The following is a 56,904-nucleotide window of genomic DNA, read 5'->3' as shown; positions in this document are numbered from 1 at the left end:
CAACACCCCGTAACGCCAAGGGGTTCGGCCGTCATCCGGACGGCGCAACACCCTCCGTCACCGATCATCTCCTTCCGGCAAGACAGGGTGGATCGCCTGGCGTGTCAACTGCCAGCCATCGCTGTGTCGTTCGACGAACCCCAGTGAGCGCAGTTCGTACAACCTCCCGATTGCGTCGTCGACTCCAGTACCGGCGGCCCGGGCGATGTCCCCCGCCCCGACAGCCCCGACGGCGGGCAGCGTCGCCAGGACCGCCGCGGCGCCCGGCGCGAGCAGGTCGTGCGGCAGCACGGGACCGCGCCGCGCCGGCGCGAGCTCCCCCATGTCCCCGACCAGCTCCATGACTTCCGCCGCGTCGGTGACGAGAACGGCTTCCCCGCGCAACAGTTCGTGCACCCCTGCGGAACGGGTGCTTGTGACCGGCCCAGGTACCCCCATCGTGTGACGGCCGAGACGCTGCGCCCAGCGCGCCGTACCAAGAGCACCGCTGCGGTACGCGGCCTCCACGACGACGGTCCCCCGGGTGAGCGCGGCGATCAGGCGGTTACGGAGGATGAATCTGCTCCGCGTCGGATGATCACCGGGTGGCAACTCCGCGATGACGAGACCCTGTTCCGCGATCCGCTCGATCAACTGGACATGGCCGCGCGGATAGGGTCGGTCGACCCCGCAGGCAAGGACGGCCACGGTGGCACCGCTCGCGCCCAGGGTCCCGCGATGGGCGGCCGCGTCCACCCCGTACGCGCCGCCCGACACGACGACGCTGCCGCGCTCCGCGAGCCCCGCGCCGAGGCTCGCCGCCACCCGCGCCCCGTAGTCCGTGCAGGCCCGCGCCCCCACGACCCCGACGGACCGCAACGCCCATATCCGCAGGGAGGGCCGCCCCCGCACCCACAGGGCGACGGGCCGCGCGTCGCCGAGATCGTCCAGCTGGGCCGGCCATTCGGCGTCCCCGGGACACACGATCCGCGCCCCCACGCCCGCCGCCCGCTCCAGGTCACGCTCGGGCTGCACGTCCGCCGCCCTGGCCCGCAGCCCCGCCCAGCGGTCTTCGCTCACCCCGGGCAGCGGTTCCCCGTCCTCGACGATGCGCCGCACGACGTCCACCGCACCGAACTCCCTGAGCCACCGCCCCGCCCTCTCGTCGCCGGGCTCGACGATCCGGGTGAGGGCGGCCCTGGCGAGCCGGATTCCGTCGGAGGCCTCCGCCCCGCTCATGCCGATCCCCCGATGGCCATGGCCACACCGCGCGAGATCCCGGTGCGCAACTGAAGGGCGTGCGCCACGTCCTGCGCGCGTGGCCGGTCGTGGCCGCACAGGTCGGCGACGGTCCAGGCCACCCGCAGCACACGGTCGACGCCCCGGGCGGTCAGGAAGCCGCGCTCCAGGTCGTTCTCGACCTCGTCCATGGCCCCAGGCGCCGCGGGCCACCGGGTGCGCAGAACGTGCCCGGGCACCTCGCTGTTCGTCCGCCACGGCGTCTCGGCGAGCCGCGCCGCGGCTCGCTCCCTGGCGGCTCTCACACGCTCCCGGACGACGGCGGTGGTCTCGCCCTGCGCGCCGCTCCCGGTCAGCTCGGCACGGGTGACGGGCTCCACGTCCACTCTGAGGTCGACGCGGTCGAGCAGGGGTCCGGAGAGGCGCGCCTGATAGCGGCGGACCGCCGCCGGGGGGCACTCGCATCCGCCGCCCACGAGCGCGTGATTGCCGCACGGGCACGGGTTGGCGGCGAGCGCCATCAGAAAGCGGGCGGGCAGCCGCACCACCCCGGCACTGCGGGCGATGACCACGTGGCCCGACTCCAGCGGCTGGCGCAGTGCGTCGAGTACCTGGCCGCTGAACTCCGGCGCCTCGTCCAGAAAGAGCACTCCTCTGTGGGACAACGACACCGCGCCCGGCCGCGGCATCCCCTGTCCGCCGCCGACGAGCGACTGCATCGTCGCCGAGTGGTGGGGCGCGCAGTAGGGGGCGGCGTCGACCATCGGTTTGCCCGGCGGGAGCATGCCCGCCACCGAGTGAATGGCCGTCACTTCGAGGGCTTCCTCGCGGGTGAGTGGTGGCATGACCAGCGGCAGCCGCTCGGCGAGCATGGTCTTGCCGGCACCTGGCGGTCCCTGGAGGAGGACGTGATGGGCACCCGCGGCGGCGACCTCGATCGCCGTGCGTGCGGCGCGCTGGCCGACGACATCGGCCAGATCGAGGATGTGGGCGTCGTGCGGCATCCCGGCGAGGCCCACACCGAGGCCCTGGCCGGGGATGCTCAGACCGGCGAGCATGGGGTCGGGGCGTCCGGTCTCGTCGGGCGGCTCGTCGGGGACCGGCTCGTCCGTGAGGACCGCGATGAGCTGACGCAGGCTCCGTACGCCGAGGACCGAGACACCCGGGACGAGCGCCGCCTCGCCGGCGGAGCACTCGGGGACCACGACCTGCTCGTAGCCCGCGTCGGCCGCCGCCAGGACGGCCGGGAGCACTCCGCGAACGGGCCTGACCCGGCCGTCGAGCCCCAGCTCGCCGATCATCACGATCTCGGAGAGGACCCGCGGATCGATCCGCTCGGCCGCGCCCAGCACCGCGCTGGCGATGGCCAGGTCGAATCCACTGCCGCTCTTGGGTACGGACGCCGGGCTGAGCCCCACCGTGAGTTTCTTCTGCGGCCACTCCCCGCCGGAGTTGACGACCGCCGCCCTGACCCGGTCGCGGCTCTCGGACAGGCTCTTGTCGGGCAGTCCGACCAGCGTGAAAGCGGCGACCCCGGGCTCCAGGTCGGCCTGGACCTCGACCACCACGCCCTCGACCCCGACGAGGGCCACGGAGCAGGTGCGCGCGAACCCCATCAGGCCACCCCCCGCGCGTGCTCGACGACGGGGGCACCGCGCTCCGGCAGAAGGACCCCGACCACATCGATGCGTACACCGCCGGGTGGCGCTCCCCCGTGTTCCTGCACCCAGCGCTCCGCGAGGTCGCGCAGCCGCTGGGCCTTGACGGGTGTGACCGCGGCCATCGGATGCTCGAAGGACCCGGCGGAGCCGCCCGACCTGCGGGTCTTCACCTCGCAGACGACGAGGGCGTCGCCCTCCCGGGCGACGATGTCGATCTCACCGGTCCTGCCCGCGCGCCAGTTGCGCTCGATGACCGTCATTCCGGACTCGGCCAGCCGCCGTGCGGCCAGCTCCTCGCCGTACTTTCCGAGCGCGTTGCGTGCCTTGGACGCGTTCATGTCGGCACCACCTCCGACGCCCACGCTGAGGCATGGGCGCCGAAGAAGTGGATCTTGGTGAACTACTCACGGGTTGTGGACAACCCAGCCACCCGATCCAGCGAGCTCCGCCTACTCACGGGCTTCCGACTCTCCCGTTCAAGGCTCCGGATCATCCACCGAGCAGCTCCGGATCACCCGCCCGGCAGCTCCAGATCGCTCTTGTTCAGCTCCTCGATGTTCACGTCCTTGAACGTGAGTACCCGGACCTGCTTCACGAACCGTGCGGGCCTGTACATGTCCCAAACCCAGGCATCCGCCATGGATACCTCGAAGAAAACCTCACCCTGGACCGAGTGCACCTGCATCTCGTAGTCGTTGGTGAGATAGAAGCGCCGTTCGGTCTCGATCACGTATTTGAACAGACCGACGACGTCGCGGTACTCCCGGTAGAGCTTCAGCTCCATCTCGGTCTCGTACTTCTCGAGGTCCTCGGCGCTCATGGCATGTTCCCCTTCAGCCGTGCGTCCCCCTATTGTGCGTCAGCCCCGTACGCCTCTAGACGATTTCCGTGTCGAGGACTTGGGGACGGCTTGGGGGACCCTCGTCGAGCAGCCGTTCCAGCAGCCCGGCGAGCCTGGTCGGATACACCGTCTCATGTGCTTCGGTCAGTTCCCGGCACGTCCACCAACGTGCTCCGGCGACGCTGCGCCGTTCCAGCTCGGTCAGGCCCGCCCCGGCGATCTCCGCCCCGGCCACCGCAGCGGTCGTACGGGCCAGGAAGTACCACTCGTCCTGGTCCCAGCGCCGCCCGTCGAACGGGAAGGAGCAGGTGCGCCGCCACAGGACCGGGCCGAGTTCGACGTCGGTGATGCCCGTCTCCTCCGCGAGCTCGCGCAACGCGGCCTGCTCACGGGTCTCGTCGCCCTCCAGGCCGCCTCCCGGGGTGAACCACCAGTCGTCGGCGGTGTCCCCCGGCTCGTGCCCGTGCAGGAGCAGAATGCGGTCGTCGGGGTCGAGCAGTACGACCCGTGCCACCTTCCGCAGCTCCCGGCCGGCGCCGGGCGGCTCAGCCCGCAAGGGCCCGCTCCCTCGACGACTCACGCGACCGGTCGCGGCCCTTGCTCGCGCGCTTGGCGATCGGCCCGTACGCGGCCCCGCCGAGCACCAGGACGGCGCCCGCGATCACGGCGGCGAAGACCAGCTTCAGGGGGCCGGGCTGAGAGAGCCCGCCCGGCAGTGCCTCGAAGCCGGTGGGTCGCGCGAGCATGCCGTCCATCGGCCAGGCCACGGCGTCGACCCGGGCGGCCACGGCGCTGCGCGGCACCGTTCCGTGGCTGGAGTCGCCGATGTGGACGCTGGAGTCGAGGGAGCCGCTGCGCTCGTCACCGAGCAGGAAGAGGCGGCCCTCGGGGACCGTGGTGGTCGGGATGCCCGTGGCCGAGGGGCCCTGCCCCTTGGGGAGATACGGTTCGGCAATCTCCTTGCCGTTGACGGTCAGCTTGCCGGCCTCGCAGCAGGCGATCTTGTCGCCGCCGATGCCGACGACGCGCTTGACCATGGGCATGTCGCCCCACGCCGACTCCGTGAAGACGACGACGTCGCCGCGCTTGACCTCACTGCCGTCGATGCGCTGCGCGAGGACCCGGTCGCCGGCGCCGATCGTCGGCGTCATCGACTCGGTGGGCACGGTGTACGGCTGGTACACGATGGCGCCCCACACGAACCCGCCCAGGAACAGCACACAGCCAAGGGCCACGGCCAACCCCGACAGCGTGCTGCCGAGCCGGCCATGGCCCTCGTCCGTACGACGTGTCCTGCTCATCCCAGTTGCTCCCCGCCTCGGAGATTCGCCGCGGAAGATCGGCGATCTGGGACGGCACCCTACCCGGCGGTCCTCACCTCAGAAACCCTGGTGTTCCCCTGGGTAAGCCGACGCCTGCGCCACAGCACGAGCGGCGCGGCGCCCGCGAGCCCGAGCGCGCCCGGGGCGGCTCCCATCGCGGCGTTCAGGCCGGGCTGGTCGAAGGTGTCCGGCACAGGCAGGGTCGTCCAGCGGGTGGGCGGCCAGGCGACCACGATCGCTCGGCCCACGACGTTGTCCACGGGGACGAAGCCCTGGTTGCTGTCCTGCTGGTGGTACCGGGAGTCCATGGAGTCCTGGCGGTGGTCACCCATGACCCAAACTTTGCCAATGGGTACGGTGACCTTGAACTTGCCGCCCACATTGTCGTCGCTGCACGGGGTGTTCCCCGGGTAGACGTACGGCTCGTCGAGCGCCTTGCCGTTGACCGTGAGCGGTCCCGTCCCGTTGCACTCGATGGTGTCGCCGCCGACGCCGATGACGCGCTTGATGAGGTCCTTCTCGTTCGTGGACGGCATGAGGCCGATCCAGCCGAGGATGCGCTGCACCGGATTCGGCTCGGCCGTCGGCTCGTCCTTCAGCCAGCCGTCCGGGTCGTGGAAGACGATGACCTCGCCGCGTCCGGGCTCGGAGCCGAACCACGGCGTCAGCTTGTCGACGAGCACGCGGTCGCCGATCTGCAGGGTGTTCTCCATCGACGCCGACGGAATCGAGAACGCCTGCACCAGGAACGTCTTGATGATCAGCGCCAGGACCAGCGCGATGACGATGAGGAGCGGAAGCTCCTTCCAGAAGGAGCGGGGCTTCCTCGCCTGACCGCCCGACCTGCTGCCGCCACCGGAGCCGTCTCCCGGCCCGTCGCCGTGGCCACCATCGTGTCCGTTGCCGTCCGCGCCGTCACTCTCGAGGTTCACGGCGCCCGTCCCGGCCGCTGCCGATCCGTCGTCGGATCGCCCGGGCCGCTCGTCGGGCCCGTGCCCTGACCGTGCGCCGACCGCCAAGTCCCCCACATCCACTCCTCACTCCGTGCCGCCGCCTGTCGTCCCATACGCGATGCAGGCCCACCACTCCCATAACGAGCGGGAGTTCCGCAGGGCTCGGGAGAGGGATCAATCCGTTCAGATCCTCGGAGGCCACCCTATGCGACTGTTGCGTGGCTGCGGCCGATCCGTTCCGCGCGGCGGCCACGGTCGCATAGGTGCTCGGCTCCGGGAGCGTGCTCCAGTGGCCGACCGGCCAGGCGATGACGCGGGCCCGGCCGACGACCGACTCCTCCGAGACGGTGCCGCTGAAGGCCTCGGTGCGGTGGAAGCGCGAGTCGGCCGAGTTGGAGCGGTGGTCGCCCATCACGAAGAGGCGCCCCTTGGGCACCTTGACCTCGAACTCGAACTTTGACGGCACGTCACCCGGGTGGATGTACGGCTCGTTCAGGGGCGTCCCGTTGACCGTGACGCGACCCTGTTTGTCGCAGCACTTGACGGTGTCACCGCCGACCGCGACGACCCTCTTGATGAGGTCGCGCTCGTCGTCGGAGGGCAACAGGCCGATCCAGGTGAGACCTTCCTTCACCTGCTTGACACCGACGGGGGCGTCCTTCTTCGTGCCCTGTTCCTGTTCCAGCCACTTGCCGGGGTCCTTGAAGACGACGACGTCGCCGCGGTGGGGCTTTGCGCCGAACCACGGGGTGAACTTGTCGACCAGGACCCGGTCGCCGATTCTGATCGTCTGCTCCATGGAGCCGGACGGGATCACGAAGGCCTGGACGAGGAACGTCTTCAGGACGAGTGCTATCAGCAGCGCCACGCCTATGAGGAGCGGGATCTCCTTGAGCGCGGAACGCTGCCGGCGTCGCTTGACCTTGCGCGCCAGCCTGCGCCGCTCGGCACGGCCCGGCAGCTGCGGGCTGCCGGCACGGCGCGTCCCGGTGGGCAGGCGGGTGTCGCCGCCGCCCCTGCGGGAGTGGGAGCGTCCGCGGTTACCCATGGGCACCGCCGGGTGCGGGCACGCGCGCGTAGACGTCGTTACGGGACAGGGAGCCCCAGTGACCCGTCGGCCAGGCGATCCACTGGGCCTTGCCGATCACTTCGCCCACGGGGACCATGCCGCCGCCGGGCGCGCCCAGGTAGTCACGTGAGTCCCGGGACTCGCCCCGGTGGTCACCGAGCAGGAAGAGGGTGCCGTCGGGCACGACGAGGTCGAAGGGGGCCTCGGAGGGAGTGTTGCCGGGGTACAGGAACGCGCTCTCGTCCACCGGTTCGCCGTTCACCCCGATCCTCCCCTTGCTGTCGCAGCAGACCACATGGTCTCCCCCCACGCCCACGACCCGCTTGATGTAGTCGGCGTCACCGAAGTACCCGGTCCCGTCGAAGACCACGACGTCGCCCCGCTGCGGCTCAGCACCGAAACGGTACGCCAACTTGTTTACGAGAACGCGGTCCCCGACCCTCAACGCGGGCTCCATGGAACCGCTGGGAATCTGGAAGGGCTGCATCACGAAGATGCTCAGCAGGAGCAGCAGAACGAGGCCGAGCAGCGCCGACAGGGTCAGGCGGCCGCCGGGAAGCCAGGACGCGGCCCGCGACACAAACGCGAAACGCGACCGCTCCTCCTCGCCCTCGTGTACGGAGGGGTGGGAGGCGCGATCGCGTTCCGTTGTCTGTGCTTCGGTGTCCATCGAGGCCAGATGCTATCCGGCCCGGCTGTGACCCCGTGCGCGAGCTCAGTTGTCGCGCTTCTCCTTGATCTTCGCGGCCTTGCCGCGCAGGTCGCGCAGGTAGTAGAGCTTCGCGCGACGCACGTCACCGCGGGTGACGAGCTCGATCTTCTCGACGATCGGGGTGTGCACCGGGAAGGTGCGCTCGACGCCGACGGAGAAGGAGACCTTGCGGACCGTGAAGGTCTCGCGGACACCGGCGCCCTGGCGGCGGATGACTACGCCCTTGAACTGCTGCACACGGGAGCGGTTGCCCTCGATGACGCGGACGTGGACGTTGACGGTGTCACCCGGGCGGAAGGCCGGGATGTCGCTGCGCAGCGACGCGTTGTCGACGGAGTCGAGCAGGTGAGACATGATCGTCTGCTTTCTTCACCGATGCCACAGGTCATCGGCGGGAATGTTCGAAATGAGGATTCGGTAGCTGATCGCGTCGGGCGGGCGTCGTTCCCCCTGTGGCAGGGGCGCACGCTGGACGTACAGCAGCGGCTTATTCTTCCACGGCTTCGGGGTCTCGCCCAAATCGGCCGTCGGGGCCCGGCCGCCAGCCCAGGATGGAGAGCATCTCGCGGTCCTTCTTGTCGAAGACCGAGGGGTCGCAACGCTCCACGAGATCGGGCCTGTTGCGGGTGGTGCGCCGCAGCGCCTCGTCCCGGCGCCAGCGCGCGATCTTCCCGTGGTGGCCGCTGAGCAGCACGTCGGGAATGCCCTGGCCGCGCCACTCGGGGGGCTTGGTGTACACGGGCCCTTCGAGGAGGTTGGCCATGGCGCCGGGCGCGAAGGAGTCGTCCCGGTGGGACTCGGCGTTGCCGAGGACTCCGGGCAGCAGTCGCGCGACGGCCTCCGTGACGACGAGTACGGCGGCCTCTCCGCCGGCCAGCACGTAGTCGCCGATGGAGACCTCGTAGACCGGCATCCGGGTCGCGTACTCGTCGGTGACGCGGCGGTCGATGCCCTCGTAGCGCGCGGGCGTGAAGACCAGCCAGGGCCGCTCGGAGAGCTCGACGGCGAGCTCCTGGGTGAAGGGGCGTCCGCTGGGCGTGGGGACGACGAGGGCGGGGCCGTGGGCCCCGGACTCGTAGCCGTCGGCGAGCACCTCGTCGAGGGCGTCGCCCCAGGGGCCGGTCTTCATGACCATGCCGGGGCCGCCGCCGTAGGGGGTGTCGTCGACCGTGTTGTGCCGGTCGTACGTCCACTCCCTGAGGTCGTGCACCCGTACGTCGAGCTGCCCGCGCGCGCGGGCCTTGCCGACGAGGGAGACGTTCAGCGGGTCGAGGTACTCGGGGAAGATCGTGACGACGTCGAGCCGCATCAGGCGCCGCCCTCCTCGGAGCGCTCGCCGGAGGCCGCGCCCGAGTCCTCGCCGGAGTCGTCGTCCGCGTCGCGGCTGGAGACGATCTCGGCTCGGTCGTCGATGAGCCCGGGCGGCGGGTCGATGATCGCCCGCTGCTCCTCGAGGTCGATCTCGGTGACGATCTCCTCGACGAAGGGGATCATCACCTCGCTGCCGTCGGGGCGCTCCACGATGAACAGGTCCTGCGAGGGCAGGTGCGAGATCTCGGTGATCCGGCCGACCTCCACGCCGTCCGTGGTGACCACGTCCAGGTCCATCAGCTGGTGGTCGTAGTACTCGTCCTCGTCCTCCGGCAGTTCCTCCGGGTCGACGTTGGCGATGAGCAGCGTGTTGCGCAGCGCCTCGGCGGCCGTACGGTCGCGTACGCCCTCGAAGCGGAGCAGGAGGCGGCCGCTGTGCACGCGGCCGGTCTCGATCGTCAGCGGCCCCGTGGAGGCGGGGTCGGTGGCGAGCACGGCGCCGGGGCCGAGCCGCAGCTCGGGCTCGTCGGTGCGTACCTCGACGGTGACCTCGCCCTTGATGCCATGGGCGCGGCCGATGCGCGCGACTACCAGCTGCACGTGAACAACTCTCCTGTCATACGGCCACGGGCCGGGGACGGCCCTGAGGCCCTCCCCGGCCCGAGCCGGTGCTTCATGTGTCGCCGAACCGTTGGTCCGGCTCAGCGAACCTGGTCCACGTCGACGAGGTCGACGCGGACACCGCGGCCGCCGATGGCGCCCACGACGGTACGCAGGGCACGCGCGGTGCGGCCGTTGCGGCCGATCACCTTGCCGAGGTCGTCGGGGTGAACCCGGACCTCGAGAACGCGCCCACGGCGCAGGTTGCGCGAGGCGACCTGCACATCGTCGGGGTTGTCGACGATGCCCTTCACGAGGTGCTCAAGAGCCTCCTCGAGCATGCTCAGGCCTCGGTGGACTCGGTGGACTCGGCCGGGGCCTCGTCCGCCTTCTTGTCAGCCTTCTTGGCCTTCGGGGTGATGGCCTCACCCTTGGCGTCGTCGCCCTCGAGACCCTTGGTGAAGGCCTCGAACGCGGCGCGCTTGTCCTTGGGCTCCGCGACGAGCAGCGGCGCGGGGGCCGGCAGGCCCTTGTGCTTCTGCCAGTCACCGGTGAGCTTCAGGATGGCCATGACCGGCTCGGTCGGCTGGGCGCCGACGGACAGCCAGTACTGGGCACGCTCCGAGTTGACCTCGATGCGCGAGGGGTTCTGCACCGGGTGGTACAGACCGATCTCCTCGATGGCCCGGCCGTCACGGCGGGTACGGGAGTCGGCGACGACGATGCGGTAGTGAGGCGAACGGATCTTGCCCAGACGCTTCAGCTTGATCTTGACTGCCACTGGAGTGGTGTCTCCTGGTCTTGACGTGGTTGGGCACAACGGGATGCCACGTGGGGTTGCGGTACTCGGAGTGCCCGATGGACGCGTCAGCCGGAGGCGAGAGGGTTCCTATGCGGCTGTCGAGTACAGCTAGCCATTGTGCCATACGCCGGCGGGGCGGCCGAACGTGGTCCGGACGCCCCGCAGCAGGTCGTGCACCTTCACCGAGGATCAGCCGGAGATCACCCGACGCCCGCGCCGACGGCCTCCGGAATGCGGAACGGCTTGCCGCAGCCGCCGCAGACGATCGGGGCCTGGGCGAGGACGGAGGGCACCACGCGCACATTGCGCCCGCAGTCGCAGACCGCCTTGACGCGGACGCCGCCCCCTGAGGAGCCGTGCCGCGCGGCCGGGCCGCGGAAGCTGCGCTTGGTGTCCGCGGCCGTGGCCACGGTGTGCGCCTTGAGGGCGCTCTTGAGCCGCTCGATCGTCGGCCGGTAACGCTGTTTCGCCTCGGGGTTGAGCGTCACCAGCGAGAAGCCGCTGCTGGGGTGCGGCTCCTCGGGATGGTCGAGGCCCATCTCTTCGGCGATCGCCAGGAATCTGCGGTTGTGGTACCGACCGGCGCGGGAGGTGTCGCGGACTCCTCGGGCGGCGGCGATGCCATGGACTGCCTCATGGAGGAGTCGCTCGAAGGAGAGCTCGTGTCCGCAGGCGGACGACGACTCCCCGATCAGGGATTCGGGCGCGGCTAGATCTGGCAGCTCGGGGTGGTGCCGCTGAATATCGGCCCACGCCTGTGCCAGCTCTGCGGCGAGAACAGGTGGTGTCGTGCTCACGTCGTGACAACGAGCCGGGATGCCTCTGTGTTCCTATTCCGGGGCATCCCAAATAATTTGCACGTACCAGTCAGTTGCCACTCATGCGTCCGGACGAGGGCGGGTGCGCTGATCTGCGGAGAAGTCTCACAGCTCGCACCAAGGTGGTGCGTAGGTATACGTACGCCCCGGCGCGTAGACGATGTCCGCACGCCGGGGCGACTGTGTCCGTCTGATGCGCAAGGGGCCTTTCGGCCTCTCTCGCGCCGCTCGCTGCGCAGGTGCGGTGGCTCAGTACGCGCGTGCCACGACGGCGACGTTACCCGCCGCGTCATCCGCGTCCGGCACCGCCCCGTCCTCGGTGACCAGACACCGTACGGAGACGGAGTGCTCGGCCAGCGCGGCCTCGCCCGCCTCGCCGAGCGTGGCCCACGGGATGCGGGCCCAGCCGCCCGAAGCGGCGGCCTCGACGGCCTCGTCGATCGTCGCCACATCGGTCGTACGGGACTCGCGCCGCTCGCGGGCCTGCTTCAGGAGCAGTGCCTGGTCCTCCTCCAGGACGGTGGGCAGCAGTGCGGCGAGCGCCTCGACGGCCACCGGCTCCTTGCCTCCCGGGATGCGCCTGGCCAGCATCGCCGTGCCGTTCTCCAGGTCGCGCGGGCCGATCTCGACGCGTACGGGCACTCCCTTGAGTTCCCAGTCGACGGCGCGGCGGCCGAACGGGGTGTCGGTGCGGTCGTCGACGTGGACGCGAATCCCGGCCGCCTTGAGGGCGTCGCCGATCTCGTGGACCTTGGCCAGAACGGCGTCGTCCCCCTTGATGGCCAGCACCACGACCTGGGTGGGGGCGAGCCGGGGCGGGATCCTCAGGCCGTTGTCGTCGCCGTGCATCATCACGAGCGCGCCGATCATGCGGGTGGTCGATCCCCAGGAGGTCTGCCAGACCAGTTCCTGCTTGCCCTCCTTGGACAGGTACTGGGTGTGGAAGGCCCGGGCGAAGTTCTGGCCGAGTTCGTGGCTGGTGCCCAGCTGGAGGGCCTTGCCGTCACCCATCATGCCTTCGAGCGTGAGGGTGTTGATGGCGCCGGCGAAGCGCTCCTTGGCGGTCTTGCGGCCGAGGACGACGTCCATCGCGAGGACGTCCCGCATGAAGTCCGCGTACACGTGCCGGTGGATGCGGGCCGCGAAGTCGCGGGCCTCCTCGTACGTGGCGTGCGCGGTGTGGCCCTCCTGCCACAGGAACTCCGTGGTGCGCAGGAAGAGGCGGGGGCGCAGCTCCCAGCGGACGACGTTCGCCCACTGGTTGATGAGGAGGGGCAGATCGCGGTAGCTCTGCACCCACTTGGCGAAGTACTCGTTGATGATCATCTCGGAGGTGGGCCGGACGACGGCGGGCTCCTCCAGCTCCTTGCCGCCGCCGTGCGTGACCACGGCGAGTTCGGGCGCGAACCCCTCGACGTGCTCGGCCTCCTTGTGGAGGTACGACTGCGGGATCAGGAGCGGGAAGTACGCGTTCTGGGTGCCCGTCTCCTTGATGCGGGCGTCCATGTCCTGCTGCATCCGCTCCCACAGGCCGTAGCCGTACGGTCGGATGACCATCGTGCCGCGCACTGGACCGTTGTCGGCCAGTTCGGCCTTGTTGACGATGTCCTGGTACCAGCGCGGGAAGTCCTCTGCCTGGGGCGTGAGAACGGGTGTCTTGGCCATGGCGCGCATGCTACGGCGCGATTACGCCCGGTCGGCAATCTTTTTACCCCCGTCCGGCCGCACGGCGCAGGCCCGCGCGCGGCGAGCGAAGCCCCTTGGGAACACCCCCTAGACGGGACGGCGGATGCGGAGTTCTCTGGCATACGGGGGAACTGCGAGCGCACTTGTACGGGGGCGGACGAACCGCAGGAACACGCCACACCAGTAACTCTCGGCGGATTGGGGCGCTTTCGATGACACCTACGCTCGTGCAGCGGCACCTCCCCCACCCGGGGCGCGTGCCCCGGGTGGACCTGTGCGCACGCGCGCGTGACTGGGCGGAGATACAGGAACGGATGCTGGTCCCGCTCTACGAAGCGGTCTACGAACGGCTGGAGGTCGGCGAGGCGACCGGCACCCGGCTTCTCGGCCTCGGCTGCGGCTCGGGGCTCGCCCTTTTGATGGCGGCGTCGCGCGGCGCGGCGGTCACGGGCGTCGAGGCGGCCGCGCCCGAGCGGCTCGCACTGGCCAGAGAGCGTCTCCAGGGCGAGACGCGGGGCACGCGCGCGCGTGGCGACACGCGACTGACCGAAGGAGGCCCCGGGGACGCGGCGGAACCGGACGATCCGCCGTACAACCTGATCACCGCGTTCCAGCCGATCGGCTGCATGGCGGGTGACTCCGAAGGGCTCGGCGCGCTCCTGGAGTCGGCGTCGCCGTTCGCCGAGCGGGGTACTCCCGTGGTGCTGGCCGGCTGGGGTCCGCCGGAGCGGTGCGCGACGTCGTCGGTCCTGCGGGTCGCGACGAAGCTCGCCGATCCGCTGCGCAGCGCGGGCAGTTGGCGGCCCGCGCTGCGTGACGACCTGGAGGAGGTCGTACATCGGGCCGGTCTCAGGCCGGACGGCTCGGGCCGGGTCGCCTGTCCGTTCGGCTACGCGGACGTGGACAGCGCCGTACGCGGGCTGCTGTCGACGGGCCTGTTCGACGCGGCGATCGGCGCGACGGACCTGTCCCAGGTCGAGAAGGAGATGACGGAGGCGCTGCATCCGCACCAGCGGCAGGACGGGACGGTGTGGATGCCGAACGTGTTCCGCTACGTGATCGCGCGCACCCCGTGACGTTCGCTAGATGTCCGTCGCCGTCCCCTGACCGTCGGCGTCCTGAGTCCCCTGAGTTCCCTGAGTCCCCTGCGCCTCCTCGTCCTTGGTGAGGCGGATGACGCCGGCGACGCGGTAGGCCTCCGCCTCGTCCAGGGTCTCGTTCGCGAGGAGTGCCGCGGCCAGGGCGTCCAACTGGCCGCGGTGGTCGCGGAGTTTGGTGCAGGCCTCCTCGTAGCAGTCGTCGACGATGCGGCGCATCTCGTGGTCGATGGTGTCGAGGGTGTGGGGCGCGGCGGAGAGCCCGTACGCCTGCTGGGCGTCGCTCGGCAGGGCGGAGAGCCGGCCGATGCGGTCGCTCATGCCCCAGCGGGCGACCATTCCGCGCGCGATGTTCGTGACCTGTTCGAGGTCGTTCTCGGCGCCGGTGGTGACGACCCCGTATACGACCTGTTCGGCCGCCATGCCGCCGAGCGCGCCGATGATGCGGCCGCGCAGGTACTCCTCCGTGTAGGCGTATCTGTCGATTTCGGGAGTGGAGAGGGTGACGCCGAGTGCGCGGCCGCGCGGCACGATGGTGATCTTGCGGACGGGGTCGGCGCCGGGCTGGAGCATGCCGAGCAGGGCGTGGCCGCTCTCGTGGTAGGCGGTGCGGCGGCGCTCCTCGTCCGGCATGACGAGGGGACGTTCGGCGCCCAGTTGGACCTTTTCCAGGGCCTGGGAGAGGTCGGTCTGGGTGACGGCCTTCTGCTGGCGTTTGACGGCGAGGAGGGCGGCCTCGTTGGTGAGGTTGGCGAGGTCGGCGCCGGTCATGCCCGGGGTCGTGCGGGCGACCTGCAGCAGGTCCACGTCCGGGGCGAGCGGGATCTGCCGGGTGTGGATCTTGAGGATGGCCTCGCGGCCGCCGCGGTCGGGCGGGCTGACGGTCACGACGCGGTCGAAGCGGCCGGGGCGGGTCAGGGCCGGGTCTAGGACGTCCGCGCGGTTGGTGGCCGCGATGACGATGACGCCCTCGGATCCCGAGAAACCGTCCATCTCGGTGAGGATCTGGTTGAGGGTCTGTTCACGCTCGTCGTGGCCACCCATGGCGGAACCGCCGCCGCGGGCCCGGCCGATGGTGTCGATCTCGTCGATGAAGATGATCGAGGGCGCCACCTTGCGGGCCTCGGCGAAGAGTTCGCGTACGCGTGAGGCGCCGACTCCGACGATCATCTCGATGAACTCGGAGGCGGACGCGGAGAAGAACGGGACCCCGGCCTCGCCCGCGACGGCCCTGGCCAGGAGCGTCTTGCCGGTTCCCGGCGGGCCCGACAGGAGGACGCCCCGGGGCATCTTCGCGCCCATCTCGCGGTAGGCGTCGGGGTTCTTGAGGAAGTCGACGACGTCACTGAGCTCGCCCTGCACCTCGTCGATGCCGGCGACGTCCGCGAACGTCGTGCGCTGCATGCCGGGCTCCAGCTCGACCGGCTTGGGCGGCTGCTTGCGCCCGAGCATGCCTCCCCCCATGCCGCCGCCCATGCCCTGCCGCATCCGCCGCGCGATGAAGATCCACAGCACGACGAGCAGGAACATCGGGGCGAGGGAGATGAGGAGGTTGGCGAGGAAGCTGCGCTCCTGGACGACCGGTGAGGCCGTCACGGTGACGTTGTGCTTCTCCAGGTTCGCCCAGAGGTCGTCGTCCGCGAAGGACGGCCGCTGGGTCTTGAACTTGGTGTAGTTCTTGCTCGAGCTGTCACTGCCGCCGGGCGTGGGCTGCTCCTTCTTGAGCTGGCCCTGGATCGCGTCGCCCTTGGAGTAGATCTTGGTGACGTTGTTGTCGGCGACCTGCTTGCTGAACTCGGTGTACGAGATCGTCGGCTCGTTGCCCTGGTTGAAGAACGACAGCACGAGGTTGGCGATGAGGTAGACGATCAGGGCGGTGAGGATGAGGCCGCCCCAGCCACCCGGCATCTTCTTCCGCGACGGCTTGGCGGGCGGTGGAGGCGGCGCCCCCTCGGAGCGCCACGGCTGGTCCGTCCGGTCGCGCGGGGGTACGGGGTTGGCCACGCCTGCTCTCCTCCTGCCGTCACGCCTCCCGCCCATGACCGCACACATCCGGGACCCTTGCCAGTATCCAGAATCCTGGTTACTGTCCGATCTGTGAACGGTTTCGACGAGCGCTTCCTCACGCGCAACGGCCTCGCGGCCCGCCAGCTCGCGGTCCTGCTGCTCAATCACGAGCCCGACACACGACTGCCCCGGGTCCGCGACTTCGCCGAGGAACTGGGGTGCGGAAACGGCACGGTGCAGGCCGCCCTGCGCCTCCTGGAGGAGTCCGGCGCCATCGAGACCGCCGCGCGCGGCCACCTCGGCACCTTCCTGGTGCGCTCCGAGCGCTCCGTACTGTGGCGCCTCTCCGGCCTCGGCACCCTGCTCGCCGCGATGCCCCTGCCCTACTCCCGCCGCTACGAGGGCCTGGCCACCGGCCTGCGTACCGCCTTCGAGGAGGCGGGCACGCCGTTCGCGATCACGTTCATGCGTGGCGCGGGCGCCCGGACCACGGCCCTGCTCGAAGGCAAGGTCGACCTGGTGGTGCTCTCGCGCTTCGCCGCCGACCGGCTGATCGAGGAGCATCCGGTGGAGCTCGTCGCCGACCTGGGCCCGGCCACGTATGTCGGCGCCCACGGGCTGCTGCTGCGCGAGGGCGCCTCGCTCGACGCGCCCGGCCTGCGGGTCGCCGTGGACCCCACCTCCGAGGACCAGCGGATGCTCGCCGAGCGCGCGTTCGCCGGGCGCTCCGACATCAAGTGGGTCGAGTCCTCGTACATGCAGCTGCGGGACCTGTTCGCGCAGAACCTGGCCGACGCCACCGTCTGGAACCTCGACGAGGTGCAGGGTCGGACAGGGATGGGCGGGGAGGTGCTGCCACTGGGCGACGAGGTCACCCGCGATCTGTCCCTGCGCAACTCCAGCGCGGCGATCATCGGCAGGACCGAGGGCGCGAAGGCGCTCTCCGCGGTGCGGGACGCGGTCGACCTGTCGACCGTGACGTCACTGCAGGCCGAGGTACTGCGGGGCGAGCGCGTGCCGTCGTACTGAGCCGGCGGGGTGGGGCCGGAAGGATTCGCCGCCCCTCCCCGACCTGAATATCCAGAATCCTGATTATTGTCGAATTACCGGTGGAATCCGGAAGGAGATCCCATGGACGACCAACTCGCCCTCCGCATCCGGCTGTTCCGCGAAGGCGGCCAGGTCAGGCCCGAGGTCGCCGACTTCGTGACCGCCGAACTCACCGCCCTCGCGGAACGCGGGAACGAGATCACCGAGCAGACCGCCGGCATGCTCACCAGCCATCTGATGATGGCGCTGACCCGGCTCGTCGACGGGGAGCCGATCGAGCAGTTCCTCACCGACGAGCAGGTGGCCGCGGAACTGGCCGGCCACCCCCACGCCGTGGCCGGCGCGCGCGAGGTCGCCGCCCGTGCCCGCGAACAGCTCGGCGCCACCCTGCCCGACTCCGAGGTCAACTTCCTGGCCATGCATCTCGCGGTGCTGGCGGGACAGCCGTCAACCGACTCCCAACCCCCAAGGACCACCCCATGAAGAAGATCCTCACCGGCGGCGTAGGCAAGGTCGAGGTCACCGGGACCGTCAAGGCGCTCGCCCTCGACGGCATCGACATCGTCGTCTCCAGCGACATGGACGCCGCGATGAAGCTCCGCGTGGGCCAGGCCGACTTCTATCTCGGCACCTGTCACACCGGCGCCGGCGCCTCGCTCGGCGTCCTCGTCGGGCTCATGGGGCAGCCCGCGTGCCACACCTTCGGGCGTTCCGTACCGACCGAGGACGAGGTCAACTCCCTGCTCGACCAAGGCAAGAAGGTCTTCGGCTTCTCCATGGACCAGATCGACGTCATCGCTCCACTGATCGCCCGCGCCATCGCCGCGCGCGCCTGATCACACCAGGCACCTCCGCCCCGGGCACGAAGGAGATCCCGTGAGCCCCGTGAACACCACTCTCGCCGCAGGTGCGAACCTCGACTTCTCGCCGGCGCAGCAGTTGACCGTGATCGCCCTGTGCGCGCTGACCGCGTTCATCTCGCACATGGCACTGGCCGTCTTCAACGACGGCGTACGCCCGTTCATGCTGGACTTCATCCAGGGCCGGTCCACCCGCAGCGCCACCACCGCGGTCTCCTTCGGGCTCTCCGCCGGGTTCATCTTCGGTCTCGGCGCGCCGATGGCCCTGTCCACCGGCGTACTCAACCCGTGGCTGCTGTTCCTGCCCACGGACATCCTCGGGCTCCTCGCACCGAAGAAGTGGATCGCCCCGATCCTGGGCGGTGCGTGGGGCGCCGTCGTCGTGTTCGGCCTGAACGGCGCGAACGACGTGGCCCACGACCTGCCGGTCGACTTCCTCACCGCGATGCAGCAGATGTCGACGCCGATCCTGTTCCTGTTCACGCTGTTCCCGGTGCTGGCGATCACCAAGCAGTTCGGGCGCGTGTGGGGCGGCGTCGCGGGCGTCCTCGAACTGGCCCTGGTCGTGATGACCATGAAGATCTGGCCGAACATGTTCGCGGGCGCGCTCGCCATGGCGGTCGGTGTCCTGATGCTCATCGGCCTCGCGATCGCCAAGGACGTCCGCGAGCGCAAGGCCGCGCGGGCCGAGGGCGGCGGCGTCGAGGAGGTGGTCCTCGCGGACGACCCGATGGCGTCGCTGTTCAGCTCCAGCGCGGCGAGACTGCGCAAGTTCCTGCCGCTGTTCATGGTGCTCGGCGCGGGTGTCTGTGTGCTCGCGCAGATGCACATATTCGGCGGTGGTGAGGCCACCAGCTTCCTGATCGCGAAGGGGCACTACAGCGAGGCCGCCCAGGTGGACTTCTACCGGGTGTTCGGCTTCATCCCGCTGATCGCGACGACGGCGCTCGCCTCGGGGGCGTACGGCATCGCGGGCTTCACGCTCGTCTACCCCATCGGCTATCTGCTGCCGAACCCGTTCCTCGCGGCGATCGTCGGCGCGGCCGTGTTCGCCGTCGAGGTGCTCGCCCTCTCCTACATCGGCAAGTTCCTCGGCAAGCTGCCGAGCGTGCGCGACTCGTCGGAGCACCTGCGCAGCGCCATCACCGACACGCTCCAGCTGGCGATCCTCTTCGGTTCGCTGATGGCGGCCAACGCCATGGGCGCCGGTCTCGGCATCCTCGTCGTCGGCGGGCTCTATCTGCTGAACGAGGCGATGGGCCGGCCGGTCGTACGGATGGCGGCCGCTCCCGCCGCGGTGATCGTCGGCGGCATCCTGCTCAACCTCCTGTACTGGCTCGACCTGTTCACCCCGATCAAGGGCTGAGGCCGGGTACGTACGCCGGGAAGGACACCCACCGCACCATGCACAACCCGCCCCTCATCCACACCGTCACCGGCCCGCTCCCCGCGGCCGCCGTACGTGGCCCGGCCCTCGCGCACGAGCATCTGGCACTCGACCTCGACCGGCGCGGCGACGGCGGCGCGGTCCTCGACCCCGAGGCGCACGGACCGGCCGTCACGGCCGAACTGGCCGCCCTGCGCGAGGAGTTCGGCCTCGCCCTGGTGATCGAGCTGACCTGCCGCGGCATGGGGCGCGACCCGCGCGCCCTGGCCCGGATCTCCCGGGACACGCAGGTCGCCGTCGTCGCGGCCACCGGCTGGTACTACGAGCCGTTCCACACGCCCGAGCTGGCCGGCGCGGGGGTCGGACAACTGGCCGACACACTGGTCCGCGAGATCGACGGCGGGCTCGGCTCCACGGGCGTCCGGCCCGGCGTGCTCGGCGAGGTCGGCAGCCACGGTGACGTGCCCAGCGAGCCGGAGTCGCGTGCGCTGCGCGCCGCGGCGCGGGCCGCCGTCGCCACGGGCCTGTCGGTCGCCACGCACGCGCAGCTCGGCCGCGGCGGGCTCGCCCAGCTGGAGCTGCTCACCGGCGAGGGCCTCGCCCCGCACCGGATCTCGGTCGGGCACCAGGACCTCCTCGACGATCCGGCCGTGCACAAGGAGCTGGCCGCGAGCGGCGCGTACGTCGCGTTCGACACGGTCGGCAAGGAGAGCTACCAGAGCGACGACGTCCGGCTCCGGCTGCTGCTCGCCCTCCTCGAGGCCGGCTACGCCGACCGTGTCCTGCTCAGCTGCGACATCTCGCGCCACGGCTATCTGGAGCGCGAGGGCGGTCAGGGTTACGGGCATCTGTTCCGGTCGTTCCTGCCCCGGGCGCGTGCCGCGGGCGTGGACGACACCTTGATGGACCTGATGACGCGCCGCAATCCGCTGCGCTTCCTGACCGGCGCGAGCGTGCAGGAGATCTGACGATGACACCCAACCGCTCAGCGGCACCCGCGCTCCCCGAGACGTTCCCGCTCGCCACGATCCCGGTCGACGAGGCGATGGCCCGGCAGTTCCGGCTGATCGAGTACACCGCCGCGCACTTCACCGGCGAGGAACTGTTCAACGCCGACGCGGGCGTCGTGCCCGGTCTCGGCCGGCCCCGCACGACCGCCAAGGCCGAGGCGGTGCTCGCCGACTTCTTCGGGGCCGAGGACGCCGCGTTCGTCCAGGGCGCGGGCACCGGAGCGATCCGTGCCGCGCTGAACGCCGCCGTGACCGCGGGCGATCCGCTGCTGATCCACAAGGCGCCGGTGTACCGGACCACCGAGGTCACGCTGCGCGGCATCGGTGTACGTACCGAAGAGGTCGACTTCAACGACCTGGGCGCGCTGCGCGAGGCCCTCGCGTCGGGGCGGTTCCGGTGGGCGTACGTGCAGCACACCCGGCAGCGGCTCGGCGACTCGTACGACCCGGGCGAGGTGCTCGCCGTGTGCCGGGCGGCCGGGGTGCGCACCGTCGTCGACGACAACTACGCCGTGCTGCGCGTGCCCGCGTCGGGGGTCGAACTCGGCGCGGACGCCTCCTGCTTCTCGCTGTTCAAGCTGCACGGGCCCGAAGGCGTGGGCATCGTCGTCGGGGCGCGCGACCTCGTCGCACGGGTCCGGGCGGACAACTACTCGGGCGGCGGTCAGGTCCAGGGTCATCAGGCGCTGGACGTGCTGCGCGCCCTGACGCACGTGCCGGTGATGTGGGCGGTGCAGTCGCGGGTGGGCGCCCAGGTCGCCGAGCGGCTCGCCGCCGGTGAGGTGGACGGCATCGCCGAGGTGCGGCTCGCGAACGCGCAGGACCGGTGCCTGCTCGTACGCCTCGACCGGCCCGTCGCACGTGAACTCCCCGCCGTCGCGGCGCGGTTCGGCGCCGCGCCCTATCCCGTCGGCTCCAACTCCCGTTACGAGATCGCGCCGCTGTTCTACCGCATGTCCAGCTCGTCCCTCGACGACTCCCCCGGGCTCGCGGACTGGACGGTGCGGATCAATCCGATGCGGGCGGGCGCCGACCTCGTGATCGACATCCTGCGCCGCTCCCTCGACGTACTGAAGCACCACGCAAAGGACGACTGACCGTGTTCCTCGACAGTCTGCTCACCCGCAACCCCGAGCTCGTCGACGCCGCGGCCGACCTCCACCGGCGGGGCGCGATCCCGCCCGACACGTACGTCATGGATCTCGACGCGATCGAGTCGAACGCCGCGCTGCTCGCCGCCGAGGCCGACCGGCTCGGGCTCACCCTCTGGTTCGTCGTGAAGCAGCTCGGCCGCAACCCCGAGCTGATCAGGGCGATCGCCCGGCACATCCCGAAGTACGCGGCCATCGACGCTCCGGAGGCCCGCACCCTGCACGCGGCGGGAGCGCGGGCGGGCAACCTCGGCCACCTCGTGCAGATCCCACGCCGCTCGCTGCCCGAGATGCTGGCCTGGCGCCCCGAGACCGTGACCGTCTTCGACGTCGACAACGCCCGCGCGGTCTCGGACGAGGCCCGCGCGCAGGGCTTCGTCCAGGACGTCCTCGTGCGCCTCGAAGGGGCGGAGGGTGCGGTCTATCCCGGGCAGGAAGGCGGTGTTCCGCTCGATGCGCTCGACGACTTCGCGGCCGCCGTCGAACAGTTGCCGGGCGTGCGGATCGCGGGCGTCACCGCGTTCCCGTGCGTCCTGTGCGACCCAGCGACGGGCACGCCACGCCCCACCGCCACCTTCGAACTCGCCGTCAAGGCAAGCGAATTGCTCACCTCGCGCGGCCACGAGAACCTGAAGCTGAGCGCCCCGAGCGCCACCTCCGTGGCCAGTCTCCCCCTCCTCGCCGAGCACGGCGCGACCCACGGCGAGCCGGGTCACTCGCTCACCGGCACCACACCCCTGCACGCCCGTGACGCAGGCCAGCCCGAGAAGCCCGCCTACGTCTACGTCACCGAGGTCGCCCACACACTCGCCGACGGCAGGCCCGCCGTGTTCGGCGGCGGCTTCTACCCCCGCGCGCACATCGGTTCGGCACTGCTGCCCCGCTCGGGCCGGCGCCTCGCGGTGCAGGACGCGCCCGCGGAGAACATCGACTACTACCGGCTGCTCGACGCGCCCGCCCCCGGCGGCGCCGTCGCGGCGGGCGACACGGCGCTGCTCGCGTTCCGCACGCAGATCTTCGTGACCCGCTCGACGGTCGCGGTGGTGGCGGGCCTGTCGTCCGGGTCTCCGCGCCTGACCGGCCTGTACGACGCGCAAGGGAGGGCCCTGTGATGAGCAAGACCGTCATCGTCGTCGTCGACGGATTCGGTGTGGGCGCCATGCCGGACGCGGGTGTCCTGCGCCCCGGCGACCTGGCGGCGGACACCTGCGGCCATGTGCTCGACCGGTGCCGCGAGGCGTTCGGGCGGCCGCTGCGGCTGCCCGCGCTCGGCGCGCTCGGGCTGGGCCTGGTGCACCCGCACCCGGACCTCGCACGGCGCACCCGTCTGCCGGTCGCGGCGGGCCGGGCCGGGCTCGGCTACCCCGGCGCGGACACGTACGCGGGCCACCAGACGATGATGGGCGCCGACTTCAGCCGGGTGACGGTGGCGCGGCTCGGCGACCACCTCGGCGAGGTCACCGCGGCTCTGGAGGCCGCGGGCCACAAGGTCGAACTCCTCGGCGGCGAGCCCCTGTTGGTCGTCGACGCAGCCGTGCTGGTGCACGACAACCTGGAGGCCGACCCCGGTATCAACTGGAACGCCTCGGGCCGCCTCGACGACCTGGGCTTCGACGGGATCCTCTCCGTCGCGCGCACGGTCCGCGCGGTGGCGCCCGTCGCGCGGGTGATCGCGGTGGGCGGCCACGCGAGCGGTCCGCTCCCCGACTTCGTACGCGAAGGGGACGGCGGCACGGTCGGCCTCGACACCCCGGCAAGCGGCTTCTACCGCAACGGTGGCCTCGAGGTGCGGCATCTCGGCGCGGGCCTCGACCACAGGCGCCAGCTCCCGGATCTTGCGGCGCGGGCCGGGATCCCCGTCACGCTCGTCGGGAAGGCCGCGGACATCCTGGCCTGCGACGACGCGGTGCGGCGCCCGGCCGTGCCGACGGCGGACGTGCTCGCGTACACGCTCGAAGCCGTGCGCGCGGAGGGCGAGGCGCTGGTCGTGGCCAATGTGCAGGAGAGCGATCTGGCCGGGCACCAGCAGGACGTGGAGCGCTACGGGCACGTCCTGGAGCAGGTCGACGCGGGGCTCGCGGCGCTCGTCTCGCTGCTCGGCGCGGACGGCGACCGGCTGATCGTGACCGGCGACCACGGCAACGACCCGACGATCGGCCACGCCTTCCACACCCGGGAATTCGTGCCGGTGCTGATCCACCGCCCAGGTGCGGCCGGTGTCGAACTGCTGCCGGACGCGGGCAGCCTGGCGGACGTGGGCGCGACGGCCGCGGCGGCGCTCGGCCTCGATCCGGCGGGGCTCGCCAACGGCACGGAGATCAGTCGAGCGGCGGCGCGGGCAGCCTGACCCACCCATGCGTAAGGGGCGCCCGCAATGGCGGGCGCCCCTTACGCATGCCTACTTACGCATGCCTACGAAGTGGCCGGTCAGCCCATGAACTTCTTGAACTCGTCGGGCAGTTCGAAGTTCTTGTCCTGGTCGGCGGCGGGCAGGCCGAACGCGTTGCCGCTCTGGCCCGCGGCCTCGCGGCGCGCCGCCTCTTCCTCTTCCTGCTGCTTGCGCTTCATCGGGTTGCCGGAGCGCTGCTTGCCCTTGGCCTGCTTCTGCTTCTTCTTCTGCCGGCCCGGACCGCCGCCCATGCCCGGCATCCCGGGCATCCCCGGCATGCCGCCGCCCTGCGCCATGCGGGACATCATCTTGCGGGCCTCGAAGAACCGCTCGACGAGGTTCTTCACCGCGCTGACCTCGACGCCCGAACCACGGGCGATACGGGCACGGCGCGAGCCGTTGATGATCGTGGCGTCCGCGCGCTCGGCCGGGGTCATCGACTTGATGATGGCGGCCGTGCGGTCGACGTCACGCTCGTCGAGGTTGTTGATCTGGTCCTTCATCTGCGCCATGCCGGGCAGCATCCCGAGCAGCTTGGAGATGGAGCCCATCTTCCTGACCTGCTCCATCTGGGCCAGGAAGTCGTCGAGCGTGAAGTCCTGGCCCTTCTTGGAGGCCAGCTTGGAGGCCATCTTCTCGGCCTCCTGCTGCGAGAAGGTCTGCTCGGCCTTCTCGATCAGCGTGAGCATGTCGCCCATGCCGAGGATGCGGGACGCCATGCGGTCCGGGTGGAACGCGTCGAAGTCGTCCAGCTTCTCGCCGTTCGAGGCGAACATGACCTGGCGGCCGGTGACGTGCGCGATCGACAGCGCGGCACCACCACGGGCGTCACCGTCGAGCTTGGAGAGCACCACGCCGTCGAAGCCGACGCCGTCACGGAAGGCCTCGGCGGTGTTGACCGCGTCCTGACCGATCATGGCGTCGACGACGAAGAGGACCTCGTCGGGCGAGACCGCGTCGCGGATGTCCGCGGCCTGCTGCATGAGCTCCTGGTCGATACCCAGGCGGCCGGCGGTGTCGACGATGACGACGTCGTACTGCTTCTGCCGGGCGAACTCGACGGAGTCCTTGGCGACCTGGACCGGGTCGCCCACGCCGTTGCCGGGCTCGGGCGCGTAGATGCCGACGCCGGCGCGCTCGGCGACGACGCTCAGCTGGTTCACGGCGTTGGGGCGCTGGAGGTCACAGGCGACGAGCAGCGGCGCGTGGCCCTGCCCCTTCAGCCAGTGGCCGAGCTTTCCGGCGAGGGTCGTCTTACCGGCACCCTGGAGACCCGCGAGCATGATCACGGTGGGCGGGTTCTTGGCGAAGCGCAGGCGCCGGGTCTCGCCGCCGAGGATGCCGATGAGCTCCTCGTTGACGATCTTGATGACCTGCTGGGCGGGGTTCAGCGCCTGGGAGACCTCCGCGCCGGCCGCACGCTCCTTGACCTGCTTGATGAAGGCGCGGACGACGGGCAGGGCCACGTCCGCTTCGAGCAGGGCGATACGGATCTCGCGCGCCGTGGCGTCGATGTCCGCCTCGCTGAGGCGCCCCTTGCCGCGGAGGTTCTTGAATGTCGCTGCGAGGCGGTCGGAAAGAGTGTCGAACACGGCGGTCGCGAATCCTCGGGTTGGTGGGCGGGCGGACAGGTCGTCCTCCAGGGTATCCGGAGGTGTCCAGTGGGGTCTCCACCCCATTCGTACTAAGCGTTCCCGAGGCCCTGATAAGCGCTCCCGGGGAGGCCGGCGCCCCCGCCCGCCGCCCCCCTCCGCCCCGCTACCCCCGCAGCGCCTCCTCCAGCGCGCCCGCCACCGCGGCCGCGTCCGCCGCGGGGAGCGGCTCCCCCTCGGCCCGCGTGACATAGAACGCGTCCACCGCGTTCGCCCCGAGGGTCGACACATGCGCGGACCGCACCCATACGTCCGCCGTCTCCAGCGCCCGGCCGATGCGGTGCAGCAGGCCCGGTGCGTCCTGTGCCCGGACCTCGATCACCGTCGCGTGCCGCGAGGCGGCGGGGGCGACCGTCACCCGGGGCGGCGGCGCCACGGTGCCGCGCCGCCGCGGATACGCGGCGTCCCGCTCCGCGAGCCGGGCGGCGATGTCCAGGGAGCCGTCCAGGGCCCGTACGAGATCCGCGCGCAGCCGGGCGGCCTGGGGCAGGGAGCCGTACTCGGCGGCGACGCGCCAGTCGAGGAGCAGGACCGAGCCCGGCACCTGGGCGGGCAGGTCGAGGGCGCTCAGCTCCGCCGTACGGACGGTGAGCCGGTGCATGGCGAGCACCCCGGCGACGGCGGGCAGCACGCCCGGCTGGTCGGGGACGGCGATGAGCAGTTCGACACCGAGGGGCTCCGGGTCGGCGGGCGCGGCCTCGGCGCCTTCCGCGTCCCGGTCGACGGGGGCCTCCGTCTGCGCGCGCAGGGACAGCACCGGGCCGCCCGTGCGGAACGCCTCCAGGGCCAGCCGCTCCTGTTCGGCCGTGGGCTCGGCCGCGGCGGGGCCGTCGCCGCCGTCGGGGTCCTCTCCCGCGAGGACGGCGGCGACCCGCTTGACGAGGTCGGTGACGAGCGACCCGCGCCACGTGGACCAGGCCGCGGGCCCGGTGGCGAGCGCGTCCGCCTCCGTCAGGGCGTGCAACAGTTCGAGCGTCCCCACGGTGCCGACGGCGTCCGCGACGGCCCGCACCGTGGCCGGGTCCTCCAGGTCGCGCCGCGTCGCCGTCTCGATGAGCAGCAGATGGTGGCGTACGAGGGTGGCGACGACGGTGACGTCCGCGCGGTCGAAGCCGATGCGCGCGGCCACGTCCTTCGCGATGATCTCGCCGGCCACGGAGTGGTCGCCCGGCCAGCCCTTGCCGATGTCGTGCAGGAGCGCGGCGACGAGCAGCAGGTCGGGGCGGCCGACGCGGCGCGTGAGGTCGGCGGCGCGCACGGCGGTCTCGACGAGGTGCCGGTCGACGGTCCAGGTGTGCACCGCGTTGCGCTGCGGCCTGCACCGCACCCGCTCCCAGTCGGGCAGCAGCCGCGTGATCAGGCCCTCGGCCTCCAGCGCCTCCCAGACCTCGACGGTCGGCCGGCCCGCGCCGAGCAGCGTCACGAGCTGCTCGCGGGCCTCGGCGGGCCACGGCGTGGGCAGGGGGCGCGCGGCGGCGGCCATCCTGCGGACGGCGTGCAGGGACAGCGGCAGTCCGGCCTGGGCGGCGGCCGCGGCGGCGCGAAGCGGCAGCACGGGGTCGCGCTCGGGCTTGGCCGCGCGGGCGAGGACCGCCTCGCCGTCCTGCTCGACGACGCCTTCGGCGAGCGGTGACCGCTCGGTGACGGGCTTGCTCCCGCCGCCCAGCATGGCGCGCAGCCGGGGCCGCACGGCCCGCGACTTGAGCACGCGCCCGACCTCGCGCCAGGTGACGTCGCTGGCGTACGACACGGTGCGCGCGGCCTCGTAGACCTGGCGGAGCAGGGTGTCGGCGTCGAGGAGACCGAGTTCCGCCGCGACCTGGTCCTGCTCCTGGAGGGCGAGGCGGTCGGTGGCGCGGCCGGTGGCCAGGTGCAGGGCGTCCCGAACGTCGAGGAGCCTGCGCCGCGCGTCGGCGAGGCCCTCTCTGGGGGCGTCCGCGAGCCATGAGGCGGCGACGGCGCGCAGCGCGGTGGCGTCCCTGAGCCCGCCCCTGGCCTCCTTGAGGTCGGGTTCGAGCAGGTACTGCAGCTCGCCCTGGCGCTCGGCCCGCTCGTCGCACAGGTCGCGCAGTTCGGGCAGGCGCCTGGGCGCCTGGTTGCGCCAGTCGGCGAGGACGGCGGTGCGCAGGCCCGCCGTCAGGCCGGCGTCGCCCGCGATGTGCCGGGCGTCGAGGAGGCCGAGCTGCACCTTGAGGTCCTCGCCCGCCGTCCTACGGGCCTCCGCGGGCGTACGGACGGAGTGGTCGAGGGCGAGCCCCAGGTCCCACACGGGGTACCAGACGTGGTCCGCGAGGGAGGCGATGGCACCGGGTCCGGCATTGCCGTCGTGCAGGAGCAGCAGGTCGAGGTCGCTGCGCGGGGACAGCTCGCCGCGTCCGTAGCCGCCGACGGCGACGAGGGACACCCCGGTCGTCTCGCGCGCCCCGGCGGTGAACAGCTCGCGGAGCCAGCCGTCGGTCAGCTCCGCGAGTGCCGAACGGCGCGGCGGCCCGGACCGCGCCTCCCCTTGGAGGAGGCGCAGCCGGGCCGCCGCGTAGCCGCTGGGTGCTGAATCGTCGTCGTCCGATTTTTCGGTCTGCACATCCACACTCGTCACCCAGCGACTCCCTCTGTTCCCGTTTACAGCGCGTCCGGCCCGCGCTCACCGGTGCGGACCCTGACGGCGGTCTCCACCGGGACGGCCCAGACCTTGCCGTCCCCGATCTTGCCGGTCCTGGCGGCCTTGACCACGACATCGATGAGCTGTTCGGCGTCGTCGTCCTCGACGAGGACCTCTATGCGGATCTTCGGTACGAGGTCGACGGTGTACTCGGCGCCGCGGTAGACCTCGGTGTGGCCGCGCTGGCGGCCGTAGCCGCTGGCCTCGGTGACGGTCAGGCCCTGGACGCCGAAGGCCTGGAGGGCGTCCTTGATCTCGTCGAGCCGGTGCGGCTTGACGACCGCCGTGATGAGCTTCATGCGTCCACCTTCTTGGTCTGCGCTGCTGCCTCCTGGACCGGGCCGGCCGAGCGGGAGGCCGTGCCACCGCCCGCGCCGCTGAAGTCGTACGCGGTCTCGGCGTGCTCGACCTGGTCGATGCCGGAGACCTCGTCATCCTCGCTGACCCGCATGCCGATCGTCTTGTCGATCAAGAAGGCCAGGATCGCGGAGGCGACGAGCGAGTACGCGAGGACCGCGCCGACTCCGGCGAGCTGCTTCCACAGCTGGGTCAGGCCGCCGCCGTAGAAGAGGCCCTGCGCGTCGGACTGGCCGCCGCCGGTGGCGAAGAAGCCGATGAGGAGCGAGCCGATGACCCCGCCGACGAGGTGGACGCCGACGACGTCGAGCGAGTCGTCGTAGCCGAACCTGTACTTGAGGCCGACGGCCATGGCGCACAGGACACCCGCGATGGCGCCGATGGCGATCGCGCCGAGCGGCGAGCAGGAGCCGCCGGACGGGGTGATCGCGACGAGGCCGGCGACCGCGCCGGAGGCGGCGCCCAGGGTGGTGCACGCGCCGTGCCTGATCTTCTCGTAGATCAGCCAGGCGAGCATCGCGGCGGCGGTGGCGACCTGCGTGTTGACGAACATCAGCGCGCCGACGCCGTCGTCGTTGCCGAGCCAGGAGCCCGCGTTGAACCCGAACCAGCCGAACCACAGCAGACCGGCGCCGAGCATCACCAGCGGCAGCGAGTGGGGCCGCATCGGGTCCTTCTTGAAGCCGACGCGCTTACCGATCACGAGGATCACACCGAGAGCGGCCGCACCCGCGTTGATGTGGACCGCGGTACCGCCGGCGAAGTCGATGACGCCGAGGTCGAACGCCCAGCCGCCGGTCCCCCAGACCCAGTGCGCGACGGGGAAGTACACGAGCGTGGCCCACAGGGTGATGAAGAGCGCCCAGGCGCTGAACTTCACGCGGTCGGCGAGCGCGCCGCTGATCAGGGCGGGCGTGATGATCGCGAACATCAACTGGAAGACGGCGAAGACGTAGATCGGGATGGTGTAGCCGTCCCACAGCTGCGTCAGGCCTATGCCGCTGAGCCCGACGTAGTCCGAGGACCAGCCGATCAGGCTGCCGTGGTCGGTGCCGAAGGCGGCGGAGAAGCCGTAGAGGACCCAAAGGATCGTGACGATCCCGAGGCTGATGAAGCTCATCATCAGCATGTTCAGGGTGGACTTGACGCGGACCATGCCTCCGTAGAAGAAGGCGAGTCCCGGCGTCATGATCATCACCAGGGCGGAACAGATCAGCATGAACCCTGTGTTGGCGGCAGACAGCGTGGGCGTGTCTGCGGCAAGCGTGATGCCTGGGGGCATCGGCGTCTCCTCGTCGTTGGTACGGCCCCGTGCGGGCGAAGCCTGTGCGGTCATGAGGGGTGGGCCGGTTATGCGCCATGAGATTGGCGCAGCGCGGTTTCCGTGGACGCCCCTCGATGTTTCGCCGCAGTGACGAAGAGGTCGTGCGTGTTACGCGTCAATGAACTGCCTGATACCGGGTGAGGCGATCGTTATCGTGACGCAACCGGAAGAGGCCGGCCGCGGTGGGCCGTCCGGTTGACCTGGCACGGGGGAGCCGAGTCGGGCAGTCCGGGACGGCCGGCCGCGGCCGGGGTCAAGGGTTCAGACCGCTTCGGCGGTCTCCGGCAGGTGGATCGCGAGCTGGTCGGTGAGGTGCGCGACCTCGGCGACGTCCCCGAACTCACGGACCGCGGTGTCCACGGTCTTGCGGATGCGGGTGTTGACCCGCTCGGAGCGCACCTTCTTGGCGATGATCATGGCCTGCTCGGCGAGCACCGTGGACTGCTCGGGCTCACGCTGGAGCAGATGCACCGTGGCCATCCCGATCAGGTTCAGCGCGTACGAACGCTGGTGCTCGGCGTCCTTCTCGAAGAGCTCGACGGCGCGCCGCATCAGGGGCTCGGACATCGAGGCGTACGTGGGGCTGCGGCCCGCCACATAGGCGAGGTCGCGGTACGAGTGGGAGTTCTCGCCGTGCAGCTCGGCCTCGGAGAAGAAGCGGATCCAGTCGGGGTCCGGGTCGTCCCAGTCGTCGGCGTCGTGGAAGGTCTCCTCGGCCATCCGCACGGCCCGCTTGCACTTGCCGGGCTGCCCGATGTTCGCGTACGCGCGGGCCTCCATCGCATACAGCATGGCCTGGGTGCGCGGACTGGCGCAGTCGCGACTGCCGTACTGCGCGAGATGGATGAGTTCCAGCGCGTCGTCGGGCCTGCCGAGGTGGATCATCTGCCGGCTCATGCTGGACAGGACGTACGAGCCGAGCGGCTTGTCACCGGCTTCCTTGGCCGCGTGCAGGGCGAGGACGAAGTATTTCTGGGCGGTGGGCTGGAGGCCCACGTCGTAGCTCATCCAGCCCGCCAGCTCGGCCAGTTCGGCCGCGACCTTGAAGAGCCGCTTCGTCGTGGCCTCGGGCTGGGGCTCCTGGAGCAGGTCGGTCACCTCGTGCAGCTGGCCGACCACGGCCTTGCGGCGCAGCCCGCCGCCGCACTGGGCGTCCCACTGGCGGAACATGACCGTCGTGGACTCCAGGAGGTCGAGCTCGGGCTTCGAGAGCCGGTTCCCCCGGCGTAGGGCCGCCGGGTCGGGCTCCGCCGCGGGCGTCCCGGGCGTGGGCACGAGCCAGCGCTGCATGGGCTCGATGAGCGCGGGGCCCGCGGAGAGCGCGAGGGCGCTGCCGAGGAATCCGCGGCGCGCCAGCATCAGGTCGCTGCGGGAGAACTCACCGATCAGCGCCACCGTCTGCGGGCCCGTCCACGGCAGGTCGACGCCGGACACGGAGGGCGACTGGTGCGCGGCGCGCAGGCCGAGGTCCTCGACCGCCACGACGCAGCCGAAGCGCTCGGAGAACAGCTCGGACAGGATCCGCGGGATCGGCTCGCGCGGGTTCTCGCCGTCGAGCCAGCGGCGCACACGCGAGGTGTCCGTGGAGACGTGATTGGCGCCCAACTGCCGTGCCCGGCGGTTCACTTGGCGCGCCAGCTCGCCCTTGGACCAGCCGCTGCGCAGGAACCACGAGCTCAGCAGCTCATTGGGGCGCTTCTCAGCGTTCGTCACGCTTCCGTCGCTGCCGCCCACTGGAACGCCCCCATCCCTGAAGCCACCTCTTCGCCACCCCGCTGCTGCGGGGTGCGATGTGCGTCAAGCCCTACCAGCATGCCGTCAACGACGGCCGCCCGTCCGGTGGTTGTCACTCCTCGAACAGGAAACCGACTTGCCTGCGGCATACCCAAGAGTGCATACGCCCCAGGGGCTCGTGTACCGAAAGTAATCCTACGATCACCCCTCCGGCCATGGCGAACCCGGAAACGCCACCATTCGCCACCCCTTCGAATGAACTAGGAGAGCGCCACACACGATTCACTTGACATAGGACGGCCGAAAGTGGGCGGAGCGGTGTACGCCGAGGCGTGCGGCACCGGGCGCACCACCCCCGAAACTATCGAGCGCCGCCCCGAGTCGGTGATTCACGGCCCTACGGAAGCAGAGGGTCACGATCCGATTCCGTCTCGTAACCACCGGTGCGCAGGACCCGTTGGAGGGGGCATGGGCTTCACGATCGGCGGCAGCCGCGGGATTCTCGACATCCGGACCGGCACGCGCCGCCGCGGCCGCACTGCGGGCCGCGCGTCGGACTGCACCTCGGTGGCCGAGTTCACCGGGCTCTGGGGCTGGGAGGCGGTGCCGGGGACGCGCGCCTCGGCGGGCGCCTGCTCCTGCGGCAGGGCGGACTGCCCCGCACCCGGCGCCCATCCCGTCGAGCACGCGCCGACCGTCCCCGCCGGGGCCACGCTCGACGAGGTCACCGAGACCTGGGAGCAGTTCCCCGGCGCCGCGGTGATGCTGCCCGTCGGCAGCGCGTTCGACATCATCGACGTACCCGAGGCGGCCGGCCGTCGCGCACTCGCCCGCCTGGAGCGGATGGGGCTGCCGCTCGGCCCCGTGACGGCGACCCCCGAGGGGCGCGCCCACTTCTTCGTGGCGCCGGGCTCCGCCGCAGAACTCGGCTCGCTGCTGTACCGGATGGGCTGGGACGACGCGGCCCTCGACCTGCACGCGCTGGGCCCCGGCACCCACATCACCGCCCCGCCCTCCGACCGCGGCGGTCTCGGCCCGGTCCGGTGGCTGCGCTCTCCCGGTCTCGACTCGGCGACCCAGCCCCCGCAGGCCCGGCTCGTCCTCGGCACCCTGGCGTACGTGGCCCATCGCTCACCGGCGGTCCAGGGTCCGCCGTTCGCCTGATCCGAACGAGAGGCCCCAGCCGCGGCCCACGCACATGGAAGCGCCCGCTCCCTGAGGAGCGGGCGCTTCCATGTGCGCACAGACGTCCGTACGGCTACTCGCCGATCAGCGCGTCCACGAACGCCTCCGGCTCGAACGGAGCCAGGTCGTCGGGGCCCTCGCCCAGGCCGATCAGCTTCACCGGCACGCCCAGCTCGCGCTGCACGGCGATGACGATGCCGCCCTTGGCGGTGCCGTCGAGCTTGGTGAGCACGATGCCGGTGATGTCCACGACCTCGGCGAAGACACGGGCCTGGACCAGGCCGTTCTGCCCCGTCGTCGCGTCGAGCACGAGGAGGACCTCGTCCAGCGGGGCGTGCTTCTCGACGACGCGCTTGACCTTGCCGAGCTCGTCCATGAGGCCGGTCTTGGTGTGCAGCCGGCCCGCGGTGTCGATGAGGACGACGTCGGCGCCCTCATCGATGCCCTCCTTGACGGCGTCGAAGGCGATGGACGCGGGGTCGCCGCCCTCGGGGCCGCGCACGGTGCGGGCACCGACGCGCTCGCCCCAGGTCTGGAGCTGGTCGGCGGCGGCGGCGCGGAAGGTGTCGGCGGCGCCGAGCACCACGTTCCTGCCGTCGGCCACCAGGACGCGGGCGAGCTTGCCGGTGGTGGTGGTCTTGCCGGTGCCGTTGACCCCGACGACCATCACGATGCCCGGGGTGTCGAGGTTCGAGTCGGTCTTGACCGAGCGGTCGAACTCCGGGACGAGGAGCTGGACCAGCTCCTCGCGCAGCAGCGCGCGCAGCTCGTCGGGCGTGCGGGTGCCGAGCACCTTGACGCGCTCGCGCAGCCGGTCGACGAGCTCCTGCGTGGGCTGCACGCCGACGTCGGCGGTGAGCAGGGTGTCCTCGATCTCCTCCCAGGTGTCTTCGTCCAGGTGCTCGCGCGAGAGGAGCGTGAGCAGCCCCTTGCCGAGCGCGTTCTGCGAGCGGGAGAGCCGGGAGCGCAGACGCACGAGACGCCCCGCGGTCGGCTCCGGAACCTCGATCTCGGGCGCGGCCGGAGCCGGGGGCTCCTCCACCGCGATGGGCGCGGACGGCTCCGGCTCGACGAGCGGGAGGTCGACCTCCTCGATCGTGCGGCGGGGTTCGTCGCGCGGCGTCTCGGCCTCTTCGCCGACGTGCGGCTCGGCCGGAGGGGCGGTGATGTCGGGCACGGAGGGGGGCGGCGGGGGCAGCTGCTTCTTTCTGCGGCTGCCCACCACGAGCCCGCCGAGTGCGCCGATCACGACCACGGCGATGACTACAGCAAGGATGACGATTTCCATAACGGGTCCAGTATCAGCCATGGACCTCCGGGACACCCCGTATGTGGCTTCCTCCAAAGAACATAAGCCACTTGAGTGCATTACTCGGACTAAAGTACGATGGAAGAGGATGCGTCAACGCGCGTAGAGTCCCACTCGTCCCCTCCACACACCCCCCACCGGCTCCCCCACCACCACCCACGGAGCCGAGCGAGAGGCACGGAACCCCACCGCATGAGCAAGACCGCCGAATCCGAAGGCGCACTCGAGACCCGCGGCATCGAGCCCGTCCCCGAGTCCGAGCGCACCGCCAGGACCCGTGAGCTGTTCCCCACCTGGGTCGCCGCCAACATCAGTGTGCTGCTGCTCACGATGGGCGCGAGCCTGGTCGTCTCGTACAAGCTCAACTTCTGGCAGGCGCTCGTCGTCGCGATCTCCGCCCCCATCGTCTCGTACGGCCTCGTCGGCCTGATCGGCATCGCCGGCAAGCGCGGCGGTGCGCCGGGCATGGCCCTGTCACGCGCGGTCTTCGGCCAGCGCGGCAATCTACTGCCCGGCTCGCTCATCTGGGTCGCCCGCTGGGGCTGGGAGACGATCAACGCGGTGACCGGCGCCTACGCCGTGCTCACCGTCCTGGACATCCTCTTCGGCGTGAAGAGCAACAACGTCCTGGTGATCGTCACGCTGCTGCTCTTCGTCGTCACGACGTTCGTGATCTCCGGCCTCGGGATCAACGCCGTGCAGAAGTGCAACAAGTACGCGACGTACCTCTTCGGCCTCTTCTCGGTCCTCGTGCTGGTCTACCTGATCGCCAACACCGACTGGAACCGCGTCTTCGACCAGCCCGCGGGCAAGATGTCGCTGATGGTCGCCGGCATCGGCCTGATCGCCGCGGGCGGCGTCAGCTGGATCCCCTCGTCGCCCGACTTCACGCGCTACCTGCCGCGCACGGCCTCGTCGGTCGCGATCGTGCGCAACTCCGTCGGCGGCGCCGGCATCGTCGTCCTGCCGATGGTCCTGATGGGCGCCGTCATGGCGGTCTCCACCCCCGACCTGGCCTCGGCCGCCGACCCGGTCTCCTTCCTCGGCGAGATCCTGCCGCTGTGGATCGCGGTCCCGTACCTCCTGATCGCCCTGGTCGGCATGCTGCTGATCAACTCGATGTCGATGTACTCGGCGGGCTTCACCGCCCAGACCCTCGGCTTCAAGGTCCCGCGTCACTGGGCCGTCTCGATCAACGCGCTGATCTCGCTGATCTTCGGCGGCATCCTGATGCTCGTCGCGACCAGCTTCATGGGCTCGTTCATCGCCTTCCTGTCGCTGCTCGCGGTCGCGTTCTCGGCCTGGGTCGGCGTCTTCGGCGCGGACATGCTGCGGCGCAAGGAGTACGACGCCGAGGCCCTCGTCGACACGACGCGCACCAGCGCCTACTGGTACAAGGGCGGCTTCAGCCCGGCGGCCGTCGCCTCCTGGGCCATCGGCCTCGTCGGCGGCCTGATGTTCACCACGTCCGACTGGTTCACCGGCCCGCTCGCCGCGAACAACCCGATCGGCGAGTACGGCCTCGGCTGGGTCGCCACGATCGTGATCTCCGGCCTGCTGTACGTCGTCCTGCCGAAGCCCGCCGTCGTCGCCCCGCCCGAGGTCTCCGAGGACGAGGAGCGCGAGACACTGGCTGTCTGACGCTCCGTCAGCTACCGTCCCCCTTCACCAGCGGCCCAACTCCGCCCTGTGAAGGGGGACTCCTCATGCCCGTCACGGTCGTGCGCTTCAACCTCGTGGATCCCGCGGCGACGCCCGCATCGCTGAGCGCCCGCTACCGGGCGGCCGTCGAGATGGCGGCGTACGCCGACGACCGCGGCATCTCCACCGTCCAGACCGAGGAGCACCACGGCGTCGCCAACAACTGGCTGCCGTCGCCCTTCACCTTCGCGGGCGCCGTCTTCGGCGCGTCGCGGCGCATCGCCGTCACGGTCTCCGCGATCATCGGCCCGCTGCACGATCCGCTGCGCCTCGCGGAGGACATCGCCGTACTCGATCTGCTCAGCGGCGGCCGGCTCGTCACCGTGGCCGGAATCGGCTACCGGCCCGAGGAGTACGGCCAGTTCGACGTCGAGTGGAAGCGGCGGGGCAAGCTCCAGGACGAGCTCCTCGACACCCTGCTCAAGGCGTGGACGGGCGAGGAGTTCAGCTTCCGCGGCCGCACGGTCCGCGTCACACCGCGCCCGTTCACCCAGCCCCACCCACTGCTCCTGGTCGGCGGCTCCTCGCGGGCGGCGGCGCGGCGCGCGGCCCGCCTCGGGCTGCCGTTCTTCCCGAGCGCGCATCTGCCCGAGCTCGAGGCGTACTACAAGGAACAGCTCGTCGAGCACGGCACCGAGGGCTGGACCATGATGCCCGCGGCGGTCACCCCGCTGCTGCACGTCGCCGAGGACCCCGACCGCGTGTGGGCCGAGCACGGAGAGCACTTCCTGCACGAGGCGCGGACCTACGCGTCCTGGCAGTCCGGCGACATCAAGTCGGCGGTGAAGTCGGGGGCGACGACGGTCGACGAACTGCGCGCCGAGGGCGTCTACCGGATCCTCACGCCCGACGAGTGCGTGGAGCAGGCCCTCGACAGCTATGTGCTGCACCCGCTGTCGGGCGGTATGCCCCTCGACGAGGGCTGGCGCAGCCTGCATCTGTTCTGCGAAAACGTACTGCCCCGGCTCGAAGACCTTGCGGTCTGAGCCGGGGCAGTGACGAGGGTGAGGAGATGGCAGCGGGGACTTAACCCATCTCCTCCAACGCCTTGCCCTTGGTCTCCTTCACGAACTTGAGAACGAAGGGGATCGAGAGCGCGGCGAAGATCGTGTAAATGATGTACGTCCCGGAGAGGTTCCAGTCGGCCAGCGACGGGAAGCTCGCGGTGATGGCCCAGTTGGCGATCCACTGCGCGGACGCGGCCACGCCGAGCGCCGCGGCACGGATCTTGTTCGGGAACATCTCGCCGAGGAAGACCCAGACGACGACACCCCACGACAGGGCGAAGAACAGGACGAAGAAGTGGGCCGCGATCAGGGCGACCCAGCCCTGCGTGGCCGGCAGCTTGCCGTCCACCAGGTCGTACGAGAACGCCCAGGCCTCCAGCGCGAGACCGATGACCATGCCGGCGGAACCGACCAGGGCCAGCGGCTTACGGCCGACGCGGTCCACCAGGAGCATCGCGATCACGGTACCGATGATGTTGATGATCGACGTGGTGAACGAGTAGAAGAACGAGTCCGTCGGGTTCACGCCGACCGACTGCCACAGCGTCGAGGAGTAGTAGAACGCGACGTTGATGCCGACGAACTGCTGGAACACCGAGAGGCCGATGCCGATCCAGACGATCGGCTTGAAGTAGAGACCGCCGTTGCCCTTGCCGGAGAGCAGGTCCTTGAACGTGGACTTGTGCTCGCTCTTCATCGCGTGCTCGATCTCGGCGACGCGGGCGTCCAGGTCGACCTTCGTGCCCTCGACCTCGGCGAGGATCTCCTTGGCCTTGGCCTCGCGGCCGACCGAGATGAGGAAGCGCGGCGACTCGGGGATCGCGAAGGACAGCATGCCGTAGAGAACGGCCGGGATGACCATCACGCCGAGCATGACCTGCCAGGCCTCGAGGCCCAGGACCTGGCCACGCTGGTCGCCGCCGGCGGCCTGCAGGATGCCGTAGTTGACGAGCTGCGAGATGGCGATGCCGACGACGATCGCGGCCTGCTGGAACGAGCCGAGACGGCCGCGGTAGGCGGGCGGCGAGACCTCGGCGATGTAGGCCGGGCCGATGACGGAGGCCATGCCGATGCCGAAACCGCCGACGATCCGCCAGAAGGCCAGGTCCCAGAGGGCGAAGGGCAGCGCGGAGCCGACGGCGCTGATCGTGAAGAGGACGGCCGCGATCTGCATGCAGCGGATACGGCCGATGCGGTCCGCGATCCGGCCGGCGGTGGCCGCGCCGATCGCACAGCCGATCAGGGCGATGGCGATGACCTGGGCGAGCGTTCCGGAGCCGATGTCGTACCGGTCACGGATGGCTTCGACGGCTCCGTTGATCACGGAACTGTCGTAGCCGAAGAGAAAGCCGCCCATCGCGGCCGCCGCCGTGATGAAGATGACATGGCCGAGATGATCGGGGTGAGCCTCTCGGGCGCTCGGCGGCTTCGCTGTGCTGGTCACGTGTACTCCTCGGGCCACCGGCAACGGTGCCGGGGGTGGGGGTGAGAGCCCTTCCAGTGGCGCACAACTTCACGCCGCCCACCACCTGAAGGTAAAAGCAACGCTGAAGAGACTATGCCTTCAAGTTTCGAAGTCAAGAGGGGGCTAACTGTGAACTTCAGCTGCCCTGGTGGCGAGCATCGTTCAAGTATTGAACATCAACCTGTGGTTGATCTTGGGGCTGATGCTGCCGCCGACGCCGGCGCCGATACGGCACCGGTCACCGGGATCAGGGCGCAGCGGTGATCGGTTCCGGGCGACCCGCGTACGTCTAGCGCAGCCGCTGACTGATCACCTTCGACACACCGTCGCCCTGCATCGACACCCCGTAGAGCGCGTCGGCGACCTCCATCGTGCGCTTCTGGTGCGTGATCACGATGAGCTGGGAGGCCTCCTGGAGCTCCTGCATGATGCGGATGAGCCGCTGGAGGTTGGTGTCGTCGAGTGCGGCCTCGACCTCGTCCATCACGTAGAAGGGACTCGGTCGCGCCTTGAAGATCGAGACGAGCAGCGCCACCGCCGTCAGGGAGCGCTCGCCACCGGAGAGCAGCGACAGCCGCTTGACCTTCTTGCCCGGAGGGCGGGCCTCCACATCGACGCCCGTGGTGAGCATGTTGTCGGGATCGGTCAGGATCAGCCGTCCGTCGCCTCCGGGGAAGAGCCGGCTGAAGACGCCCTCGAACTCCCGGGCCGTGTCCCGGTACGCCTCGGTGAAGACCTGCTCGACGCGCTCGTCGACTTCCTTCACCACCTGAAGGAGATCGCTCCGCGTCTTCTTCAGGTCCTCGAGCTGCTCGCTGAGGAACTTGTGGCGCTCCTCCAGCGCGGCGAACTCCTCGAGAGCCAGCGGATTCACCTTGCCGAGCTGCTGATACGCCCGTTCGGCTGACTTGAGCCGCTTCTCCTGCTCCGCGCGCACGAACGGCCGCGGCTGGTTGCGGGGGTGCTCGGGGTCGTCGGGCAGTTCCTCGCCCTCGGCAGGAAGCGAGGGCGGTACGGGCTGCCGCGGCCCGTACTCCGCCACGAGCCCCGCCGGTTCGACACCGAGTTCCTCCAGCGCCTTTGCCTCCAGCTGCTCGATCCGCAGCCGCTTCTCGGCGCCGAGCACCTCGCCCCGGTGCACCGAGTCCGTCAGCTTGTCGAGCTCCGCCTTCAGATCCCGGCCCCGGGCCCGCTCGGTGACGAGCGCCCGCTCCCGCTCGCCCTTGGCGCTCTCGGCGGACACCCGCTCCTGCTCGGCCCGTCCGACCGAGACCTCCACGTGGGCGAGAAGCTGCCGGGCACCGGAGGCCACCGCCTCGGCCACGGCTGCCTCGTGGCGCAGCCGGGAGCGCTGCCGTTCCGCACGCGCGCGTGCCTCGCGCTCCGCACGGGCCGCCCGGTCCAGCGAATCGGCGCGTCCTGCGAGGCCCTTCACTCGCTCCTCGTGCGTACGCGCCTGGAGCCGGGCCTCCATCTCGGTCTGGCGGGCATTGGCCCCGTCGGCGGCGAGCCGGTCGCGTACCGCGGTGTCCGGCTCCTCGTCGGCCGGCATCTCCTCGGCGACGGCGAGCCGTTCGGCCAGCTCCTCGGCGTCCTGTACGGCCCTCTCCAGCGCGTCCTGCGCCTTGGCGGCCGCGGCGGCGCTGCGCTCGGCCTCCCCGGCAGCGCCCCGCGCCTGTCCGGACAGGCGGCCGAGCTGCTGTGCCACGGACGACTTCTCCCGGTCGGCGGCCCGGCGCCGCTCCCCCAACTCCTCCACGAGCGCTGCTGCCTCCGCGCGCCGTGCGACCGCGCTGTGCTGCGCCTCGGCCAGCTCCTCGCACCGCACCCCGAGCTCGGTCAGCTCGCCCGCGGCCTCGTCGACGGAGGCCTGCACCTCGAGAAGACTGGGCGCCCCGGCGGAACCGCCCTGAGCGAAGTGCGCCCCGAGCAGGTCCCCTTCAGCGGTGACGGCGGTCAGCTCGGGCCGCGCGTAGACGAGATCCTCGGCATCCTCGAGCGTCCCGACGACCACGATCCCCCGCAGCAACCGCCGCACGGCAGGCATCAACTCGGCAGGTCCCCGCACGAGATCGGCCACGAGCGGCGGCCCGTCCCCGCCCCGCGCGTGCCGTCCCGGGGACGCACTCCCGAGGTCACCGGACCCGTCGCCGTCGTCGACCGCCCCGGCCTCCGAAGTCCCCGTCGCCGAATGCGATACGCCTCCCGGTCCGGCACCGACGCCGGTGCCGCCACCGACAGCCCCGGCCTCCGACGCACCCCACTCCGCATGGGCAACGCCACCGTCACCACCAGCCCCGGGCCCGCCGCCCACGGACCCGCCACCAAGGGGACCGCCGCCAAGAGGGGACCCCCCAGCCGACGACGCGGGCTCGCCCCCGGCCACACCGGACGCGTCCTCCTCCGCCGCCAGCAGCAGTGCCGCTCGCCCCGCGTCCTGTTTGCGCAGGAGGCGGATCGCTTCCGCGGCGGAGGCGGGCGTGGTCACGGCGATGGCGTCGGCCGCGGCGCCGAACGCCGCGGCGACCGGGACCTCGAAGCCGGGGGTGACGGAGAGCAGTTCGGCCGCGGGGCCGAGGACTCCGGTCAGGCGGTCGCGGGCGCCGAGCAGCGCGCCGGTGCCGTCCTTGCGGCGCAGCCCGAGCGCGAGGGCGTCGTGCCGGGCCGAAACCGCCGCCCGCTTGCGCTCCGCGGACGTCAAGGCCTCCCGGGCCGCCGTCAGCGCGGACTCCGCATCGGCGAGGCCGGCCCTGGCCGCGTCGTGCCGGTCCCCGAGCTCCGCGTCCCCGGCGTCGAGCCCGTCGACCTCGGCCTTGAGCTGCTCGTACTCCTCCTGCGCCGCGACGGCCCGCTCCCGCGCCTCGTCCCGCGCGGCGGCCAGCCGGTCGATCTCGGACTGCGCCGCGGCGGCCCGTGAACGGGCTGCGTTGACCTGCCCGTTCAGCCGCGCGAGCCCCTCGCGCCGGTCCGCGATGGCCCGGGCGGCGTCCTTGAGCCGGCGCTCCTCGGCCGCCAACTCCCGTTCCAGATCGGCCCGGTGGGCCACCGTGTCGTCGAGGGCGCGCTCTGCCGCTTCGAGGGCGGCCTCCAGTTCGGCCTCCTGCTCACGGATCCGGGCGGCCTCGCGCTCCATGTCCTCGGGGTCGCGCCCGCGCCGCTCCTCCGCGGGGGCGGACGTCGCGCTCTTGACCCGCGCGTCCGCCAGCGAGACGGTGCCACGTACCCGCTCGGCCAGCTGCGACAGCTCGTACCAGGTCTGCTGGGCGCGCTGGAGCCGCGGCGTGAGCTGCCGGACCTCGGCCTCCAGGAGCGCCTCGCGCTGGAGTGCCTTCTTCAGCTCGGCCTCGGCGGCGTCCTTGCGTTCCTTGAGCGCCGCCTCGTCCTCGATCTCGGCGCGCAGCGCACCCCGCATGCGTACGAGGTCGTCGGCGAGGAGCCGCAGCCGCGCGTCACGGAGGTCGGCCTGGATCACGGCGGCGCGGCGCGCGACGGCGGCCTGGCGCCCGAGCGGCTTCAACTGCCGCCGCAACTCGTCGTTGAGGTCCTGCACGCGCGCGAGGTTGGCCTGCATCGCGTCCAGCTTCCGCAGCGCCTTCTCCTTGCGCTTGCGGTGCTTGAGGACACCGGCGGCCTCTTCGATGAACGCCCTGCGTCCCATCGGGTCGGCGTGCAGCACGGAGTCGAGCTGACCCTGGCCGACGATGACGTGCATCTCGCGCCCGATACCGGAGTCGGACAGCAACTCCTGGATGTCGAGCAGCCGGCACGTATCACCGTTGATCTGGTATTCGCTGCCGCCGTTGCGGAACATGATCCGCGTGATGGTGACCTCGGCGTACTCGATCGGCAGCGCGCCGTCGGAGTTGTCGATGGTCAGCGACACCTCGGCGCGGCCGAGCGGCGGGCGCCCGGTCGTGCCGGCGAAGATGACGTCCTCCATCTTGCCGCCGCGCAGCGACTTCGCGCCCTGCTCGCCCATGACCCAGCTGAGGGCGTCCACGACATTGGACTTGCCCGAGCCATTGGGGCCGACGACGCAGGTGATGCCCGGCTCGAACCGCAGTGTGGTGGCCGAGGCGAACGATTTGAACCCGCGCAGGGTCAGGGCCTTGAGGTGCACGCCGCCGGACTCTACCCGCCGCGTGTGTCTCACTCCATGAACCCGCGGTTTCGCCCAGGAAAGTGCAGGGCACATCAGACGTTAAAGAAAGACGTCGACGCGCGGAGCATTCGGGGGGCGCGGTACGGGGCGGCGCATGGGGAGCGAAAAGTCAGAAAGAAGGGACGCGAAAGCGTCCCTTGCAGATCTGAGAAATATGATCAAGCGGCTTGATGAAAGGGCTGCCTGACCACTGGTGTCGTGTGCGGGATGTGGTCAGGTGAGCGCAGGCTCCGCCTGGGGTACGTCGATGCTCTCGAGGAGCGATTCGTGAGAAGCGGCAGCCGCGAGCGCGTCGTTCTCGGACTGGATCCGAACGAGTTCGGACTCAAGGTCCTGGACGCGCTGCTGGAGCCGTCGCATCTCGGCGAGGAGTCGCGGGTCGGAACCGCCGACGTAACCGAGAAGCGCCTTTGCCATGATGGATGGTCCTCCACAATGAGTGACCGACCGAAGCGGTGTGGGTCGTGAGGGATTCGCACCCGCGGTGCTTGGCACTCGTTGTCTTGCTGCCGTTCATACATGCCAAACAGCTAAGGTGCGCGGGGCTTCCAGAGTCTCACCAAAAAGTTTGACGGTCAACACGATCACACCCCGTATCGGCGGGTAAGCCCGGGGGCTCTGCGCCGTGAAAACTTCGGCGCGGCCTCACTTCGGGCCCCTGCGGGCGTCGAGATCATCCTTACTTCGCGAGCCTGCCACGACAAGCTCTTATTGGCAACCACCAGGTCATTCATGCCCCGCGCAGTTGCCCGGAGCATGTCATGAACGCCTCTCAGGGTCCTGGCCTGCGCATCCTTCTCAGCGAATGGCGAAGTCGGCGTATCCGCCGCGCGGGGCGTCCCAGATCTCCGTGACTCCGTCAACCCTCCCGGGTGTGTCGCCGTCGCGGAGCCAGTCGAGAAGGCCCTGACAACTCTCGCGCGGCCCCTCCGCGACGACCTGGACCCGACCGTCGTCCAAATTGAGAGCAAAGCCACTCAGGCCGCCGATCTCAAGAGCCTTCGCCCGCGTGAACCATCGAAAACCCACACGTTGGACGCGTCCGCGCACCCAGGCGGTGATGCGTACGTCTTCGTTCATAGGGGCACGCTAACCGGCCAATTGCACCCGGAGCACTTCGCCCCCATGCGTCTTGGGGTACCGTCCCGGACCAATGTGACTCACCCGTACGGGTGAGTCACGTTGACCACAGCGAGGACGAGGAAGGCCACAAGATGGGACGCCACCGACGCTCCGACGCCGGCCGCGCCGCCACGGGTCGCGCCACGGACAGCACGGCCGGTTCGTATGCCGGGCACGACGATACGTACGAGGCCGGGCAGACCGGCGCGTACGGCGGCGCGCACGAGGAGAGGTACGCCGGCGGCGGATTCGCCGGCCCGTACGGCACGGGCCCGCGGGGGTCGGCGAACGGTGACCCGGGGTGGGCCTTCGACGAGGCCTACCCGGGCGAGCCCCAGGCCGCGTACGCACCTTCCGGGAGCCCGGGCAGCAGCTCGCACCGCCGCAGGAAGCGCGCCGCCAGGCCGGTGCGGACGGGACTCCTCGGAGTCTCGGCCGCCGTGGCGATGGGCGCCGTCGCAGTGGCCACCGGGGTGGTCCCCGGCATGGACAACTACTCGCTGGGCGGCGGCGACGGCGCCGACAAGGTGCGCGCCGCCGACTCCCCCTCAGGGCTCCAGACGCAGGGCGGTACGGACGGCAGCGCCGACCGCGCCCCAACCTCCGCGAGCCGCAGCGCGGAGCGCTCGGACTCTCCTTCCGCCTCGCCTTCGCGGTCTTCGTCGAAGCCGTCTTCGACCCCGTCGAAGACCGCGTCACCGAGCAAGTCCTCCGGTTCCGGCGGCACGGCGACCTCGCCCAGGACCGCGACCCCTTCGAAGACCGCCACCACGAAGCCGACGCCCCCGGTGACCGCGCCCAGCCTGAAGGCCCCGTCCGGCGAGGCGTCGGCCGAGGCCCAGGTGCTCGCGCTGGTCAACACGGAACGGGCCAAGGTCGGCTGCAGCCCGGTGACCGCGGACAGCGGCCTCGCCTCCCTCGCCGGGAACTTCAGCGAGGACATGGCGGCGCGCGGCTTCTTCGACCACACCGACCCGGACGGCGCGACCCCCTGGGACCGCGCGAAGAAGGCCGGCATAACGGACCTCGGCGGCGAGAACATAGCCCGTGGCCAGGCCAACGCCCAGTCCGTCATGGACTCCTGGATGAACAGCCCCGGCCACCGCGCGAACATCCTCAACTGCGACTACAAGACGCTGGGTGTCGGCGTGCACTTCGGGTCGGGCGGCCCGTGGTGGACGCAGGACTTCGGCTTCTGACGCCGACGACCCGCACTTACCATGAGTTAGCGCACCCCTGAGGTTCGCGCTGCGCCGGAGTACGCTTGCCGCATGGAATCGAGCGGTGGCGACCTCGCGTACGACGTGTTCTCCCGGCAGTGTCCGTCCCGCGGCACCCTCGAGCACGTGACGGGCCGTTGGGGTGCGCTCACGCTCGGGGCGCTGCACGAGGGCAGCTTCCGCTTCAACGAGCTGCGGCGCCGCGTGGACGGCGTGAGCGAGAAGATGCTGTCGCAGACCCTGCACGCGCTGGAGCGCGACGGCCTCGTGCACCGCGAGGCGCAGCCGACCAACCCGCCGCGCGTGGACTACGAGCTGACGCCGCTCGGACGCGAGATCTCCGAACGGCTGCTCACCCTCATCCAGTTCGTCGAGGGCCGGATGGACGACGTGCTCGCCTCGCGCTCCCGCTACGACACGGACGGGGCCCGCGGCGGGCGCTGACAGCGCGGACAGAAGTAGCTGGAGCGGTTCATCCAGGGGCGCCGGCGAATGATCGTGCCGCAGCGCCGGCAGGGCTCGCCCTCGCGCCCGTAGGCGTCGAGCGAGCGGTCGAAGTAGCCGGACTCGCCGTTCACATTCACATAGAGGCTGTCGAAGCTGGTGCCTCCGACGGCGAGGGCCGCGTTCATCACGTCCCGTACGTGGCCGAGGAGTTCGGCCGTGCGCGGGCGAGTGAAGCCGGTGGTCGGCCTCTCGTAGTGGAGCCGCGAGCGCCACAGCGCCTCGTCCGCGTAGATGTTGCCGACGCCGCTGATCAGTGACTGGTCGAGCAGGGCCCGCTTGATGGTCGTACGGCGCCTGCGCAGCGCCTCGTGGAATGCCGCGTCGTCGAACTTCGGGTCCAGCGGATCGCGCGCGATGTGCGCGATGACGTCCGGCAGCCCGTCGGGGCCCGTCTCGTGCAACGAGAGACCGCCGAAGGTGCGCTGGTCGATGAAGCGCAGCTCCGTACCCAGCTCGTCGGCGAAGCGCACGCGGATGCGCAGATGCTTTTCGTCCGGCGCCTCGGCCGGCTGCACCAGGAGCTGTCCGCTCATGCCGAGGTGCGCGAGGATCGCGCCGCCCGTCGGCTCCAGCGGAAGCCACAGATACTTCCCGCGCCGCTCGGGTACGCCGATGCGCTGGTCCTTCAGCCGGTTCGCGAAGTCCTCGCCGCCCCCGATGTGACGGCGCACGGCGCGCGGGTGCAGGACCTCCACGTCGGCGACGGTGCGGTGGGCGACCCAGCGCTCGAGTCCGCGCCGTACGACCTCGACCTCGGGCAGCTCGGGCACGGTGTCTCCTTGTGAGGGCTCTGGAAGCTCTGGAACGAAACGAACGGTGCCGACCGCCCCTCAGGACGGTCGGCACCGGACAGTTCGGATGCGGGCGTCAGGCAGACGCCGAGGAGGAGTCGGCGTTCCCCTCGGCTGCCACGGTGGCCTGGACGGCATCAGCCGTCTTCGCCGCCTCGGCGCGCTCGTCGGCAGCCGCGCGGATCGCGCGCCATGCCGATTCAGCGGCCTGCTGCTCCGCTTCCTTCTTGCTGCGGCCGGTGCCGGTGCCGTACGAGACGCCTCCGACGCGGGCGGCAGCAGTAAAGGTCTTCTCGTGGTCGGGGCCGGTCTCCGAGACCAGGTACTCGGGAACGCCGAGCCCCTCGGTCGCGGTGAGCTCCTGGAGACTGGTCTTCCAGTCCAGGCCCGCACCCAGATTCGAGGACTTCTCGATCAGGGGATCGAAGAGACGGTGGACGAGTTCGCCCGCCGCGTCCAGACCCTGGTCGAGATAGACGGCGCCGATCACCGCTTCGAGCGTGTCGGCGAGGATGGACGCCTTGTCCCGGCCGCCCGTGCCCTCTTCGCCCCGGCCGAGCCGGATGAAGGAACCCAGATCGAGCCCACGGCTGACCTCCGCAAGTGCACGCGAATTGACCACCGCGGCCCGCAACTTGGCCAGCTGGCCTTCGGGCAGGTCGGGGTGGGTGGTGTACAGCGTGTCCGTGACGACGAGGCCGAGCACGGAGTCCCCGAGGAACTCGAGCCGCTCGTTCGTCGGAAGACCGCCGTTCTCGTACGCGTACGAACGGTGGGTCAGTGCACGCACCAGAAGGGCGGACTCGAGCTTGTACCCGAGCCGCCCTTCCAGAAGCGTGTGGGACGAGGCATTGTCCGTCTTGTTCGACTCAGACATTGCGCCTCTCACCAGCCGCTCAGACCTCGAGGACCTGGCGCTTGTTGTAAGTGCCGCAAGCCGGGCACGCGATGTGCTGCAGCTTGGGCTCGTGGCAGCGCTCGCACGCAACCAGGGTGGGGACCGCAGCCTTCCACTGCGACCGGCGGTGGCGCGTGTTGCTGCGCGACATCTTCCGCTTCGGAACAGCCACGGCTACTTCTCCTGCTTCTCGTCGACGCCAGCTTCGGCGCCGCTCATCTCGTCCTTCTCGCCGTCCTGGATGGTCCCGGCGAGTCCCTGCAGTGCCGCCCAACGGATGTCGACGGCGTCGTGGTGGTGGTCCGGATCGTCCGCGAGCCGAGCTCCGCACTGGGAGCACAGACCCGGGCAGTCGTCCTGGCACACCGGCTGCATCGGCAGTGCGAGCACCACCGCATCACGCAGCACAGGCTCGAGGTCGAACATGCCGTCCTCGAGAAAGAGCCTGTCCTCGTCTTCCTCGGCGTCGTCGGCCGGTTCCGCGGTGCGGCCCCGGTCGTCGGCGTCAGGGTACGAGAACATCTCCTGGAAGTCCGCGTCGACCTCGAGGCCGAGCGGCTCCAGACACCTTACGCACTCCCCCTGAGCCGATGCACGGGCGGTGCCTGTGACAAGCACCCCTTCCATGACCGACTCGAGGCGGACCTCGAGCTCCATCGGCGCGCCCTCCGGCACTCCGATGACCCCTTCGATACCGAAGTCCTTGGGGGCGTCGACCGTGCGGGTCAGCCGCTGCTGGGCACCAGGACGCCGTCCCAGCTCGTGCGTATCGAACACGAGAGGGTTGCGGTGGTCGAGGTGCGTACTCAGGGCTGGTCCTGCTTTCGATCTTCGATGCTCAGGCTGTTCAAGCTGCTCAAGGGGATCGCTGTCCCGAATGAACCCGGGCAGCTGTGATCGCGGACGTACGCGCGACCGAAGAACCAGGATACTGGACCTTTCGCTCACGGCCCAATCCGGAGTCAGCGCCCCTGTTCGTACTGCCTCAGCTGCTCCGTGCTGATCATGCTCGTGTCGAAGAGGCTGGTCTCGTCGAGCGCCGCCGGCTCGTGCGCCGCCTGCGGCTGCGCATACCCCGCCTGGGCCTGGTCGTAGGCCTGCTGCTGGTGCTGCTGGTAGGCGTACGGGTCCTGCTGCTGGTACGCGTACGGGTCCTGCTGGTACGCCGCGTACGGGTCCTGCTGGCCGTAGGGCTGCTGCTGGTAGCCGTACATGTCCTGTTGCGGGTCCTGCTGCTGGGCGTACACCGGCTGCTGGGCCGGGATCTGCGGGGCCTGGGGGATCTCCCGGTCCGGCTCGGCGGGGGCGCTGCCGATCTCCGCGAGACCGGCGAGGTAGTCGGCGTCGCTGGTGTGCTGGGTACCCGTGCCGTCGCCGAGGGTGCCGAGTTCGTCGCTGGCGACCCGGCCCTGGAGCGTGTGCCGGCCGCGGCCGACCGCCTCCAGGGTCTTGGCGAGGACCGCCTCGAAGGCGCCGAGCTTCACGTCGACGTACGAGTCGGCGTCGCGGCGCAGGGTCTCGGGGTCGTGGCTGCGCTCGGGGGCGTCCTCGTCCTCGTAGCCCTGGTCGTCGACGCCCGGGCCGGTGCCGAGAAGCTTCTCGCGGCCGCGGCCCACGGAGCCGAGGGTCTTGGTGAGGACGACCTCGAAGTTGGCGAGCTTGGAGTCGACGTAGTCGTCGGCCTCCGCGCGGATCTCCTCGGCCTCCTTGCGGGCCTCGGCGAGAATCCGCTCCCCTTCGTCCTGGGAGCGGCGCGCGACCTCGGTGTCGGAGATCAGCGAACCGCGCTCGGCGTGCGCCGTCTCGATGATCCGCTCGGCCTCCTGACGGGCCTGCTCGACCATCTGCGCGCGTCCGCCGATCAGCTCCTCGGCCTGCGCGAGGGAGCCGGGCAGCGCCTGGCGCACCTCTTCGAGCATCGCGAGCAGGTCGGCGCGATTGACCACACACGAGGCCGACATGGGCATGGACCGGGCATTGCCGACCGCGGCGACGATCTCGTCGATCTTCTTCTGCACGTCCACCGTGTGCTCGCCACTCTCTACAGGGGTGTTGGAGACGGACGGGACGACTGTACGGCCAACTGGCGCCCGGATGTCACTTCTTGGGGAGGCGCTGGGTGAGCGCCTCGAAGACCGCCGGCGGCACCAGGTGGGAGACGTCGCCGCCCCAGGCCGCGACTTCCTTCACCAGGGACGAGGAGAGGAAGCTGTACGTCGGGTTGGTGGGGACGAAGAGGGTCTCCACGCCCGTGAGGCCGTTGTTCATCTGGGCCATCTGCAGCTCGTAGTCGAAGTCGCTGACGGCGCGCAGGCCCTTCACGATGGCCGGGATGTCACGCTGCTTGCAGAAGTCGACGAGCAGTCCGTGGAACGACTCGACCTCGACGTTGCCGAACTCGGCGGTGACCTCGCGGATCAGCTCGATCCGCTCCTCGATCTCGAAGAGGCCCTTCTTCGACTGGTTGATCATCACCGCGACGTGCACGACGTCGTAGAGCTTCGACGCTCGGCCGATGATGTCCAGGTGGCCATTGGTGATGGGGTCGAACGACCCCGGACAGACGGCGCGGCGCAACGTGAGTCCCTCGCTCTCCGGTCCGGTCACGGTGCTTCCTCGCACGTGACGGTGCTCTTCAGGGCGGCGCGACCGTACCAAAACGTTCCCTCGCCGTAGCGACGGGACCTCAGTGCCTCGAATCCGTCCGGCCACGGGAAAACACCGCCCCTGGTGCTTCGCTCCACGGTGACGAGCGCTTCGTCCGCGAGCCAGCCCCCAGAGGCGAGTGTGAGCAGAATCTCCCGAAGATCGTCGTCCGGGACCACATAGGGAGGGTCGAGAAAGACCAGGTCGTACGGGGTGGCGGGGGCCGGGCCCCGGACGATCTGTTCCGCTTTGCCCGCTCTGACCTCGGCGCCGGGGAGGCCGAGGGACTTCACGTTCTCGCGGATGGTGCGGACCGCGCGGGCGTCGGCCTCCACCAGGAGCGCGTGCCCCGCGCCGCGCGACAGCGCCTCCAGGCCCACGGCACCCGAGCCGCCGTACAGGTCGAGCACGCGCTCGCCGTCGAGCGGGCCGCCGCCGAGCAGTGACTGCCAGGTGGAGAAGAGGGCTTCGCGCGCCCGGTCGGACGTGGGGCGGGTGCCGTTGCCCGGCGGGACGGACAGGCGACGTCCGCCGGCCCGGCCGGCGATCACGCGGGTCATCTGAGTCCTAGTGGAGAAGAGGCTGAAGGGACGTGCGGGGACCTCCAGTTTGTCAGCCCTTGTCGAGGTACTGCTCGCGCTCCTCGTCCAGGAGCGCGTCCAGGGCCGTGCGCAGGCCCGGCAGGCGCTCCAGGTCCGGGTCGGCGGCGACGACGGCCGTCGCCTCCTGGCGGGCCTCGGCGATGATCTCCTCGTCCTCGATGACGGCGAGCATGCGCAGGGACGAGCGCACCCCGGACTGGGCCTGGCCGAGGACGTCGCCCTCGCGGCGCTGCTCCAGGTCGATGCGGGAGAGCTCGAACCCGTCGAGCGTGGCGGCGACGGCGCCGAGACGGGCGCGGGCCGGGCTGGCCTCCGGCATCTCGCTGACCAGGAGACACAGGCCCGCCGCCGAGCCACGGCCGACGCGGCCGCGCAGCTGATGGAGCTGGGAGACGCCGAAGCGGTCGGCGTCCATGATCACCATGGCTGTGGCGTTCGGCACGTTCACCCCGACCTCGATGACCGTGGTCGCTACCAGGACGTCCGTCTCGCCCGCGGCGAAGCGGCGCATCACGGCGTCCTTGTCGTCGGGCTGCATCCTGCCGTGCAGAACCTCGACCTTCAGCCCGCGCAGAGCGCCGTGGGCCAGCTCCTCCGCGACGTCCAGGACGGCGAGCGGAGGCCGCTTCTCGGCCGCGTCCTCGGCGGACTCCTTCTTGGCCCCCTTGCCCTTCTTGCCCTGCTCCTCCTCGTCGCCGATGCGGGGACAGACGACGTACGCCTGATGCCCGTTCTCCACTTCCTCGCGCACGCGCTCCCAGGCGCGCGCGAGGAAGTGCGGCTTGTCGGCGGCGGGCACGACATGGGTGGCGATGGGCGAGCGCCCGGCGGGCAGCTGGTCGAGGACGGAGGTCTCCAGGTCTCCGAAGACCGTCATCGCGACCGTACGGGGAATGGGGGTGGCCGTCATGACCAGCAGGTGCGGGGGCTGCTTGCCCTTGCCGCGCAGGGCATCGCGCTGCTCGACACCGAAGCGGTGCTGCTCGTCGACGACGACCAGTCCCAGGTCGTGGAACTGGACCTTGTCCTCGATCAGGGCGTGCGTCCCGATGACGATGCCCGCGTCGCCCGTGACGAGGTCGAGAAGGGCCTGGCGGCGGGCGGCGACGCCCATGGAGCCGGTGAGCAGGACGACCTTGGTGGAGTGCTCGGCGCCCCCGAGCATCCCGCCCTCGGCGAGCTCACCCATCATCTCGGTGATGGAGCGGTGGTGCTGCTGGGCGAGGACCTCGGTCGGCGCGAGCATCGCGGCCTGCCCGCCCGCGTCGACAACGGCGAGCATGGCGCGCAGGGCGACCATCGTCTTGCCGGAACCGACCTCTCCCTGGAGCAGGCGGTGCATCGGGTGTTCGGTGGCGAGGCCGTCGAAGATTTCCTTGGAGACCTTCTGCTGGCCGTCGGTGAGGGTGAAGGGGAGCTTCGCGTCGAACGCCGTGAGCAAGCCGTCGGAGCGGGGGACGCGGGCCACGGCGGGCAGCTGCGCGTCGGCGAATCTCCGCCTGGCGAGGGCGACTTGGAGGACGAACGCCTCGTCCCACTTGAGGCGGGCGCGGGCGTCGGCGATGTCCGCCTTCGTGTGGGGCCGGTGGACCTTCAGGAGTGCTTCGGGCAGCGGGACGAGGCCGCGGCCCTCACGCAGCGAGTCCGGCAGGGGGTCGAGAGCCTCCTGGGCGCTGGGCAGCACCATGTCGACGGCCTTGGCGATCTTCCAGGACTCCAGCTTGGCGGTGGCCGGGTAGATCGGGAGAAGGGCGCCGGCCCAGGAGCCGATCGCCTCGTCGGCCTCGCCGGCGTCCAGGGCGTCGGTCCGCAGCAGCTCGTACGCCGGGTGGGCGAGCTGCATCTTGCGGTTGAAGACGGAGGCCTTGCCCGCGAACATCGCGCGCGTGCCGGGCAGGAGGTCCTTGTGCGGCTTGTGGATGCCGCGGCCGAAGAAGACCAGCTGGAGCTGGCCGCTGCCGTCCGTGATGGTCACTTCGAGGCGCTGGCCGGTGCCGCCGTTGAACTTCAGGATGCGGGCGCTCGCGACCTGGGCGACCACGGTGACGTGCTCGTCGAGGGGCAGGTCGGCGAGGCGGGTGAGCTCGCCGCGCTCCGCGTATCTGCGCGGATAGTGGTGGAGCAGGTCACCGACCGTGTGCAGGCCTAGGTGCTCGGCCATCACCTTCGCGGTGGCGGGACCGAGCGCTTTCTTCAGCGGTTCTTCGAGCGCGGGCACGGAATTCATTTCACACCATGGCTCTGACATCGGCGGCTCGCGATCGCATGATCCGCGACTCCGAGCGTCGGCAACGCGCCAGGGTCGCGGCGTGCCTTTCAGGCACCGGGCATGGCTTGTCCGTCATGCATCCGCATCAGCGGACGGGTGAGAAGCCATCGCGTCCACGCAACGGCGGAGTCACTGCGCACACCACGCCACTGATTCTCAGACTCGTCGACAGGTGTGCTCCTACTCGACACCGATGAGCATCAGCGCGGAGTTCCGTCCGCCCCGGTAGACCACGGTGTCGACGGCCAGGTACGTCTCGCGTACGTGCTGTTCGAGCCGGTCGGCGACCTCGTCGGGAACCTCGTCGCCGAGGACGAGAGTGACCATCTCGCCGCCCGCGGCCAGCATCCTGTCGAGGGTCGTACGGGCCGTCCGCGTCACCTCTTCGCCGATCACGGCGACGTCCCCGTCGATGAGGCCGAGGAAGTCCCCGGCCTGGCAGATGCCGGCCATCGTCCACGACTGCCGCTCGGCGACGGCCAGTTCGGCGTAGCGGGTCGCGCCGGCCGCCGACGTCATCGCGACGACGTCCTCGTCGAAGCGCCGCTCCTTCTCGTGGACGGCGAGCGCGGCGATGCCCTGGATCGCGGACCGGGTGGGGATGAGGGCGACCCGCACGCCTTCGGTGCGGGCCTGCTCGGCCGCCGCCGCGGCGGTGTGGCGCAGCTCGGCGTCGTTCGGCAGGAGCACCACTTCGCGTGCGTACGCCCGCCGGATCGCCTCGACCAGTTCCCCGCTGCCGGGCACCTCGCCGGGCCGCTCGGGTACGACGGTGGCGCCCGCCTCGCTGTACAGGCCGGCGAGCCCCTCCCCGGGGACCACGGCGACGATCGCGCGCTGAGCGCGTTCCCCGGTCGGCGCGGAGCCGGACGTGGGGTGCGTCGTATGGGCGTCGCCGGCGGCGAAGTGCGTGATGCGGATGCGGTACGGACGGCCGGCCTCGACACCCGCCTCGACGGCGGCGCCCGCGTCGTCGACGTGCACATGGACGTTCCACAGCCCGTCGCCGCCGACGACCACGAGGGAGTCGCCGAGGCCGTCGAGCCGGGTCCGCAGCCGCGCCACGGCCTGGTCGTCGGCCTCCAGGAGGTAGATCACCTCGAAGGCGGGCCCTTCGCCGTCCGCGCAGTCCAGCGCCTGGTCGACGGCCACGCGCGCGTGGTGCACGCCCCGTCCGCCCGGAGGTGCCACCGGGTCGCCCGAGAGCGCCTCGGTCAGCGCACCGAGTACGGCCACCAGCCCGCGCCCGCCCGCGTCCACGACGCCCGCGCGCCCCAGGACCGCGAGCTGTCCCGGCGTCGCGTCGAGCGCGGCACGGGCACCGTCGTACGCGGCGCGGGCCACGTCTCCGCAGTGTCCTGAGTGACCGTCGGCGGCGTCGGCAGCGGCGGCGGCCACCGTCAGAACCGTGCCCTCCACGGGATGCGCGACCGCCTCCCGTGCGGACTCGGCGGCCCGGCGCAGTGCGCGCCGCAGGCTGTCCCCGTCGGCGCCTTCGCTGTGATCCGCCTCACCGCCGACGTTCCCGGCGAGGACCTGGGCCATGCCGCGAAGGAGCTGGGCGAGGATCGTTCCGGAGTTTCCGCGGGCCCCGATCAGGGCTCCGTGAGCCATCGCGTGGACGACGTCGGGCAGCGCGGGCGGTGTGGGTTCGAGGCCCGTGAAGACCGCTTCCACGGCTTGTACCGCGGACTCGACGGTCAGGTACAGATTGGTGCCTGTGTCCCCGTCGGCGACGGGGTAGACGTTGATCGCGTCGATCTCCTCGCGGTCCCGCCCGAGCGCCTCCAGGGCCAGTGCGCACCAGGCGCGCACCGCGTGGACGTCGAGCACCTGCGGCACCTGCGCCTCCTAGAGCAGCCGAACTGGCATCGCAGCGTAGACCCCGGAGGGGGTCCCTCCGGAAGAGGGCCCGGGACGGCGACCGGGGCAACCATGGTAGTTTCGTTCTACCGAAGCAGCCGTTGTATGCTGCTCCGGTTGCCCGATATCCATCGGGCCTTCCCCTGGCACCGCCACTCAGATCCTCCGATCCGATCCCGGCATGCCGGGATCAACCGTAAGTGCATCTGAAGTCTTGGAGTGACCCGTGGCTGCCAACTGCGACGTCTGCGGCAAGGGGCCGAGCTTCGGCAACAACATTTCGCACTCGCACCGCCGTACGTCCCGTCGCTGGAACCCGAACATCCAGCGTGTGCGTGCAGTGGTCGGGCGGACGCCGAAGCGGCTCAACGTCTGCACCTCGTGCATCAAGGCCGGCAAGGTCTCGCGCTGACGTAACGCGTAGCGCGGCCACCTAGCTGGTTGCTTTAAGGACCGGTCCCCTCGGGGACCGGTCCTTTTTTATGCCGTTTTCCTGTCGCTTCCCTGCCGGTTCCCTGCCGTTCTCATGCCGGAGTCCCAAGAGCACAGGCCCGGGACGCTCCTCGTAACCCCTGCCACAATCTGACCAATGCGCTTCGGCATCCTGGGCCCCCTCGACGTACGCGCCCCCGACGGCACCCCGCTGGACCCCGGCGGTCCGCGGCCGCGGGCGTTGCTGACGCTGCTGCTCCTGGAGGCCGGCCGGACCGTCCCGGCGGAGCGTCTGATCGACGGCCTGTACGGGGACGAGCCGCCGGCCGGTGCCGCGAACGCGCTGCAGTCACAGGTCTCACGGCTGCGCAAGCGGCTCTCCCTCGGCATCGAGACCACCCCGGCGGGCTACCGGCTGGCCGTCGGCCCGGACGACGTGGACGTGCACCGCTTCGAGCGGCTGGCCGCCGAGGGCGAGCGGGCGCTCACGGCCGGGGACCCTTCCCGGGCTTCCGCACTTCTCGGGGAGGCGCTCGGGCTCTGGCGCGGTCCGGCTCTCGCCGACCTGCCTGCCGCCTTCGGCAGCCGTCTCGACGAGATCCGGCTCACCGCCGCCCAGACCCGTATCGAGGCGGAACTCGCGCTCGGCTCGGGTGGCGGCCTCGTCCCCGAGCTGCGGGAGTTGATCGCCGCCCATCCCCTCAGCGAACGCCTCTACGGTCAGCTGATGCGCGCCCTCCACGCCGACGGGCGGCCCGCCGAGGCGCTCGCCGTGTACGAGGAGGTGCGGCGTGTCCTCGCCGACGAGCTGGGGGCCGATCCCTCGGCGGAGCTCTCGGCGCTGCACCTGGAACTCCTGCGGGGGCGGGAACCCGCGCGCGGGCGGGGCGTTCCCGCGCAGTTGACCCGGTTCGTCGGGCGGACCGACGAACTCTCGCGGATCGACGCCTTGCTCGCCGGGGCGCGGCTCGTGACGCTGACGGGTCCGGGCGGGGCGGGCAAGACCCGGCTCGCGGCCGAGGCCGCACGGGACAGGACCGACGTGTGCTGGGCCGAGCTGGCGCCTCTCGCCGACGGGGAGCTGGTGCCGTACGCGCTGCTCGCTGCGCTCGGGGTGCGTGAGGGGTTCCGGGGGCCCCAGGGGGATCCGGTCGAGCGGCTGATCGACGCGCTGGAGGGACGCGAGGTGCTGCTCGTGCTCGACAACTGCGAGCATCTCGTCGACGACGCGGCCCGCACCGCGGGCATGTTGCTCGGCGCGTGTCCCGGGCTGCGGATCCTCGCCACGAGCCGAGAGGCGCTCGGCATCACCGGTGAGGCGCTGTGCCCGGTGCCGCCGCTCGCGGCCGGTCCCGCCGCGCGTCTGTTCATGGACCGGGCGGCCGCCGTACGGCCCGATGCCGATCTGCACGCGCGCGTGGAGGCCGTTCACGGGATCTGCGAGGCCCTCGACGGGCTGCCGCTGGCGATCGAACTCGCCGCGGCCAGGCTGCGCACGCTCACCGTCGACGAGCTCGCCGACCGCCTGGGCGACCGCTTCCGGCTGCTGTCCCGCGGCGACCGCACCAAGGCGCCCCGGCACCGCACGCTGCGCGCCGTCGTCGAGTGGAGCTGGGAGCTGCTCGACGAGGAGGAGCGGGATCTCGCGCGGCGGATGGCCGTGTTCGCCGGAGGGTCGTCCGGGGGCGCGACGCTCGCCGCGGTCGAGGCCGTGTGCGGGGTGCCGTACCCGGAGGACCTGCTGGCCTCGCTCACTGAGAAGTCCTTCCTGGAAGCGGCCGGTGGCCGCTACCGGATGCTTCAGACGATCCGTGCGTTCTGCGCGGAGCACCTGGCCGACGAGGGCGAGTTGTCGCGGCTGCGGGACGCGCACGCCGCGTACTTCCGGGGACTGGCGGCGCAGGCGGAGCCGTATCTGCGCGGCGGCGGGCAACTGCCGCGGCTGGCCGCGCTCGGGGCCGAGCGGGACAACCTGTCGGCGGCCCTGCGTCATCTCGTGCGCGCGGACCCGCACGCGGCGCTGCGGCTGATGGCGGACCTGTCCTGGTTCTGGCG

Annotated in this window: 52 protein-coding genes (1 of these 52 running past the window's edge); 16 read left to right on the top strand and 36 right to left on the bottom strand. The window is 70.8% G+C overall.

Annotated elements, in window-relative coordinates:
• Window positions 1-57 precede the first annotated feature (57 nt).
• From dprA to proS, 16 genes are all read right to left on the bottom strand, one after another.
• Window positions 58-1,218, bottom strand: a complete 1,161-nt coding sequence (dprA, locus tag LGI35_RS30820) for a DNA-processing protein DprA (protein WP_227297476.1) — start codon at window positions 1,216-1,218, stop codon at window positions 58-60.
• Window positions 1,215-2,834, bottom strand: a complete 1,620-nt coding sequence (locus LGI35_RS30815) for a YifB family Mg chelatase-like AAA ATPase (RefSeq protein ID WP_227297474.1) — start codon at window positions 2,832-2,834, stop codon at window positions 1,215-1,217. Before LGI35_RS30815 ends, dprA begins: the two co-directional genes overlap by 4 nt.
• Window positions 2,834-3,217 (bottom strand): YraN family protein, encoded by a 384-nt coding sequence (locus LGI35_RS30810; protein ID WP_227297472.1) that lies wholly within the window; start codon window positions 3,215-3,217, stop codon window positions 2,834-2,836. Before LGI35_RS30810 ends, LGI35_RS30815 begins: the two co-directional genes overlap by 1 nt.
• Before the next feature lie 173 nt (window positions 3,218-3,390).
• Window positions 3,391-3,699 (bottom strand): DUF2469 domain-containing protein, encoded by a 309-nt coding sequence (locus tag LGI35_RS30805; RefSeq protein WP_003965949.1) that lies wholly within the window; start codon window positions 3,697-3,699, stop codon window positions 3,391-3,393.
• A gap of 55 nt (window positions 3,700-3,754) precedes the next feature.
• On the bottom strand, window positions 3,755-4,276 hold the full coding sequence (locus LGI35_RS30800; protein WP_116509352.1) for an NUDIX hydrolase: 522 nt from the start codon (window positions 4,274-4,276) through the stop codon (window positions 3,755-3,757).
• Entirely contained in the window at window positions 4,266-5,021 is a 756-nt protein-coding gene (gene lepB / locus LGI35_RS30795) for a signal peptidase I (RefSeq protein WP_227297470.1), read from the bottom strand. Before lepB (LGI35_RS30795) ends, LGI35_RS30800 begins: the two co-directional genes overlap by 11 nt.
• A gap of 59 nt (window positions 5,022-5,080) precedes the next feature.
• Complete coding sequence (gene lepB / locus LGI35_RS30790; protein WP_227297468.1) at window positions 5,081-6,070, bottom strand: signal peptidase I; 990 nt, start codon at window positions 6,068-6,070, stop codon at window positions 5,081-5,083.
• Window positions 5,958-7,043, bottom strand: coding sequence for a signal peptidase I (lepB, locus tag LGI35_RS30785; protein ID WP_227297467.1), 1,086 nt, complete (start codon window positions 7,041-7,043; stop codon window positions 5,958-5,960). The genes lepB (LGI35_RS30790) and lepB (LGI35_RS30785) overlap by 113 nt, the downstream gene beginning before the upstream one ends.
• Window positions 7,036-7,734 (bottom strand): signal peptidase I, encoded by a 699-nt coding sequence (gene lepB / locus LGI35_RS30780; protein WP_227297465.1) that lies wholly within the window; start codon window positions 7,732-7,734, stop codon window positions 7,036-7,038. The genes lepB (LGI35_RS30785) and lepB (LGI35_RS30780) overlap by 8 nt, the downstream gene beginning before the upstream one ends.
• 45 nt (window positions 7,735-7,779) lie before the next feature.
• Window positions 7,780-8,130, bottom strand: coding sequence for a 50S ribosomal protein L19 (gene rplS, locus LGI35_RS30775; RefSeq protein WP_116509364.1), 351 nt, complete (start codon window positions 8,128-8,130; stop codon window positions 7,780-7,782).
• Between the two features lie 133 nt (window positions 8,131-8,263).
• Complete coding sequence (trmD, locus tag LGI35_RS30770; protein ID WP_227297463.1) at window positions 8,264-9,085, bottom strand: tRNA (guanosine(37)-N1)-methyltransferase TrmD; 822 nt, start codon at window positions 9,083-9,085, stop codon at window positions 8,264-8,266.
• Complete coding sequence (gene rimM, locus LGI35_RS30765; protein WP_227297461.1) at window positions 9,085-9,687, bottom strand: ribosome maturation factor RimM; 603 nt, start codon at window positions 9,685-9,687, stop codon at window positions 9,085-9,087. The genes trmD and rimM overlap by 1 nt, the downstream gene beginning before the upstream one ends.
• 101 nt (window positions 9,688-9,788) lie before the next feature.
• Window positions 9,789-10,028 carry an RNA-binding protein gene (locus tag LGI35_RS30760; protein ID WP_014176063.1) on the bottom strand — a complete coding sequence of 80 codons (240 nt, stop codon included), beginning with the start codon at window positions 10,026-10,028 and terminating at the stop codon, window positions 9,789-9,791.
• 2 nt (window positions 10,029-10,030) lie between these two features.
• A complete protein-coding gene (gene rpsP / locus LGI35_RS30755) occupies window positions 10,031-10,468 on the bottom strand; it encodes a 30S ribosomal protein S16 (RefSeq protein WP_116509370.1) in 438 nt (145 codons plus the stop codon).
• A gap of 221 nt (window positions 10,469-10,689) precedes the next feature.
• The gene (locus LGI35_RS30750; RefSeq protein ID WP_227297459.1) at window positions 10,690-11,286 is read right to left on the bottom strand and encodes a hypothetical protein; all 597 of its coding nucleotides are present in this window, start codon (window positions 11,284-11,286) and stop codon (window positions 10,690-10,692) included.
• A gap of 270 nt (window positions 11,287-11,556) precedes the next feature.
• Entirely contained in the window at window positions 11,557-12,972 is a 1,416-nt protein-coding gene (gene proS / locus LGI35_RS30745; RefSeq protein WP_227297456.1) for a proline--tRNA ligase, read from the bottom strand.
• Between the two features lie 233 nt (window positions 12,973-13,205).
• Here proS and LGI35_RS30740 point away from each other — a divergent pair, with 233 nt between their 5' ends.
• Window positions 13,206-14,069 (top strand): SAM-dependent methyltransferase, encoded by an 864-nt coding sequence (locus tag LGI35_RS30740; RefSeq protein WP_227297454.1) that lies wholly within the window; start codon window positions 13,206-13,208, stop codon window positions 14,067-14,069.
• A gap of 6 nt (window positions 14,070-14,075) precedes the next feature.
• On the opposite strand, the gene ftsH is transcribed toward LGI35_RS30740, so the two are convergent.
• Window positions 14,076-16,094: an ATP-dependent zinc metalloprotease FtsH gene (ftsH, locus tag LGI35_RS30735; protein WP_227297452.1), complete on the bottom strand. Its 2,019-nt coding sequence runs from the start codon at window positions 16,092-16,094 to the stop codon at window positions 14,076-14,078.
• Window positions 16,095-16,187: 93 nt separating this feature from the next.
• On the opposite strand from ftsH, the gene yhfZ reads away from it, so the two are divergent.
• The 8 genes from yhfZ (at window position 16,188) to LGI35_RS30695 (ending at window position 23,902) form a co-directional block, all read left to right on the top strand.
• Complete coding sequence (gene yhfZ, locus LGI35_RS30730) at window positions 16,188-17,126, top strand: GntR family transcriptional regulator YhfZ (RefSeq protein WP_227297451.1); 939 nt, start codon at window positions 16,188-16,190, stop codon at window positions 17,124-17,126.
• A 102-nt stretch (window positions 17,127-17,228) separates the two neighbouring features.
• Window positions 17,229-17,630, top strand: a complete 402-nt coding sequence (locus LGI35_RS30725; RefSeq protein ID WP_227297449.1) for a PRD domain-containing protein — start codon at window positions 17,229-17,231, stop codon at window positions 17,628-17,630.
• The gene (locus tag LGI35_RS30720) at window positions 17,627-17,983 is read left to right on the top strand and encodes a DUF2620 domain-containing protein (RefSeq protein ID WP_227297447.1); all 357 of its coding nucleotides are present in this window, start codon (window positions 17,627-17,629) and stop codon (window positions 17,981-17,983) included. The genes LGI35_RS30725 and LGI35_RS30720 overlap by 4 nt, the downstream gene beginning before the upstream one ends.
• 49 nt (window positions 17,984-18,032) lie before the next feature.
• Window positions 18,033-19,373 carry a YhfT family protein gene (locus LGI35_RS30715; RefSeq protein ID WP_227300597.1) on the top strand — a complete coding sequence of 447 codons (1,341 nt, stop codon included), beginning with the start codon at window positions 18,033-18,035 and terminating at the stop codon, window positions 19,371-19,373.
• A 38-nt stretch (window positions 19,374-19,411) separates the two neighbouring features.
• Window positions 19,412-20,362, top strand: coding sequence for a phosphotriesterase family protein (locus LGI35_RS30710; protein ID WP_227297446.1), 951 nt, complete (start codon window positions 19,412-19,414; stop codon window positions 20,360-20,362).
• Between the two features lie 2 nt (window positions 20,363-20,364).
• A complete protein-coding gene (locus tag LGI35_RS30705) occupies window positions 20,365-21,501 on the top strand; it encodes an aminotransferase class V-fold PLP-dependent enzyme (RefSeq protein ID WP_227297444.1) in 1,137 nt (378 codons plus the stop codon).
• Between the two features lie 2 nt (window positions 21,502-21,503).
• A complete protein-coding gene (locus LGI35_RS30700; RefSeq protein WP_227297443.1) occupies window positions 21,504-22,667 on the top strand; it encodes an alanine racemase in 1,164 nt (387 codons plus the stop codon).
• On the top strand, window positions 22,667-23,902 hold the full coding sequence (locus LGI35_RS30695) for a phosphopentomutase (protein ID WP_227297441.1): 1,236 nt from the start codon (window positions 22,667-22,669) through the stop codon (window positions 23,900-23,902). The genes LGI35_RS30700 and LGI35_RS30695 overlap by 1 nt, the downstream gene beginning before the upstream one ends.
• Window positions 23,903-23,982: 80 nt before the next feature.
• On the opposite strand, the gene ffh is transcribed toward LGI35_RS30695, so the two are convergent.
• The 5 genes from ffh to nsdA form a co-directional block, all read right to left on the bottom strand.
• Window positions 23,983-25,536, bottom strand: a complete 1,554-nt coding sequence (gene ffh / locus LGI35_RS30690) for a signal recognition particle protein (RefSeq protein ID WP_116509387.1) — start codon at window positions 25,534-25,536, stop codon at window positions 23,983-23,985.
• A 166-nt stretch (window positions 25,537-25,702) separates the two neighbouring features.
• Window positions 25,703-28,192, bottom strand: coding sequence for a [protein-PII] uridylyltransferase (locus LGI35_RS30685; RefSeq protein ID WP_227297440.1), 2,490 nt, complete (start codon window positions 28,190-28,192; stop codon window positions 25,703-25,705).
• 23 nt (window positions 28,193-28,215) lie between these two features.
• Window positions 28,216-28,554 carry a P-II family nitrogen regulator gene (locus tag LGI35_RS30680; protein ID WP_227297438.1) on the bottom strand — a complete coding sequence of 113 codons (339 nt, stop codon included), beginning with the start codon at window positions 28,552-28,554 and terminating at the stop codon, window positions 28,216-28,218.
• Window positions 28,551-29,894 (bottom strand): ammonium transporter, encoded by a 1,344-nt coding sequence (locus tag LGI35_RS30675; RefSeq protein WP_227297436.1) that lies wholly within the window; start codon window positions 29,892-29,894, stop codon window positions 28,551-28,553. The genes LGI35_RS30680 and LGI35_RS30675 overlap by 4 nt, the downstream gene beginning before the upstream one ends.
• Before the next feature lie 303 nt (window positions 29,895-30,197).
• Window positions 30,198-31,670, bottom strand: a complete 1,473-nt coding sequence (gene nsdA, locus LGI35_RS30670) for a transcriptional repressor NsdA (RefSeq protein ID WP_227297435.1) — start codon at window positions 31,668-31,670, stop codon at window positions 30,198-30,200.
• Between the two features lie 468 nt (window positions 31,671-32,138).
• Between nsdA and LGI35_RS30665 the strand changes: the two genes are divergently transcribed.
• Window positions 32,139-32,834 (top strand): bifunctional DNA primase/polymerase, encoded by a 696-nt coding sequence (locus tag LGI35_RS30665; RefSeq protein ID WP_227297433.1) that lies wholly within the window; start codon window positions 32,139-32,141, stop codon window positions 32,832-32,834.
• A gap of 94 nt (window positions 32,835-32,928) precedes the next feature.
• On the opposite strand, the gene ftsY is transcribed toward LGI35_RS30665, so the two are convergent.
• The gene (gene ftsY, locus LGI35_RS30660) at window positions 32,929-34,143 is read right to left on the bottom strand and encodes a signal recognition particle-docking protein FtsY (RefSeq protein ID WP_227297431.1); all 1,215 of its coding nucleotides are present in this window, start codon (window positions 34,141-34,143) and stop codon (window positions 32,929-32,931) included.
• A 213-nt stretch (window positions 34,144-34,356) separates the two neighbouring features.
• Here ftsY and LGI35_RS30655 point away from each other — a divergent pair, with 213 nt between their 5' ends.
• Together LGI35_RS30655 and LGI35_RS30650 are read left to right on the top strand one after the other, a co-directional pair.
• On the top strand, window positions 34,357-35,805 hold the full coding sequence (locus LGI35_RS30655; RefSeq protein ID WP_227297429.1) for a cytosine permease: 1,449 nt from the start codon (window positions 34,357-34,359) through the stop codon (window positions 35,803-35,805).
• Between the two features lie 65 nt (window positions 35,806-35,870).
• Window positions 35,871-36,851: an LLM class flavin-dependent oxidoreductase gene (locus tag LGI35_RS30650; protein ID WP_227297427.1), complete on the top strand. Its 981-nt coding sequence runs from the start codon at window positions 35,871-35,873 to the stop codon at window positions 36,849-36,851.
• 40 nt (window positions 36,852-36,891) lie between these two features.
• On the opposite strand, the gene LGI35_RS30645 is transcribed toward LGI35_RS30650, so the two are convergent.
• From LGI35_RS30645 to LGI35_RS30630, 4 genes are all read right to left on the bottom strand, one after another.
• On the bottom strand, window positions 36,892-38,316 hold the full coding sequence (locus LGI35_RS30645; RefSeq protein WP_227297426.1) for a sugar porter family MFS transporter: 1,425 nt from the start codon (window positions 38,314-38,316) through the stop codon (window positions 36,892-36,894).
• Window positions 38,317-38,626: 310 nt separating this feature from the next.
• Window positions 38,627-42,457: an AAA family ATPase gene (locus LGI35_RS30640; protein WP_227297424.1), complete on the bottom strand. Its 3,831-nt coding sequence runs from the start codon at window positions 42,455-42,457 to the stop codon at window positions 38,627-38,629.
• A gap of 255 nt (window positions 42,458-42,712) precedes the next feature.
• Window positions 42,713-42,916, bottom strand: coding sequence for a hypothetical protein (locus tag LGI35_RS30635; RefSeq protein WP_116509408.1), 204 nt, complete (start codon window positions 42,914-42,916; stop codon window positions 42,713-42,715).
• Window positions 42,917-43,297: 381 nt separating this feature from the next.
• Window positions 43,298-43,579, bottom strand: coding sequence for an acylphosphatase (locus LGI35_RS30630; RefSeq protein WP_227297422.1), 282 nt, complete (start codon window positions 43,577-43,579; stop codon window positions 43,298-43,300).
• A 134-nt stretch (window positions 43,580-43,713) separates the two neighbouring features.
• On the opposite strand from LGI35_RS30630, the gene LGI35_RS30625 reads away from it, so the two are divergent.
• The gene (locus tag LGI35_RS30625; protein WP_227297421.1) at window positions 43,714-44,820 is read left to right on the top strand and encodes a CAP domain-containing protein; all 1,107 of its coding nucleotides are present in this window, start codon (window positions 43,714-43,716) and stop codon (window positions 44,818-44,820) included.
• 72 nt (window positions 44,821-44,892) lie between these two features.
• Entirely contained in the window at window positions 44,893-45,285 is a 393-nt protein-coding gene (locus tag LGI35_RS30620) for a winged helix-turn-helix transcriptional regulator (protein WP_227297420.1), read from the top strand.
• Here LGI35_RS30620 and mutM read toward each other — a convergent pair.
• From mutM to LGI35_RS30575, 9 genes are all read right to left on the bottom strand, one after another.
• Window positions 45,252-46,118 (bottom strand): bifunctional DNA-formamidopyrimidine glycosylase/DNA-(apurinic or apyrimidinic site) lyase, encoded by an 867-nt coding sequence (gene mutM, locus LGI35_RS30615; protein WP_227297418.1) that lies wholly within the window; start codon window positions 46,116-46,118, stop codon window positions 45,252-45,254. The genes LGI35_RS30620 and mutM overlap by 34 nt on opposite strands.
• Window positions 46,119-46,215: 97 nt before the next feature.
• Window positions 46,216-47,016: a ribonuclease III gene (rnc, locus tag LGI35_RS30610; protein ID WP_227297416.1), complete on the bottom strand. Its 801-nt coding sequence runs from the start codon at window positions 47,014-47,016 to the stop codon at window positions 46,216-46,218.
• A 19-nt stretch (window positions 47,017-47,035) separates the two neighbouring features.
• Window positions 47,036-47,209, bottom strand: coding sequence for a 50S ribosomal protein L32 (rpmF, locus tag LGI35_RS30605; protein WP_006139588.1), 174 nt, complete (start codon window positions 47,207-47,209; stop codon window positions 47,036-47,038).
• 2 nt (window positions 47,210-47,211) lie between these two features.
• Window positions 47,212-47,847: a YceD family protein gene (locus LGI35_RS30600; protein ID WP_116513387.1), complete on the bottom strand. Its 636-nt coding sequence runs from the start codon at window positions 47,845-47,847 to the stop codon at window positions 47,212-47,214.
• Between the two features lie 152 nt (window positions 47,848-47,999).
• A complete protein-coding gene (locus LGI35_RS30595) occupies window positions 48,000-49,061 on the bottom strand; it encodes an ATP synthase F0 subunit B (RefSeq protein ID WP_227297415.1) in 1,062 nt (353 codons plus the stop codon).
• A 73-nt stretch (window positions 49,062-49,134) separates the two neighbouring features.
• Window positions 49,135-49,614: a pantetheine-phosphate adenylyltransferase gene (gene coaD / locus LGI35_RS30590; RefSeq protein ID WP_227300596.1), complete on the bottom strand. Its 480-nt coding sequence runs from the start codon at window positions 49,612-49,614 to the stop codon at window positions 49,135-49,137.
• Window positions 49,615-49,640: 26 nt separating this feature from the next.
• Entirely contained in the window at window positions 49,641-50,243 is a 603-nt protein-coding gene (gene rsmD / locus LGI35_RS30585; protein ID WP_116509421.1) for a 16S rRNA (guanine(966)-N(2))-methyltransferase RsmD, read from the bottom strand.
• A 52-nt stretch (window positions 50,244-50,295) separates the two neighbouring features.
• The gene (recG, locus tag LGI35_RS30580; RefSeq protein ID WP_227297412.1) at window positions 50,296-52,512 is read right to left on the bottom strand and encodes an ATP-dependent DNA helicase RecG; all 2,217 of its coding nucleotides are present in this window, start codon (window positions 52,510-52,512) and stop codon (window positions 50,296-50,298) included.
• A gap of 222 nt (window positions 52,513-52,734) precedes the next feature.
• Window positions 52,735-54,396: a DAK2 domain-containing protein gene (locus LGI35_RS30575; protein WP_227297410.1), complete on the bottom strand. Its 1,662-nt coding sequence runs from the start codon at window positions 54,394-54,396 to the stop codon at window positions 52,735-52,737.
• A 247-nt stretch (window positions 54,397-54,643) separates the two neighbouring features.
• On the opposite strand from LGI35_RS30575, the gene rpmB reads away from it, so the two are divergent.
• Both rpmB and LGI35_RS30565 read left to right on the top strand, forming a co-directional pair.
• Window positions 54,644-54,829: a 50S ribosomal protein L28 gene (gene rpmB, locus LGI35_RS30570; RefSeq protein ID WP_003951095.1), complete on the top strand. Its 186-nt coding sequence runs from the start codon at window positions 54,644-54,646 to the stop codon at window positions 54,827-54,829.
• A 177-nt stretch (window positions 54,830-55,006) separates the two neighbouring features.
• A protein-coding gene (locus tag LGI35_RS30565) for an AfsR/SARP family transcriptional regulator (protein WP_227297407.1) crosses the window boundary here: on the top strand, window positions 55,007-56,904 show its 5' portion. 1,123 nt of this gene lie beyond the right edge of the window; only the first 1,898 of its 3,021 coding nucleotides appear in the window; it begins with the start codon at window positions 55,007-55,009; its stop codon lies off the right edge, out of view.

Source organism: Streptomyces longhuiensis, assembly GCF_020616555.1.
GTDB classification, from domain to species: Bacteria; Actinomycetota; Actinomycetes; order Streptomycetales; family Streptomycetaceae; genus Streptomyces; species Streptomyces longhuiensis.
Note: the sequence above shows the minus strand (reverse complement) of the source record. Positions and strands in the feature narration are given on the sequence as shown.

What these genes read in the sequence shown, in the direction of transcription:
- dprA (WP_227297476.1), bottom strand. Translation starts at nt 1,218, where the DNA reads ATGAGCGGGGCGGAGGCCTCCGACGGAATCCGGCTCGCCAGGGCCGCC.
- LGI35_RS30815 (WP_227297474.1), bottom strand. Translation starts at nt 2,834, where the DNA reads ATGGGGTTCGCGCGCACCTGCTCCGTGGCCCTCGTCGGGGTCGAGGGC.
- LGI35_RS30810 (WP_227297472.1), bottom strand. Translation starts at nt 3,217, where the DNA reads ATGAACGCGTCCAAGGCACGCAACGCGCTCGGAAAGTACGGCGAGGAG.
- LGI35_RS30805 (WP_003965949.1), bottom strand. Translation starts at nt 3,699, where the DNA reads ATGAGCGCCGAGGACCTCGAGAAGTACGAGACCGAGATGGAGCTGAAG.
- lepB (WP_227297470.1), bottom strand. Translation starts at nt 5,021, where the DNA reads ATGAGCAGGACACGTCGTACGGACGAGGGCCATGGCCGGCTCGGCAGC.
- lepB (WP_227297467.1), bottom strand. Translation starts at nt 7,043, where the DNA reads ATGGGTAACCGCGGACGCTCCCACTCCCGCAGGGGCGGCGGCGACACC.
- lepB (WP_227297465.1), bottom strand. Translation starts at nt 7,734, where the DNA reads ATGGACACCGAAGCACAGACAACGGAACGCGATCGCGCCTCCCACCCC.
- rplS (WP_116509364.1), bottom strand. Translation starts at nt 8,130, where the DNA reads ATGTCTCACCTGCTCGACTCCGTCGACAACGCGTCGCTGCGCAGCGAC.
- trmD (WP_227297463.1), bottom strand. Translation starts at nt 9,085, where the DNA reads ATGCGGCTCGACGTCGTCACGATCTTCCCCGAGTACCTCGACCCGCTG.
- LGI35_RS30760 (WP_014176063.1), bottom strand. Translation starts at nt 10,028, where the DNA reads ATGCTCGAGGAGGCTCTTGAGCACCTCGTGAAGGGCATCGTCGACAAC.
- proS (WP_227297456.1), bottom strand. Translation starts at nt 12,972, where the DNA reads ATGGCCAAGACACCCGTTCTCACGCCCCAGGCAGAGGACTTCCCGCGC.
- LGI35_RS30740 (WP_227297454.1), top strand. Translation starts at nt 13,206, where the DNA reads ATGACACCTACGCTCGTGCAGCGGCACCTCCCCCACCCGGGGCGCGTG.
- LGI35_RS30725 (WP_227297449.1), top strand. Translation starts at nt 17,229, where the DNA reads ATGGACGACCAACTCGCCCTCCGCATCCGGCTGTTCCGCGAAGGCGGC.
- LGI35_RS30720 (WP_227297447.1), top strand. Translation starts at nt 17,627, where the DNA reads ATGAAGAAGATCCTCACCGGCGGCGTAGGCAAGGTCGAGGTCACCGGG.
- LGI35_RS30710 (WP_227297446.1), top strand. Translation starts at nt 19,412, where the DNA reads ATGCACAACCCGCCCCTCATCCACACCGTCACCGGCCCGCTCCCCGCG.
- LGI35_RS30705 (WP_227297444.1), top strand. Translation starts at nt 20,365, where the DNA reads ATGACACCCAACCGCTCAGCGGCACCCGCGCTCCCCGAGACGTTCCCG.
- LGI35_RS30695 (WP_227297441.1), top strand. Translation starts at nt 22,667, where the DNA reads ATGAGCAAGACCGTCATCGTCGTCGTCGACGGATTCGGTGTGGGCGCC.
- LGI35_RS30680 (WP_227297438.1), bottom strand. Translation starts at nt 28,554, where the DNA reads ATGAAGCTCATCACGGCGGTCGTCAAGCCGCACCGGCTCGACGAGATC.
- LGI35_RS30675 (WP_227297436.1), bottom strand. Translation starts at nt 29,894, where the DNA reads ATGCCCCCAGGCATCACGCTTGCCGCAGACACGCCCACGCTGTCTGCC.
- LGI35_RS30665 (WP_227297433.1), top strand. Translation starts at nt 32,139, where the DNA reads ATGGGCTTCACGATCGGCGGCAGCCGCGGGATTCTCGACATCCGGACC.
- ftsY (WP_227297431.1), bottom strand. Translation starts at nt 34,143, where the DNA reads ATGGAAATCGTCATCCTTGCTGTAGTCATCGCCGTGGTCGTGATCGGC.
- LGI35_RS30655 (WP_227297429.1), top strand. Translation starts at nt 34,357, where the DNA reads ATGAGCAAGACCGCCGAATCCGAAGGCGCACTCGAGACCCGCGGCATC.
- LGI35_RS30650 (WP_227297427.1), top strand. Translation starts at nt 35,871, where the DNA reads ATGCCCGTCACGGTCGTGCGCTTCAACCTCGTGGATCCCGCGGCGACG.
- LGI35_RS30635 (WP_116509408.1), bottom strand. Translation starts at nt 42,916, where the DNA reads ATGGCAAAGGCGCTTCTCGGTTACGTCGGCGGTTCCGACCCGCGACTC.
- LGI35_RS30630 (WP_227297422.1), bottom strand. Translation starts at nt 43,579, where the DNA reads ATGAACGAAGACGTACGCATCACCGCCTGGGTGCGCGGACGCGTCCAA.
- LGI35_RS30625 (WP_227297421.1), top strand. Translation starts at nt 43,714, where the DNA reads ATGGGACGCCACCGACGCTCCGACGCCGGCCGCGCCGCCACGGGTCGC.
- LGI35_RS30620 (WP_227297420.1), top strand. Translation starts at nt 44,893, where the DNA reads ATGGAATCGAGCGGTGGCGACCTCGCGTACGACGTGTTCTCCCGGCAG.
- rnc (WP_227297416.1), bottom strand. Translation starts at nt 47,016, where the DNA reads ATGTCTGAGTCGAACAAGACGGACAATGCCTCGTCCCACACGCTTCTG.
- rsmD (WP_116509421.1), bottom strand. Translation starts at nt 50,243, where the DNA reads ATGACCCGCGTGATCGCCGGCCGGGCCGGCGGACGTCGCCTGTCCGTC.
- recG (WP_227297412.1), bottom strand. Translation starts at nt 52,512, where the DNA reads ATGAATTCCGTGCCCGCGCTCGAAGAACCGCTGAAGAAAGCGCTCGGT.